Below are 57,441 nucleotides of genomic sequence, written 5' to 3'. Positions count from 1 at the left end.
CCACGGTCGACTGCTACGCCGAGGCGATCGAAGCAAGCAGGAAAGGGCGGTGAAGCGTTGCTGACGGTGGATTTCGACACGCTCGGAGTGCGACCGGGCCAGCGAGTGCTGGATTTGGGTTGTGGGGCCGGTCGTCACGCGTTCGAACTCTATCGGCGTGGGTTGGACGTGGTTGCCTTCGATCACAACGAGTCCGATCTGGCCGACGTGGCCGCCATGTTCGGCGCCATGGCACAGGCGGGTGAGGTGCCCGCCACGGGGGCTGCCACCACGGTGCAGGGCGACGCGCTCGACCTGCCGTTTCCGGACGAGTCCTTCGACCACGTCATCGCCTCGGAGATCTTCGAACACATTCCCGAGGACGACAAGGCGATGCACGAGCTGGTGCGGGTCCTCAAACCGGGTGGGCGTGTCTCCGTCACAGTGCCCAGCAGGTTCCCGGAGCGGATCTGTTGGGCACTCTCCGAGGAATACCACCGCGTCGAGGGCGGCCACGTCCGTATCTACCAGCGACAGCAGTTGTTCGGCAGGCTGCGCTCGGCAGGGCTGCGCCCGGTTCACCACCATTACGCCCACGCGCTGCACTCGCCGTACTGGTGGCTGAAGTGCGCGGTGGGGGTCGATCGCGATCATCCGCTCACGCGGTTGTACCACCGATTGCTGGTGTGGGACATGCTCCGGGCACCGTGGTTGACCCGGAACCTGGAACGCGCTCTCAATCCGGTGCTGGGAAAGAGCATCGTCACCTACCTCTACAAGTCCGGGGCGACAATTGCCTGAGGGCCCGGCAGTCGACGGAGTGCTGTCGGCGGCCGAGGTAGCCACCACCGTCGAATCCGTCCGAGCCGTTCAGGAGCCCTCCGGCGCGATTCCCTGGTACCCGGGTGGCCACCTCGATCCGTGGGATCACGTCGAATCGGCCATGGCGCTGTCCGCGGGCGGGCACTTCGCCGCCGCCGAACAGGCCTACCAGTGGTCGGCGCGCAATCAGCGTGCCGACGGCTCCTGGCCCATGCGGTTCCGGGATGGGGCGATCGAGGACCACGGCGCGGACACCAACTTCTGCGCCTATCTCGCGGTCGGCGTCTGGCACCACTTCCTGATCACCGGTGACCGTGAGTTCGCCGCACGATTGTGGCCCACCGTGCGGGCCGGGCTCGACTTCGTGCTCTCGGCACAACTGCCCCGCGGCGAGATTCGTTGGGCGGTCGGCGTCGACGGGGCCACGTTGCCGGAGTCGCTGCTCACCGGGTGTTCCAGCATCCACCACAGTCTGCGCTGCGCGCTGGCGCTGGCCGAGGTGGTGGGCCGTCCCCAGCCGAGCTGGGAGATCGCGCTGGGCAGGTTGGGCCACATGCTGCGTGCCCACCCGGAGGCGTTCACGCTTAAGGACCGCTACTCGATGGACTGGTACTACCCCGTCCTCGGGGGTGCACTTCGCGGCGAGCAGGGATGCGAGCGGCTGCGTGCTCGATGGTCCGAGTTCGTGGTCGCCGGTCACGGTGCCCGCTGCGTGTCCGACCATCCCTGGGTGACCGGTGCCGAGACCTGTGAACTCGTGCTGAGCCTGGACGCGCTCGGGTGGCACGCCGATGCCGTCCAATTGTTCCGCGATATGCAACATCTGCGCGAGGTCGACGGCTCCTACTGGACTGGCTACGTGTACAGTGACGGCAAGAACTGGCCCGTGGAGCGCACCACCTGGACGGCGGCCGCCGTGGTCCTGGCCGCCGACGCGCTTTCCCGGACCACGCCGGGAAACAGTGTTTTCCGCGGGCGAGGCCTACCGGACGGGTTGCTCGGCGAGAACGAGTCCGAGTGCGGTTGTCTAACCGAGATCGATCCCGCCGTCGACGCGCTGCAGCACCCGTAGCGAGCCGGTGACCGAGACCTCGCGGAACTCGCCGCCTTCCATGGCTCTTCGATAGATCCGGTACGGTGCTCGGCCGCCGTCGGCGGGATCGGGGAACACGTCGTGCAGCACCAGTACGCCGCCGCGGCGTACCCAGGGGGACCAACCCTCGAAGTCGGCGTTCGCCGCCTCGTCGGTGTGTCCACCGTCGATGAACAGCATCGAGATCGGGGTGCGCCAGATCGCGGCGAGTGCGGCCGAGCCGCCCACGACCGCCATGACCCGCTCCTCGAGTCCGGCATCGGAGATGGTGCGGCGGAACCGCCCCAATGTGTCCAGCCGTTCGTCCTCGGGATCCACCAGTTCGGGGTCGTGGTACTCCCAGCCCGGTTGGTGCTCCTCGGAGCCCCGGTGGTGGTCGACCGTCACCACCATGCCACCGGTGGCGGCGGCAGCGGCTCCCAGATAGATCGCCGATTTGCCGCAGTAGGTACCGATCTCCACGGCGACCCCGTCGGCGAGATACGTCATCGCCGTTTCGAACAACGCCGCGCCCTCGGAATCCGGCATGAATCCGGTGGCGGAGCGGGCCGCTTCGAGTAACCGCGGTGGCATCCGGTGCCCCGAAGCGTCGGATGTGGCGTCTGTCGGCGAAGCTGCGGCCACCGTGGTTCACCTCGTGTCGCTGGACTGTGGACTCGCTGTCGAACGTGATTCTAGTAGGACCGTGTTGCCCGGGTTCTCTTCTGCTCCCGCCCGGCGGGACCTCCGGTGGCTCTCGCGGACCGGGGTGGATGACGGCGAGTGCGGTGGGGTTTCCTCGTCCGGTGCCCGCACCGGGTGGACGTTCGGAGACCTCGGTCGTCGATCGGCCGAGTACGGCCGAAACGGGTAGCGTGGCCGTATGGCGTCACTCTCGCTGACCACCGAGCGGCTGTGGATACGCGACTGGAGGGTCGAGGACGCCGATGCCGCCTTCCGCATCTACGGCAATCCCGAAGTCGCGATGTGGCTCGCCCCCATGATGCAGCGCGTCACCGATCAGAGTGCGATGCGTTCGGTGCTGGAGGCGTGGGTGGAATCGGCTCCCAACCTGGCACCGCCTGCCGGGCGCTGGGCGATGGTGCGCCGCTCGGACAACGTGCTGATCGGTGGGCTCGCGCTGCGGCTGCTCCCGCCTTACGAGGAGGACATCGAGATCCGGTGGCAGGTCAGCCAGCACGAGTGGGGGAAGGGCTATGCCACGGAAGGCGCGCGGGCGCTGCTCGGGTGGGCGTTCACCCAGGACCTGGACGAGGTATTCGCGGTCGCGCGTTCCTCCAACGCGCGTGCGGTCTCCACCGCGCGAAAGCTCGGTATGGAATGGGTCGGGGAGACCACCAAGTACTACGGTCTGCTGCTGCAGGTGTTCCGCGTGCGACGAGCCGACTTCACCGGCCCGGTTTCGCCGCGGGAGTGACTTCGACCGCGTTCGGTGCTCACACGGCCGAATCAGGTGTTTTCGTCCGCCTCCGGCGGTGTTCCGTCGTATCTTTCTCGGCGGGAGATTCGGTATCGTTTCCTGTTGGAAGGCAAAAATTCGGTTGTAGTACGGTTCGGGGCGAATCGGACGGGAATGTGATTGTGTGAATCCCGCGTTGCGCTTCCCCGGTGAAATCGTTCGCCGCGCGCCTGTTCGTTCTCGGGTCGGTTTTTCGTTTTCCCGGTTCGCGAGCCCGTCGAGAGGTCCCGGCTTCGCGTGGTGTCGTGCCACGGCCGCTTTGGGGAATGTGCACGTGGGCCCGCCGCACTGCCGGGTTCGGTCTTCCCGTGCTAGCCACGACGGGTTGGTGAGGGCGGTGAGGAGGAACCGGTCCCGTGTCGCCGGTTCGGCGACGAAAGTGCGGCGATTCCGCCGCCGTTGTGGGGTTAGCTCGTAATTATCAGACGGGTGACAAGAAGATCGTACGCGATGCGCACGAAAATGCGTGTTGTTCCTTTTATCTTGTTTCGTGTGTTCACTCGTATTGACACCGCTCGTGTCGCGTGAAAAATTTTTCCCGCTACGGTATCCGATGCTTCGTGCTTTTCGTTTCGTTCGTTGTCGGTATTCGTGTTTCGCTCCCAGCGTGGGAAGGTGTTATGGATTTTACGGCCGCGGAGTTCGCGCCGCACGAAGGTGGGACGACTCTGACCGGGCACCTGGACCGCTCCGTGACGGAGCGGCCGGATGCCACCGCGATCACCTTCGTCGACTACGAGGCGAGCAAGGACGGTCTCACCACTTCGTTGACGATCTCCGAACTGCATCGTCGTGTGCACGCGGTGGCGGCTTGGACGGCACATCGTTGCGACCCGGGAGAACGAGTGGCGATCCTGGCTCCGCAGGGCATCGAGTACGTCATCGGTTTCCTGGGGGCCATTCGGGCCGGTGCCATCGCGGTTCCGCTGTTCCACCCGGACATGCCCGGGCAGGAGGGCAGGCTCGACGCCGTGCTCGACGATTGCGAACCGGCCTGCGTGCTGACCACGAAGGACGCGTTCGACCGGGTTAGGGAGGTGATCCGGCAGCGCGGAACCCGCGCGCCGCGTGAGTGTCTGGCCGTCGACACCATCCAGGAGGAATGGTCGGCCGAGCCGCTTTCACCACATGCCGCGCCGGACGATGTCGCCTACCTGCAGTACACCTCCGGTTCCACCCGGGTTCCCGCCGGCGTGCGGATCACACACGCCAATGTGGTCGCCAACGCGCGGCAGGCCCTGTCCGCCTACTTCGGCGAGCGGGTCGAGGGCGGAGCCACCGTCAGCTGGCTCCCGCTGTTCCACGACATGGGGCTGGTGCTTTCCGTGGCAGCCCCCGTGGTGGGCGGCATCAAGTCCGTCCTGTTGGACCCCGCTGCTTTCCTGCGGCAGCCGGGACGCTGGCTGCGCCAGCTCGCGGCGAACCCGCGCTGCATCACTGCCGCCCCCAACTTCGCCTTCGACTACACCGCGACCAGGGTGACCGACCGGGAGAAGGCGTGGACGAGACTGGACCGGGTGGTCGCGATGATCAACGGCAGCGAGCCCGTGCTGCCGTCGACCGTGGAGCGCTTCAACCGGGCGTTCGAGTCCTGCGGCCTGCGGCCGGAAGCCCACCGTTGCTCGTTCGGGCTGGCGGAGGCGACCGTGTTCGTCGCTACCAGCCCGGCGGGGACCGTCCCCCGGAGTGTTCGGTTCGACCGCGATGCCCTCGGTACGGGGACAGCGGTAACGGCCGACGACGGTGCCCCGTCGAGCACGCTGGTCTCCTGCGGCAACCCGCTGGGGCAGCGGGTTGCCATCGTCGATCCCGAGTCCCACCGCCCGCTTTCGGACGCGTCCGTGGGCGAGATCTGGGTGAACGGCCCCAACATCGGACAGGGCTACTGGAACTGGGACGGCGCGGCCTCCGCCGAGGTTTTCCGAGCTCGGTTGCACGAACCGGGTGAGTTACCGGAAGCCGGCTGGCTGCGCACCGGTGATCTCGGGGTTCGTTACGACGGTGAGCTGTTCGTGACGGGCAGGATCAAGGATCTGATCATTCTGGATGGTCGCAACCACTATCCGCAGGACCTGGAGCAGACCGTGGAGGAGCGCTCCGAGGTGCGCAAGCACCACACCGCGGCGTTCTCCGTCAGTGTCGACGGCACCGAACGGGTGGTGATAGCCGCCGAGTACTCCCGTTCGCTTCCGCCCGAACGACGGTTCCCCTCGGAAACCGAAACGGCCCTGCGCAAGGACATCGCCAACGCCCACGGCGTGAGCCCGCACGAACTGCTGCTGCTCGAACCGGACACCGTCCCCCACACATCCAGCGGCAAGGTGGCGCGTCGCGAGTGCAGGCGGCGTTACCTCGACGGCGAACTGAGTTCGGAGAAGGCCAATGACTGATCGGTGGGAACTCGGCGGGTGGCTCGTGCACCGTATCGCCGAACGCACCGGGATGAGCCCCGCACGGATCGAAACCGACAGACCCTTCGACGAGTTCGGGCTCTCCTCCCGGGAAGTCGTGGCACTCTCGGGTGATCTGGAAACCCTACTGGGCAGAACACTTCCCGCCACGCTGCTCTGGGAGTTTCCCACGATCGAACGGCTGGCCGAGGCGCTGGCCGGTTCCGGTTCGGTCGGTTCGACCGTTGCCGGAACCGAGCCTGCCGAGCCGGTAGCGGTGATCGGTCTCGGGTGCCGTTTCCCGGGAGCCGACGGCCCGGAACGGTTCTGGGAGCTGCTGCGTTCGGGAACCGATGCCGTCGGAACCGTTCCCCAGCGACGTTGGCAGGACTTCGCACCCGGGCAGCGGGCAGTGCTGGACGACCTCCCCACCTCGGGCGGATATCTGGACGACGTCGCCGCGTTCGACGCGGGGTTTTTCGAGATCTCCCCGCGTGAAGCCGAGGTCATGGATCCGCAGCAGCGGTTGCTGCTCGAGGTGAGTTGGGAGGCGCTGGAGAACACGGGCCTGGTTCCCGAACGGTTGCGGGGTTCGAACACCGGGGTTTTCGTGGGTGTCTCCGCCGCGGAGTACAACCAGCTGACCACCAGGGACCTCGGGGCGATCGACGCGTGGACCGGAACGGGTGGCGCGATGAGCGTGATCGCCAACCGGCTGTCCTATCTGCTGGATCTGCGCGGCCCCAGCCTCGCCGTTGACACAGCTTGCTCGTCCTCGCTGGTGGCGTTGCACCAGGCGTGTGCCAGCCTGCGGGCGGGGGAGAGCCGCACCGCCCTGGCAGGCGGGGTGAACCTGTTGTTGTCCCCAGCGGTCACCGCCAATTTCCACAGTGCCGGTGCGTTGGCCGCCGACGGGCGGTGCAAACCCTTCGACGCCGCCGCCGACGGCATCGTCCGGGGCGAGGGATGCGGCATCGTCGTGCTCAAACTGCTGTCCGAGGCGAACCGGGACGGAGATCGGGTGCACGCGGTGATCCGTGGCTCCGCGGTGAACTCCGACGGCCGTTCCAACGGGCTCATGGCACCCAACCCCGCGGCCCAGGAAGGACTGCTGCGTTCGGCCTGTGCCACCGCTGATCTCGATCCCGGTGTGCTGGACTACGTGGAGGCCCACGGCACCGGAACCCTGCTGGGAGATCCGATCGAGGCGACGGCGCTGGGGGCGGTGTTCGGTGCCGATCGCACGGCGGATCGGCCGCTGCTGCTCGGTTCGGTCAAGGCGAATCTCGGACATCTGGAGGCGGCGGCGGGCATCGCCGGGCTCATCAAGGTAGTACTGGCCATGCGGCACGGTCGGTTACCGGCCACACCGCACTATCGCACTCCCAACCCCCACATTCCCTTCGAACGCGCGCGTCTGGAGGTCGTGGGGCACGATCGAGCCTGGCCGGAGTACTCCGGCGTCGCACGTGCCGGTGTCTCCGGTTTCGGATTCGGTGGCACCAACGCGCACGTGGTGCTGGAGTCCTGGCCGGACCCACCCGAGAGCGAGCGGGAAGTTCCCGGACCGCACACGCTGTTCCTGTCCGGAAGTACCGAGTCCTACCTGCGACGGACGGCGGCGCGGTTGGCCGAACGACTACGCGATCGCGGACACGCCGACACTCCGATCACCGACATCGCCCACACCCTGCTGCGGCACCGCAGACAGCACGCTCGGCGCGGCGCTGTCGTCGGGCAGGACCGCGTCCGGCTCGCGGAGGGGTTGGACGCGCTCGCCGCTGGGGAGAACGCCGCCGGAGTGGTGCGTGGGAACGGCGGATCGGTGGGTGAACCGGTGTGGGTGTTCTCCGGCTACGGTTCACAGTGGCCCGGAATGTGCCGCGAACTGCTGCGGGACGAGCCCGCCCTAGCGGAGTCGTTGCGACGGCACGACACCGAGTTCGACGCCGTGACCGGGTTCTCGCTGTACGAAGCACTCACGGCGGGATCCGAACTCGACGGGCTGTACCGAACCCAGCTCGGCCTGTTCGGCACCCAGCTCGCGCTGGCTGAACTGTGGAAGTCCCACGGCGCCCGCCCGGGCGCGATCATCGGGCACTCCATGGGGGAGGTGGCCGCCGCCGTGGCGGTCGGGGCACTGGATTACGGCACGGGACTGCGGGTCATGGACACCCGTACCAGGCTGTTGGCCGAGATGGAAGCCGCGGGCGGTGGTGCCATGGCGGTCCTGGAGGGAGCGCCCGACGAGATCGCCGAGCTGACTGACTGGTTTCCAGGGGCGGTCGTGGCGGTACACACTTCCTCCCGTCGCTGCACGGTCGCGGGCCCGGCCGACGAGATCGAGCTGTTGGCCGCGCATTTCCGGCGCCGTGACCGCGTGGCCCGGGTGCTCGACGTGGCCGGAGCCGGACACACCTCCGCCGTCGATCCGCTGTTGGGCAGGTTGCGGGAGGAACTGGCCGATCTCGCCCCGGCCACCCCGGAGATCCCCGTCTACAGCACCGTCGAGCACGAATCCGGGGTCATTCCGATGTTCGACGCCGACTACTGGGCGCGGAACCTGCGTCGCCCGGTGTTGCTGGACCGCGCCGTGCGGGAAGCGGTGGCCGACGGGTTCGACACCTTCGTCGAGATCGCCCCGCACCCGATAGTCACGGCCGGTGTCGAGGAGTCGGCGGTCGACGCGGGTGTGCGGGACCCGCTGCTGGTGTTCGGCTCACGCCGGGACACCGACGAGACGGCGACGTTCCGTGAGAATCTCGCCCGACTGCACGTCAACGGAAGACTGCCCGAACCTCCCGGCCTGCCCACGGGCAACATCGCCGAGTTGCCGTTGCCCGTATGGGAGCACGAGCGCTACTGGATCTCCGTCGGCAGGGCGAACGCCGCCGGGGGAGAACACCGATTGCTCGGACATCACGTGGAGCTCCCCGACGGACGCCACGCCTGGCAGGGCGAGATCGGGACCGGTTCCCTCCCGTGGTTGGCCGACCACCGGGTGCACGACACCGAGGTCCTGGCCGGCACCGGGTATCTGGAGATGGCGCTGGCCGCCGCGGCCCGAGCGCTGGATCTCCAGCCGGAGCGGCTGTTGCTCGACGGACTCGAGCTGCACGACATGCTCGTGCTCGCTCCGGAGCTGAGGGTCACCACGGTGGTCACCCCGCACGAGCCCGATACGTACGGCACCGGTGGTGTGACCGTCGAGATACACAGTCGTTCCGCGAACGGCGGTTGGCACCGACACGCGGTCGCCGAAGTGATGCGCACGACACCCGAGGACCCCGCCTGCCGGGCCTCCGCCGAGCGGGCCCCCACCGACCGGGAACACCTCCGCTGGGATCCCACCGTTGCCGAGAAAAGCACCGAGCCGGTGCGGCTGTACCCCGCACTGCGTGCGGCGGGCCAGGAGTACGGACCGGCCTTCCGGCCCGTGCGGCGGGCGCACGCCGGTGACGCGAACGCGGTTGCCGAACTCGCGTTGCCGACCGAGGCGGGAAGCGTGCAGGAGTTCCTCGCGCATCCGGTGCTCACTGACGGCTGCCTGCAGACACTCGTCGCGGCCGCGATCGGTACCGAAGGCCCCGCGGGAATCGAGCTGTTCGTTCCGGTCGAGTTGCGCGACGTGCGGCTGTTCCGGCGTGTGCCCTCCGGGGTTCGTTGTTACGCCAGGCTGGTCACGCGCCCCGGCGAGCCGGAGGTGACCGGCTCCGTGCTCGTCGCCGACGAGCACGAACGCGCGGTGCTGCGGATCGGACTGGTCCGCGCACGCCGCATGGGAGCCACTCCCGTACCGCGTGATTCCGCCGAAGCCGGATTGCGGCTGTGCTGGGAGGAGTCCGAGCCTCCGGCGCCCACTCGCGGTGGCGGTGACTGGCTGCTGTTCGGTGCGGCTCCGGAACTGGCCCAGCGGCTGCGGGAGCGGGGTCGACGCGTCACCAGTGCCACCCGGGGGCGCGACGACGGGCTGCCGCAGCGGTTCGACGAGGCCGAACGCTTCCTGAAAGAGGCCGTGGCACCCGCGGGAATGGTCGTTCTCATCGGGGAGCACGAAACCCTCGAAGCCCGCTTCTCGGCAGCTCGCGAGCGATTGCTCCGACTGGCGAGGCTGGTGCGGCTCCTGGCCACCCACGACGGTGCACTCGCGAGGCTGTGGCTGGTCAGCACCAGCTCGGCCAACGCGGAGCTTCGGGCGCTGGTGCGGGTGCTCACCTTCGAACACCCCAGGATTCGTGTTTCGCTCCTCGAGGGGGCCGGGGCGGACGCGGAGGCGCTGGCCGACGAGCTGTGCGCCGACACCGCCGAGGACGACGTACGTCGCGACGGAGCGCGTCGCCACGTCGCCAGGCTGCACAGTGTCCGACCGGAGATCTCGGCCGCCACACCCCCGGTACGCCCGCAGGCCTACCTGATCACCGGTGGGTTGGGTGGTCTCGGCCATACCTTCGCCCGGTGGCTGGCCGAGCGGGGTGCCACTCGGGTGGTGCTCAACGGTCGCCGGGCTCCCACTCCGGATGTCGAGCGCGACATCGAACGACTCCGCGCCGGTGGAACCGAGGTCGTGGTGGTCACCGGCGACATCGGCGAAGCGGGCACCGCCGAGCGGCTGGTCGCGGCCGCCACCGACGGTGGACTCGCGCTGTGCGGGGTGCTGCACGCCGCCGGAACCCTGGACGACGGTCCGTTCACCGAGTCGACCGAGCAGGGACTGGAGCGTGTCTGGCACGCCAAGGTCGGGGGTGGCCTACGGCTGCACGAGGCAACCCTCAACTCCGAACCGGACTGGTGGGTCACTTTCTCCTCGGCGGCGGCCCTGCTCGGCTCACCGGGCCAGGCTGCTTACGCCACCGCCAACGCGGCTCTCGACGACCTGGTGCGGTGGCGCCGTGCACAAGGACTGGTCGGTAACAGCGTGCAGTGGGGAGTGTGGGGCGAGGTGGGGGCCGCGAGCGAGGCGTTCTCCGGTGTGCTGCGGCCGTTGTCCACCGCCACCGGGACCGAGGCGTTCGAAACCCTGCTGGGGACCGAGCAGCCGGTTACGGGAGTGGCATGGCTCGACGGGCAGCGGGCCGGCCGGATGTTCCCCGAACTGTCCGCACGTCCCTTCTTCCGGCACGTGGTGGGCGAGGGGCCGCGTGCCGCTGTCGGTACCGGTCCCGAACAGCTCCGTGCCCTCGCCCCGGAAGAGGCACTGCGCACGGTGACTTCGACGCTGACGCGGCTGTTGGGTGAGATCATCGGTACGGCCGCGGCCGATGTGGACCCCGACCGGCCGTTGATCGGTCTCGGGCTCGACTCGCTGATGGCCATGCGGGCTCGCAACGCGGTCGAACGCGAGTTCGGGGTCGGTGTCGCTCCGGCCATGCTGTTGCGGGGCTGCAGCACCACCGAACTGGCGAGCCGACTGATCACCGACCTCGGGATCGAGTCCCCGGGAACCCCGCGGATGCACACCGAACCGACGGCTTCTCGCGTGATCGGCGCGCGCGATGCCACGGAACGCTGGCTGGCACACTTGTGGCGCGAGGTTCTGGGACTGGACGACGTGGGAGTCGACCAGGACTTCTACCGGCTCGGCGGTGACGAACTCCTGGCGGAGAAGGTTACCGCCGCGGTGCGGGAACGACTGGGCGCCGAGGTCCCGGCACTGTTCGGACAGCCCACGATCGAGCGGATGGCCGATCTCGTCCGTGATTCCTTCGAGCTCTCGGACGGGCCGGTACGGACACTCCGCGCCGAGGGGCGGGCCACGCCACTGTTCCTGTTCCATCCCGCCGGTGGTCCCACAAGCGTGTACCAGCCACTGGTGGAACGGCTCGGCGGGGAGCAGCCCTGCTACGGGATGGAACGGTTGGACCGGTACGAGACCGTTCCCGGCAAAGCCGCCCACTACATCGAGCTGATCCGCGAGATCCAGCCCGAGGGGCCCTACCGGCTGGGTGGATGGTCCTTCGGCGGATGCCTGGCCTTCGAGACGGCGCGTCAACTGGCCGACCGGGGCGAGGAAGTGGAAACGGTCCTGCTCATCGACTCCATCCTGCCGCTGCCCGTACCGGAGCTCTCGAACGAGGAGCTGATAACCCGCCGTTTCCGGCGGTTCGTCGAACACATCGAGCACACCTACGGGGTCTCGCTGCCGGTTCGGGTCGACGAGCTGGAGGAGTTCGACGAACCGGAACAGATGGAACGGGTCATGTCGGCGCTCGCGGGCGAGGAACTCGGCATCGGCGCCGGGGTGCTGCGGCACCAGTACACATCCTATGTGGACGCCAGAATCGCGGAACGTTACGAACCCGGCCGCTACGAGGGCCCGGTGGTGCTCTACCGCGCCGCCGACTCCGAAAGCACCACGACCACCCTCGACCCCCGCTACCTGCGTTCGGACGACTCACTCGGCTGGGAGGAGTACGCCACGGACCTGGAAATCGTACGGGTAGCCGGGGACCACCTCTCGATGATCGATCCACCGCACGTCGACGTCATCGCCGAGCACCTCCGGCGAGTACTCGGCATCGGTGACAGCAGTGAAGTCAGGGAGTGAATCATGGCGGACAACGAACCCCGTGGTACGTCCCAACGCATCGACGATCTCGAACAACGGCGCGTCGAAGCGGTTTCCCGCTCCGACGAGGTCGCGGCGACCAAACAGCACCCCAAAGGCAAGTACACCGCGCGGGAACGCATCGAACTACTGGTCGACGAGGACTCCTTCGTCGAGGTCGGCGAGTTCACGCTGCGGCGCCCCACCGCGTTCGACGCGGGCGACGACCGCTGCTACGGCGACGGGGTGGTGACCGGATACGCCACGGTGGACGACAGACGGATCTGCCTCTTCTCGCACGACTTCACCACCTACGGCGGAAGCATGGGAGAGGCTTTCGGCGAGAAGGTTCTCAAGATCATGGACATGGCCACCAAGGCGGGCTGCCCCGTAGTCGGCATCAACGATTCCGGCGGGGCGCGAATCCAGGAAGGGGTGGTCTCGCTCGCCTACTACGCGGAGCTGAGTAGGCGAAACTCGAAGGCCTCGGGGGTGGTGCCCCAGATATCGGTGGTCATGGGGCCGTGTGCGGGTGGCGCCGTCTACACGCCCGCACTGACCGACTTCACCGTGATGGTGGACCGGACCTCACGCATGTTCGTCACGGGCCCCGACGTCGTGCGTTCGGTGACCGGGGAGAACATCTCGGCCGAGGAGCTCGGGGGAGCCGAGGTCAACGGCAGCGTGAGCGGCAACGCCCACTATGTCGCCTCGGACGAGATCGACGCGCTCGACTGGGTGCGCACGCTGCTGGCGTTCCTGCCGTCCAACAACCTGGCCGTGCCGCCGGAGTATCCGGAGCTGGAGCCCGCCGCTGCCACGGCCGAGCTCGACGCCGTGGTGCCCGACTCACCCAATCAGTCCTACGACATGCGGCGGGTACTGGCGGCGGTACTCGACGACGGTGAACTGCTGGAGGTGCACGCCTCGTTCGCCCCGAACGTGCTGTGCGGTTTCGGTCGAGTGCGGGGACGCACCGTCGGAGTGGTAGCCAGCCAGCCGTTGCGACAGTCGGGAATCATGGACATCGACGCCTCCGAGAAGACCGCGCGCTTCGTGCGGTTCTGCGACGCGTTCAACATCGCCCTGCTCACGTTCGCCGACGTACCCGGTTATCTTCCCGGCAGGGAGCAGGAACAACGGGGGATAATCCGCCGTGGCGCCAAGCTGCTCTACGCTTATTCCGAGGCCACCGTTCCGAAAGTGACCGTGGTGACCAGGAAAGCCTACGGCGGCGGGTACGCCGTGATGGGGTCCAAGCATCTCGGGGCCGACGTCAACCTGGCCTGGCCCACCGCCGAGATCGCGGTCATGGGGGCCGAGGGCGCGGTCGAGCTGCTCTACCGCGCCGAGCTGGCGGAAGCCGAGGCCAACGGCGTCCGCGCCTCGGTCCGCGCGAAGCTGATCGCCGAGTACCGGGCCACCATGACGACCCCGTACGTGGCGGCCGAACGAGGGTACGTGGATTCGGTGATCCGACCCTCCCTGACGCGCTCCCGAGTGGCCGACGCGCTGCTTATGCTCGAGGCGAAACGGGAGGACTCCCCACCGAAGAAACACAGCACCATGCCGCTGTGATCCCCTGTCGCCAGGGGCCCACCGTCCCGGCGATTTCGCGAGAAATCGACGCCCGGGTCGGGCCGTCTCCCGGATGAAGCCGTGCTCTCGCGGGGAAAACCCGACGGGTGTAGGCGTCGCCACTCGATGTCGGGTCTTCCGGAGGGAGAGCGGGAAGAAGGTTCCGCCGCCCGGGACGCTGGCATTCCGACCGGCGGTTTTCAGTCCGCCAACCAGTCCTCGGTGTCGCCGGAGAGCATGTTCGAGGCCCGCAGCACTATCTCCATGTCGAAACGGGACTCGGGGTCGTGCAGTGCCTCGCCGAACAACTCGTCCAGCTGGCGTAACCGGTAGCGGACGGTCTGCGGGTGTACCCGCAGCCGTTGGGCGATCTCGGGGGCGCCACCACGGGTCTGCAGCCAACTCAGCAGGGTGGCGGCCAGCCGCGTTCGCTGTTTCGGACGCAGTCCGCTCAGCGGTGCCAGCCGCTGTCTGGCGAGTTCCCTGATCAGATGCTCGTCCTGCAGCAACAGGAGGCTCGACAGGTCCTCGTGACAACGGTTGATGTGCTGGTCCGGCCACACGCCGGAGCGGATCAGTCCCATCATCCGGCGGCACCAGCGCAGCGATTTGCCCGCCTGGTCGAGTGCGACCGGGGAACCCACCACCACCCGCCACCCGGCCAGTTCGGTCTCCCATTCGATCTCGTCCGGTTCACCGTGGTCACTGGGCAGCAACACGTGCGGTTCGACGCACTCCAGATCGACCAGGGCGTTCCAACGGGACAACGGTGTGCCGGTTCCGGCGCGGGTTTCGTCGTACTGTTCCAGTGCCGCCACGGTTACCCGCCGCGGCACCCGCCACTGCGCGGTAACGGCCGCTTCCTCGATGGTGCGCTGCGGCGGTTGTGGCTCCGATACCAGTAACTCCAGCAGTCTCCTGCGCCTGCGGGCCAGCGTGCCCGCGGCACGCGCCTGCGCGGCCGCGTAGCCCTCCACCGCCAGGGCGGTCAGTTCGTCGATGTGGGCGAAGATCGCCTCGCCCAGCAACAGGGTGGTGCGTGGTGCCAGCCGTATCCGCTCGCCGATGCCCGCCACCCGCCGCCAGGCCAGCCGTGCGCCGATCCGGTAGGCGGCCTGCAGGCTGTCCAGACTGCGGCCCTCCCGCATCTCGGCCTTGCCGAGCGCGCGATGCACCTCGGCACAGCGTCGCAGCGGTGTGCTCGGCTCGGCGATCCGGTCGACGAACCTGGTCAGGGCTTCCTCGATACCGCGACGTATGGCGTGCACGTAGTGCTGGTCCAGTGGGCGGGCGTACTCGGGGATGCGTCGTTGGATCTCGGTGAGGATCTGGGTAGCCAGACTGGGTATCTCGGGCCGCAACAGGGTCGCGAGATTGTCGGGGAGCGCGGCCCACAGTCTGGTGGACTCGGTACTGTTGGCCAGTTTCGGCATAACCCTCCCTCGTGGAACGGAGGCGAGGAGAACCGGTTCGCGATTCCGGTTCTTGCTCCGTAGTTCGTGCTACTGATGAGTAATCACTCTAGTGACAGTTTCCCGGGATGCTTAATAGCCCGTTTGGGTGAGCGCGTTGTGCCATTTATTAGTAACACGTGAAAAACGGAGATATTTTGTTCTTCGTGAGGTTTTCGCGCGGGTGGGGCGAATATGCATCTGCAATTGCACGAATATCCGCGCGGCGTCATCCCGGAGAGCGCGACTTTTCCGGTTCGTGCGGTTCGGGGCGTTCGCCGATCCCGGAATGCCAGGGCAGTCCGTAGTGCCAAGGCAGTAGGGATCCAGCCGCCCGATGTCGGTCGCGTGGAGCGAGAGCCCATGAGAGATTCTCCTTGACCGAGAACGGGAAGAGCCGAGTCGATGAAGTCACACTAGACTCGGGACATGACTGATCATCCGGTTGATATCGCGGACAAGCTCTCCCGGGTTTCCGAGCACTGGGCGCCGAAAGTGGTGGCCCGGCTCAACGACTACGAGATCAAGGTGGTCAAGGTCCAGGGCGAGTTCGTCTGGCACACCCACGAGGACACCGACGAACTCTTCCTCGTCGTCGACGGTGAACTGACCATTCAGCTGCGGAGCGGCGATGTTCGACTGCGTCCCGGACAGTTGTACGTCGTTCCTCGCGGGGTGGAGCACTGTCCCGTGGCCGAGGGGGAGGTGCACGCGGTTCTCATGGAGCCGCGTGGAGTTGTCAACACCGGTGATGCGACGGACAGCTCGCTGACGGCCTCCTACGACGACTCGTTGTCCTGATCGGCGGAACCTCCGGAGTCAAGCGGAAGGTGGTGGGCGACCGGTCTCAGTGCAACTTGCGGCGCTCGGCCAGCATGGCGACGAACCGCGAGATCCGGCGGGCGCGGGTGTCGGCGCGCTTGGCGTCGGCCACCCGGTGCAGGATGGCGTACCGGTTCTGGCTGTCGAGGCTGTCGAAGAACGCCTTGGCCGTCGGGTTGGCGTCCAGCTCACGTCGCAGGTCGTCGGGCACCGTGGCCGTGCGCTGCGGTTCGTAGGCCGCCTGCCACCTGCCGTCCTGCTGGGCCCGCTCGATCTCGCGGTGTCCGGGCTCGCACATTCGCCCTTCTTCGACGAGGCGTTCCGCGTGCTCCCGATTGATCCTCGACCACTTGCTGCGGGACTTGCGCGGGGTGAAGCGCTGCAACCAGGAACTGTCGTCGTAGGAGCGCTTCATGGCGTCGATCCAGCCGAAGCACAGCGCCTCGTCCAGGGCTCGCGCGTAGGAGACGGAGGTCCTCGCCGCGTTCTTCTTCGCGATGCGCAGCCATACCCCCGAGGAGTCGTCGTGGTTGTCCGCCAACCAGTTCCGCCACTCCTCGCCGGAGGCGAATTCGAGCACCGGTTCGTTCTCCGTCGTCATGCCCCGATCCAACCAGAACCGGTTCCCGCGCTCACCCGTGCTCCAGCGTTCCCCGCCGCACGGCGTTCAGGAAGCTGTTCCAGCGCGAGCGTTTGAAGACCAGCACCCCGCCGTGCGGATTCTTCGAGTCCCGCATCGCCACGCCGCCGCTCGGGTAGGCGACCTCGACGCAGTTGCCGCCCTGGTCCGAGCTGCGGCTCGACCTACGCCAATACAATGAATCCACGTCGAATAACTCAGTGCTCGTCATCCGAGAACTCCTTCGCGATGGTTCGGATCATGCTGATCGATTCGTCCGGCGGTAGAGCGAGAGCGCAGAGGTGTTCGAAAGCCACGGTGTGACTTTCGATCGCATGAGCTTCCTCGAGGTAGAGCGCACCCGAACGGTATTCCAGGAAAACCACGCCGGGGTCGTGTTCCCAGGGGAACCCCAACATGGTGAAGGGGCCTGTCATGCCCGGATGCGCTCCAGTGGCGAAAGGAACCACCTGGATGGTGATCTTGGGATCACGGGTGGCGTTCGCGAGACGTTCGAGCTGGAATCGCATGGTCTCCCGGCTGCCTACGAGGCGTCGCAGGACGGCTTCGTCCAATATTGCCCACAGACGTGGCGGGTTCTCGCGGCCGAAGACCGACTGGCGAGACATCCGAAACCGGGCCGAGGTTTCCAGCTCGTGCTCACTGCGCTCCATCGTACTGCGGCGTAGCAGTGCATTCGCGTAATCGCTGGTTTGCAAAAGTCCGGGCACGAGCTGGGCCTCGTAGGTTCGTATCCGGGAAGCGCCCTGTTCGAGCCCGACGAACAGTGAGAACCAGTCGGGCAACGTCTCCGAGCCGTAGCTTTCCCACCAACCTTTCCGGCGGGAGTTACTGGCAGCTTCGAGGTAAGTCGGCCAGCGTTCCTCCGGAACTCCGTAGAGCGGAAGCAGGACCTCTTCTAGGTCCCGGAGCACGACGGGACGTTCGGCGGTCTCGATGTAGGAAACCTTCGCTTTGGTGCAGCGTAGTGCCTTGGCCACGTCCTTCTGTTCGAGACCGTTCTCTCTGCGGAGTCGGACCAGTTCGAAGGCCAGCCACCGTCGCCACACGGTCGGGCTCGATGTCTCCGTCACTCGCTGACTCCTCCGATGTGCTTCACCGCCCCGTAGTCTGCCCGATCTCGGTAGTACTCGATCGAGTGATCGCATTATGTTAACTCAAAAAATATAGTTAACAACAACCGAAACGGTGATAGCCGTCCGCTTCGGTACACGTCAGAAGACTTCTCAGGTCAGGAGGTAGTCATGAGCGACAACGAGATCCTCGCGGCGGAGCACGCACCGGCGGAGCCGCTGGGAGACGAAGCCGAGTTCGCCGCGCTGGTGGAGAGCTTCGTTCGCGAGCAGGCGCCGCGCGTGTTCGCGCTGGTCGAGGAGGTGGGGGAGCGCGGCGACGCCGAGATCTTCGCGTGGGGGCTCGCCCTGGAGGAGCACGCCGAAGTGTTCGGCGCGGCGGGGCGGATGCGGGGAAGTTTCGGCTCCGCCGAGAGCGCGTGCGAGGTGTTCGGGATGGCTTGCGAGCTCCGACTGGTCTGGCTGTCGGATACGTGAGCCGGTGCGGCGCCTCCCGGAGGAACGCGTCGTTGCCACGGATTCGTGCTCGACGACGCGTTCACCGGTGTTCGCCTGGGTCGGACAGCTGGAGGGAACCTTTCGGAAAATCACTGTTCGGTCCACAGTGGTCGTGGCCGCGCGGTTGTCCGTTCCCTCGGTCGGAGTGCGGTGATTGCTCAGTCGTGCGGCTCGACGATCGGCGTGTGCTGCGCGGCGGCCAGCCACCACCGTCCGTCCCGTTCGACCAGGGTGTACAGCGCCATCTCGGAGAACCCGCTCTCGTCGAGCGCCCGACGGCGGATGTGCGCTATCGCCACGCCGGGAGCCGGAGCGGTGACCCGCACGATCTCGAACCGCGAGGGTGGCGCCGCCTCCGCCGCCATGAGCACGCGATGCGTGGCGAGCAGTTCCTCGACGTCGTCCAGCGTCTCCCCGTAGGGACTGCCCCACAGCACGTCCGCCGCGAAGTCGTGGTCGTAGAGCTCGGCATCGTAGGTGTCCAGTCCTCGCTGCAGCTGGGCGGTGAAGCGTTCCACAGCCTGTTCCGCGGCTTCCCGTGCCACCGGATCGTCCAGTCGTGGTCGGGTCTTCGTGGTCATGCGCTGCTCCTCCGAACGGAATCGAACCGAGGTTAGGACTTCGATCGAACTGGAAGTCAATCTCGGGAAGCGTGCTCACCTTTCGCGTGAACGGTTCGGTCAGCGGCGGACGAGGGCGGCGAGGTAACCGTGACCCGCCTCCTCGCGGTCCACATCGCTCAACCGCCAGGGCGAGTCCTCCAGCAGACCGGTGAGCTCCTCGACGGAGCACAGCAGGTAGTCGAAGAATGGTGTCGCCGAACGCGCGTGCCGGATTCGCATCCGGAGCTGTCCCGGCAACCTTCCTCGCGCGCGGTTGTGCCGCTGGTAGTCGAGGTGTTCGGGCGCCTGGGTGTGGTGCGGATCGAATCCGGAGGCGAGCACCCGCGTGTCCGGGGTGGACACCCGGGCGAGCTCTTCGAGTACGCGAGCCGCCTGCTCGCGGCCGCCCAGCAGCCCGATGTTCTGCCCCAGCCGCAGGATCGTGTCGAAGGCACCGACACCCTCCGGCAGGGCGTCGGCACGGCCGACCGTCGCGGTGGCACCGCGATCGCGTGCCACCTCCACGGCGCCGGGCGAGGAGTCGACCCCGAGCACGTCGAAGCCGTCGCGGGTCAGCGGAACGGCGTGCCTGCCCGCGCCGCAGCCGAGGTCGAGCACCCTGCCGGTGATCCCCGGGGTGGCACGCTGGTCGATCGCGGGCCAGTGTGCCCGCTCGGCGAAGTAGGGAGCGAGGTCGTTCACACCGATCAGGCCGTCCTCGCGCTCGACGATCTCGAAGGCCGTTCTGCCCTGGTGGTGCTGTCGAAGAGCAGCACCGAACGCGTCACCGAGCCGAGGCCCACCCACCGTGTCGAGCATGGCCACGCAGCCTGTTAGGCAGAGACGCACGAAGCGAGCGGATTTGCCTGCGAGCGGTGCTGCGCGTCCCCGCTGCGTGTCGAGCTCGTGTAGCGGTTTCCTCCATCAACCGGCACCGGGGCTCCGTAGGAGCGGGGAACGGGCGGTGGGATGCTCCGGGCCGCGGAACCCGCCGCGAACAGCTGCCAGGAAGTGGAGGGAGACCATGATGGTCGATCGCGACGCGGAAGTACTCGACGACCCCGTCGGCGAGTCGTTGCGCGGGCACCACGCGCACCTGGCCCGCCTGGTCGGCCGGGCGGCCACCTACACACCGGAGGTCGCCACCTTCTGCGCGCTGCCCTCCGATCCGGGGTTGGACTCGTGGTCGGAGCTGGCCGAGTTACTCGGCCGCGGTGAACTGGCCGACATGTTCAGCTGCCCGGCGACCCCGCCGCCGGACTGGGAGCCCGTCTTCTCCCTCGAAGGCCTCCAGATGATCCTTTCCGGCGACGGACGAGCCGAGGAGCACGGCGATGCCGCGCGCGCTCCGAGTGTGGTCGAGCTGGGAGCCGACGACGTTCCGGAGATGCTAGACCTCACCGAGCGGACCGCCCCAGGACCGTTCCGGCCCCGCACGCACGAACTGGGCACCTATCTGGGCATCCGCGATAACGGCACGCTGGTCGCGATGGCGGGGGAGCGGCTCCGCCCGACGGGTTGGTCCGAGATCAGTGCCGTGTGCACCGCTCCCGAGGCGCGCGGACAAGGTCACGCGGCCCGGCTGGTGCGCGCGCTGGCAGCGCGTATCGAGTCCCGGGAGGAGCGCCCGTTTCTGCACGTGGCAGCTGCCAACACCGGCGCCCGCGCGCTCTACGAGCGGCTCGGTTTCGTGGTCCGCAAGCAGGTGACTTTTCGTGGGTTCCGGACGCCGGGACGTCTTCTTGGACCAGGCTGACAGCGATCGGCCATGGTGGGGCGGAGTCCGCGAAGTGGCGTGCCACGAGCCGGATCTCGGCCGGTGAGCAATGATCATCTGCTCCGACTGCGTGGTAACGACCGTGCTTCACTGAAGTCTCATTCGCCACGCACAACCGCATCGGAAAAGTTCCGGTGGGGCTGGTTCACGATCACTGACTCGCCGTCCTCGGATGCGCGAGCTTGAACCAATCGAGTCAACGAAGCCGCGTAGAAGACGAACGGGGAGCCGAACAGTAGAAGGAATCCGAGCCCCAGGGCACCTCCGAGCACGCCGCTCGGATGACCGATAATCAGACGTGCGACAAGCGCCCCGAGCACTAGCAAGAGAGCAGACCAGAACATGAGTTGCGTAAGTACGAACAAGGCTGTACGTATCCTTGAGCACTGGTCGCAGAGGGGCCATCCCCGTACATCCACGATCTGGACTTTGCGTGCCTTCTCACCAAGACGACCGGCCATACCGAGGGGATTGGCACTCATGAAGTGATTTCCCTGGGGCTGAGCGCGCGACTGGAGCGCGAAATCCCGACTGCGCGTCGCAGGCCGTCCGTGCCGAACGCAGTACGGCGGTAAGTTGCCAGGGCTCCCCGTAACCTTCGCAGGCAAGACTACTTCTTGGCGCTGGTTCATCTGCTCTCCAACGGCTGCCGAACCGGCAGTATCAATTGGTGTGATATTTTCTAGGATAGTATCAGGTATGTGGCAAGTTGCCAAAAAGCAACATTTCGATTGATGAGCAATGCGTAGAGGTTTATGGGATTTAAAGCAGACCGTGAAAGAATTCAACATTTCGCCGAAAGACTGAATGGCCTGATAGGTGACTCTCAAGCGGCTGAATCTTATGCTGAAAATTGGCTTTCGTTCGGCTATTCTGAAGGTCGTATGTTCGCCACTGCGGTAGAGGCCGCAGAAAACGCCAGGAAAGCATTAGTTGCCAACTATCAGCGGTTGGCCGAAGTTTAGCGTTCTGCTTCCTCCGAGGTTGATAAGGCCGCTCAGTTGTACGAAAAGATGGACCGTGAAGCAGCAGCTCGCCTGGACAACTCCTACAAAGAATCTAACTAAGGAAAATTATGTCGCAGAAACCGGAAGATGAATTAACTGAACCAGAGTCTTCCGATCCAATTCCCGATCTTGCGGAAAATGTTATAGGTGCCAGTCAATATATCAGTGTTGCATACTGGACTGGTAGGGCTCTCGATATGGCGCTCGGGTTTAATGCTGGAGAGTGGGTTTCCGAACAATTCTCAGGTGACTGGCAAGTCGTGCAGCAAGCCGGAATAGCTCTTGGAAATTTGAAAAAATTCAATGCGCAGTTTGCACAGTATATCGACGAATCGACGAAGAATGTAGCTGAGGATTGGGAAGGAGTCGCCGCGGATCAGGCCAGCGCGTATTTCGCTGGCTTATCCAGAGCAGTACGTGAACAGCAAGAAACACTTGATGGGCTAAGTCAGCAGTTCGATCAGATGGCTACGGGGATGTACGAGACAGCAAAGGCCATTAAAGGATTCCTGGACATGCTTCTTGATTATGCGATAGCAATGGGGATTGAACTTGCTGCCGCGGCTTTGAACAGCTGGAATGTGATCGGATCAGTAGCTGCTGGAGCGGCATTTGCCGCGACTTTAACGAAGGCGATGGGAGTAGCTGGCCAGGCGATCCAGGCACATACTGTTGCATGGAACTCCGTTCAAGCCACTGTTGGCGTTATCGCTGGTTATGCCTCATCTCTTGAGGGGATCGAGCAGCACGTCCTTCCTGAAAGCAATTATGATCATCCTGGAGTGTGAATGTCAGATCAAGATCGAGAGCCAATGATGGATGCATCTCGCGGTGATGTCGGGTTATCTCGACACCTGAGGAATTCATTAAGGATTATCCGCGATAAAACTGACGATGAAGAATTCAGAAAACTGGCAGATGACGTAATCGCGGGAAAGCGGGGCCTTCGGGAGGCAAGTCAATCCGCCTCGTTTTCCAGGGTGTTGGATTATCAAGTAGAAAAAGCATCAACGGAAATGGCAGAAATGAGTGACGAAGAGCGTGAGGAGCTCGCGCTTTCAGGTGAGCAGCAATTAGCAGATTTGGGGATGGATTATTCGAGGGGAACTTGCTCCAGTGTTGAGGATCTGGAAGATACTGATTACAGCAATAAGACATGGTTGCATTAGCCGGATACGGATAACTTTCATGTCTGTCTGAACCTGTTCGCTCCTATCCTGTTAAGAGGTGGGCGCGGTGGGCGAAATTTAATGTTGCAACGCCGCGCCACCTGAGTCAGTGATTGAACGTATCGAGTCCCGGGAGGAGCGCCCGTTTCTGCACGTGGCAGCTGCCAACACCGGCGCCCGCGCGCTCTACGAACGGCTCGGTTTCGTGGTCCGCAAGCAGGTGACTTTTCGTGGGTTCCGGACGCCGGGACGTCTTCTTGGACCAGGCTGACAGCGATCGGCCATGGTGGGGCGGAGTCCGCGAAGTGGCGTGCCACGAGCCGGATCTCGGCCGGTGAGCAATGATCATCTGCTCCGACTGCGTGGTAACGACCGTGCTTCACTGAAGTCTCATTCGCCACGCACAACCGCATCGGAAAAGTTCCGGTGAGGGGAATGAGCGCACGAATCGTCACCGAGCTCGGATTTCGGTGTTTCGCCCGGCAGGGCTCGTTAATAGCGATCTCTTCTCAGGATTCGGAGCTGCCCCGGAGTCACCGTGCTACTCGGGAATGTTGTGCTTGCGTATGTACATGTCTTGATCGGCTTCGTTTTTCAGGTCGCTGTAGGAGATCGAGGGATCGCGAGTGGTGGACATTCCTACGCTGGCTGTGACTCGGATGCGCCCGCCGGCTATGCTGGTCGCGGTATTGAGCCGTTGCTCGACCCTGGCGCGCAGCTTGATGGCCTCCGCCTGGTTGACCAGATAGGCGAGCACGACGAATTCGTCTCCTCCGATGCGGGCCACGGTATCGCCGGAGCGTACGACATTCGACAGTTCGCGAGCCGTGGATCTCAGGATCTCGTCACCGGCGTCGTGGCCGTACTGGTCGTTGACCTCTTTGAACCCGTCGAGGTCGACCAGCAGCACGAGGAGCACGCCGCCCGCCTTCGACAACGTGCAGAGTTCCTGCTGGAATCGGTCGCCGAGCAGGGAACGGTTGGCCACGTCGGTCAGCGGATCGTGTAGTGCCATGCGGGTCAGCTCGGCCAGACGCTCTTCACTGAGCTGCGTGTCGTCGCCGATCGGCTCGTACTGGCCGACGATATATGCAGGCAGATCATCGAGGCCTCGAACAAGCCCCAACCTGCCCAGCACCCACAGGGTATGACCATCTCGGTGCCTCAGGCGAATCTCGATCGTGCTCGTGTCGATATTTCCTTCTCGGAACTCGGTTTGCAGGGCGTCGATTCGTGCCTGATCCCCGTCATAGATCAAACTGGTGAACGGTTGTCCCAGTAGTTCCCGTCTGGGCAGACCGACCAGCTCGCAGAACTTGCCGTTGGCCTCGGTCAACCGGTCCTCCAGGTCCGTCGACGCCACGCCCACCGGTGTGTTGACCAGCGTCTGCTGCCACAGTCGTTCCGACTCTCGACGGGCGGTGATGTCGTGAAACTGGGAGACGATCATCTCGGGGGAGCCGTCCGGTGCCCTGATCAGCGAACTGTTGACGAGTACGAGGACCGTGCGGCCGTCGGAGCGGAGTAGCCGCTTCTCCGAGGAGAAGCCGTTGATTTCCTCCCGTATGAGGCTGTTGATCGTTTCACGTTCCATCGTGTAGTCACCCGGGTACGTGACTTCCGCGGGTGACAGGTGGAGGAGCGTCTCGCGGTCGTAGCCGAGGAGATCGCACAGCGCGGGGTTCACGTCCAGGTGACGGCCCGACAGGTCGACAAGCGCGATCGGAGCTGTGGCCTGATTCCACAGGGCTTCCCACAGCAGATGTTCCTTCGCTCGCCATGCCCTGACCTCCACAGCGTCCACGCTAACCCCCAGGGGCCGGATTCACCGCTCGGAAGTGCCGGGCGGGACGGGAGCGATGAATACCGTGCGCTGTAGTGCAAAACGCGCGTGCCAGTTCCCCGCACTACTTGCCGGATATCCCTCGCGGGTAGCCGTCTCGGGCACGGCCGCGCTCTCGTTCCGTCCGGCCCCGGGGAAAGGTCTACAAGCACGTCCTCGGCTGTCAAGTAGCGGGCATCTCCCGGGGCGCCGGGGTAGGATGAGATTCGTGAGCATGCCGGAGCATCCGCTGGAATCGATCTACAACGCGCGGACAGAACTCGAAAACGCCGCGCAAGGCCAGCGCCATACCAGTCTCGACGAGATGGACTGGACCGCTTACGGCTCGGCGCTGGTGGGGACACTGGCTGCGATGGCCGCGTTCGCGGGCGAGTTGGTCACCCAGATCGACGAGAACGACCGCGAACGCCTCTACCGTCATGCACTTCAAGATCACCCGCACGAGGCACTCGACCGGGCCGTCGAACATCTCAGCAATCTGCGGCAGGTCCTGAATCAGGCCTCCGAGCAGGCCCAGGGGTACTGGTCGGAGGTGCAACACATTCAGGAAACGACCTCATATTCTCAGGACGAAACCGGCGAATCCCGGTAACTCGGGGCAGTCGCTGCTCGTTGCCGGAGGACCTGGACTCCTGCTCGAACGGTGAGTGCGGCACGTGGCAGGACGCGGGGCAGGGGAACAGGCAGGCGACTCCGCCGGGCACGGTCGTGACCTGCCCGGCAAAGGGCCTGATGAATCCATCGCGAGGGTCCCTGATCAAGCCTTTCCGAGCTGTTGCGCTCACCCTGCAACAGCCTCGAAGCTCCCAGCGTTCGGCGGTTACGGGCCGGTACCTCAGTCCTCGATCCGACAAAGAACCGTCCCGGCCGAGACTCCCGTTCCGCTTTCGAGGTCGATGTTTTTGACCACACCGCTTCGATGCGCGCTGATGGGTTGCTCCATCTTCATCGCCTCCACGACGACAACGAGCTCTCCTGCCTCGACCCGCTGGTTCTCCGTAACGGCGACCTTGGCGACGGTCCCCTGCATGGGTGCGGTCAGTTCTTCTGCCGACAAGGCTGTCGAACCGCTCGTACCCGCGACACGTCTGGTCTTTCTCGACTCCACACCGTTGTTCCGGCCGGTGGTTGTCAGGGAAGCGGGCAGTGATATCTCCAAGCGTCTCCCGTCGACCTCGGCGACCACCGTCCGACGGTGTTCGAGGGGATCGCCCTCCGCCTCGGCACCTCCCTCATAGGCCGCGATCGTGTTGTCGAATTCCGTTTCGATCCAACGCGTGTGCACATCGAACCGAGCTCCGGAGCCGTGCAATTCCGGAGCGAAAGCTGATTCCAGGATCACCTTGCGGTGGAACGGAAGTACCGTGGCCATGCCCGTGATCCGGAACTCCTCCAGCGCGCGATTCGCCCGTTGCAGGGCCGCTTCGCGACTCGGACCCGTCACGATCAGTTTGCCCAGCAAGGAGTCCCACGCCGGGCCGATAACGCTTCCTTCCCCCACGCCGGTGTCCAGCCGCACCCCCGGCCCGGCCGGCACGGCGAATTCGTTCACCGTTCCCGGGGCCGGGAGAAAATCTCGCCCCGCGTCCTCGCCGTTGATTCGGAACTCGAAGGAATGGCCGCGTGCCGGAGGGTCTTCGTAGTCCAACTCGCCGCCGTCGGCTATGCGGAACATCTCACGGACGAGGTCGATCCCCGCCACTTCCTCGGTCACCGGATGTTCGACCTGTAATCGGGTGTTGACCTCCAGAAAGGAAATGGTGCCGTCCTGACCGACCAGGAACTCGCACGTGCCCGCTCCGACGTAACCCGCCTTCCGCAGGATCGCCTTCGAAGCGCGATACAGCTCCTCGTGCTGCGCTCGGCTCAGGAAGGGCGCGGGGGCTTCCTCCACGAGTTTCTGGTGTCGACGCTGCAGTGAGCAGTCACGGGTGGAAACCACCACCACGTTGCCGTATTCGTCCGCCAGACACTGGGTCTCCACATGTCTCGGCCGGTCCAGGTAGCGTTCCACGAAGCACTCACCGCGGCCGAAAGCGGTTACGGCCTCGCGTACTGCCGAGTCGTGAAGTTCGGGAATCTCCTCCAGGCTGCGTGCCACCTTCAACCCACGCCCCCCTCCACCGTGGGCGGCCTTGATTGCGATCGGTAGACCGTGTTCCTCGGCGAAGGCCACGACCTCCGCTGTGTCGGTGACCGGATCGGCCGTGCCTGCCACCAGCGGTGCTTCGACCTGCTGCGCGATGTGACGCGCGGCCACCTTGTCCCCCAGGGCTCGAATGGCCCCGGGGGAGGGGCCGATCCAGGTAACCCCCGCGTCGATGATCCTCTCGGCGAACTCCGGACTCTCGGAGAGGAACCCGTAACCGGGATGTACGGCATCCGCACCGGAGTCCTTGACCGCTTTGAGTACTTTGTCCATGTCGAGGTAGCTCTCGGCCGGGGAGTTGCCCCCCAACGCGTGCGCCTCCTCCGATAGCCGAACGTGCATGGCAGCACGGTCCGGTTCCGCGTAAATGGCAACGCTGGCCAGGCCCGCGTCCCGACATGCACGGGCCACTCTTACAGCGATCTCGCCCCGATTGGCTATCAGTACCTTGTGCACCTTGATACTTCCTTCCGTGCTGGATGACGACGAACCGACGAGCGGCGTCGGAACGACCGGCCGAGTTGCACCCCACAGCGTCACGAACCCATCTCGCCGAGAAGGCGTGGGATACGCAAGGAACTCGCATTCATCCCCGTGGTCAACCGTGTGCCGATTGCACGAAGCACGAGTTGGGAGTACGAAAAATACTCAGCTCCGTGTCGAGGTGTCGGTCGGTGGCCGTGCGCGGCTGAGCAAGAGGAAATCCGCATCGTGGTGACAGGCACTCCGCCATGATCACGTCAAGGGGTCGGTAATGCTCCGATCTCCGAACGGCCCGCTGCCCGACGAACGCAGTCGAATTCGTTCGTCTCGTACGGTGCAGGCGCGGCGAACCGGTTCGAAGTCATCCGACGCCGCGGAATCCCCTTAAACGAAATGAGAAACCAATTGCAAATTCGACGCAGCTGAATCCGGGAGCTGGGAAACATGCGGCGGCACCCCGTGCTCAGGAGACGTAGGGTACCTCCGTCCGCGCCCGTCGCAGCGCTTGTCCCCACCACACCAGCTGATCCAGCAGCACCTTGGCCGCTTCCTCGCTGCCCTCGGGGGCCACCGGAACATCACCCTCCCCGAACTTGCCCCAGGGATTGTGGAAGCTGAGCATGTCCCGCACCGTCACGGCGTGCAACTCGGCGAAGATCTGCCGCAGGTGCTCGGCCGCGCGCAGGCCACCGCCCATACCGCCGTAAGAGATGAGTCCGACCGGCTTGGCCTTCCATTCCTGGAGGAACCAGTCGATGGTGTTCGACAGTGCCGGCGAAGTGGTGTGGTTGTACTCCGGCGTGACCACCGCGTAGGCGTCTGCGTCGGAAATCTTGGCCTGCAGTTGCCGGTGCAGCGTCTTCGTCTCCGCGTCGAGGTTGTCCGCCGACGGCATGTTCAGGGGAAGCGGGTAGTCCAACAGATCGATCAACTCGACTTCGATGCCCCCGTGTCGTTCGGCCTGTTCGACGAACCAGTTCGCCACGGTCGGCCCGAAGCGGCCGTCACGCACGCTTCCGATGATGACCGCGATCTTGGTGATGTTCTCCGTCATTTCTTCTCCCTCGTGAATCGACATTGTCCTACCTTCGCTCGTTACGAGCACGATCCGGAGGACACGTCGAGTGTCTCCAAAAAATGGCGAGTGGTGCAACGGTCTTGACACAGAGTTGTACTCGTGTGTCTTCTCGGGTCCGTTTCGGCGCTCTGTCCGAAGTGTCCTCTACGGGGCGGACCCGGAGCCCGAGCATTGATCGGGCGGTATTGCTCACCCGAATCGGCGAACTATGCGTCGACGAAGATAATCCTGTTCCCCTCGGGATCCTGCGCGGAGAATCGTTGGCCGTCCTTGTGGGGGACTGGTTCCGTGGGCGCCAGATCGGCGAGCGCGTTGTGTGCGTTCGAGATGTCGACGTTTGTGAACGCCATGCTCACGGGGTGTCGCACACCGTGCGACTCGACCACCAGTTCTCCGCCGTTCCCGGTGTCGAAGACGGTGTGGTTCTCTCCCTGGTCCAGGACTTTCAGATTGAGGCGGTCCCGGTAGAAGCGGGTCATTTCGTCGACGTCGTCGCAGTCGATAACGGTGACGGTGAGGTTGCCGAACACTGCTTCATTCCTTTCGTCGTGACCGTGATCCGGTCAGGTACGTACGATGTTGCTGGGTTGAGCGCTACCGGCTGCGCCGTTGGTACTCGGTCGGCGTCTCCCGGCGGTGGCTCGGGTGCGCTTCGTCTCGTGATCCGTTTCCTCGGGACGGAGCGCGGAAAAATACGAGATCAACTCGGATTCGAATGTTCGTCTCTCGCGGCGTCCAGGGCGGCGTCCAGGGCGGCGTCCAGGGATTCTTCCGACTGGAGACCTGTGAGCGATTTACCGCCTTCGACGATGAACCGTGGTACGGCTTTAGTGTTTTCCCTCGTCCGGATGAGTTCGTCCTGTAGTCTTGCTGCGCCTTCCTCGCTCCACGTGACTCCGGATTCGGCGGCCAGCGAGCTGAGCGTGTCCCGGTCGGCGATATTGTGGCCTTCGACGAAATAGGCGCGGAACAGGCGTTCGGTGACCGCTTCGCCCATCCCCTGTTCGGCGGCTACCGCGATGAGGCGGTGTGCCTCGAAGGTGTTGGTGAACACCGTCCGATTGAAGTGAATCGGGATCCCTTCCGCGGCGGCGAACCGTGTCAGCTGCTGTTCCTTTTGTTCCGCCTCGGCTCCGAAGTCGCGCTGGTGAGCCGTCATCAGCCACTCGCCCTGGGGAGATGCCTCGGGGGCCACTTGGAAGGGGTGGAAGGTCACCTCCAGCGACTCCCCGGCGTTTCGTCGGCTTGCGGCGACCCTACTGAAACGTGTGTACCCGAGGTAGGACCAAACGCAGGCGATGTCGAGGACGATGCCGATCCTGTGTGGATCGTTGGCTTTCCGTTCGGTTCTTTCCATCATGGTGGTTTCCCGCGCTCGTTTTGGTCCGGCTGCGTTGCTCTCGTTGAGGATGTGTTGCGGCAGGTCGGTTGTTTTCGGCGTGGCGGAGGCCGTTCCCCCTCCGGGAGCGCTCGTGAACCCGGTGCCGTGGTGGATCAGCTCGAGGGCGTGGTCTTGCCCTCGAGTTCCGCCTTCGGTGCCTGCTCCGCGGGAGCGGAACTGGCCAGGGGCTTTTCCGGCAGTATCAGTGCGACGATGACTCCGATCGCCATCACCGGCGTCAGCATCAGGAAGATGTCGCCGAAGGCGGAGGCGATCTCAGTACGGGCCGCGGTGGCTGCGGCACCGCTTTCCATACCGTGCGCGAGTTCGGACAGTTGGGGACCGGTACGTGCCGTCAGCAGGCCCCCCAGGATTCCGATGGCCAATGTGGAGCCGATCTGGCGGAAGAAGGTGCTCGCCGCCGTGGCGGAACCGAGGTCGGATTTACCAACGGCGTTTTGCAGTACGAGCACGGCAGGCTGCATGGTCAGTCCCAGCCCCACGCCCATCAGTATCAGGGCCACGGTGAACAATGCGGCAGGGGTGTTGATGTCGAGGGTTGCGAGCAGGACAGAGCCGGCTGTGGTGGCCAGGGTGCCGAGCAGTATGAACGGGCGGTAGCGTCCGAACCAGGTGATGAGCGAGCCGCCGAGCAGGTTGCTGACCAGCACGGCCGCTGTCAGTGGGAGCAGTTGCGCACCGGACATCGCCGCCGACTGGTTCTGCACCGTCTGGGCATACATCGGCGCGTAGGTGACGACGGTGAGCATGGTGGCCCCTGCGAGGAAGGACAGCGTGATCGCACCCGCGATGATGGGTGAGCGCAACACTCGCAGCGGCAGGATCGGATCACTGTGACGGTTTTGCCAAGGCAGGTATGCCATCACGGCGGCACCGGCGATGATCAGTAGTACGAGCCTGGATGAACCGGAAGCCAGCGCCGAATCCTGACTCAGCGCCAACAGCAGCGCCGCGCTGGCCGCTGCCAGCAGAGTCGCGCCGACGAGGTCGAGACGGCGAGACCGCTGCACCGGAGCAACGGAACTCAGGTGACGCATCACCAGCACCAGCGCCGGTAACGCCAGCGGCAGGTTGATCCAGAAAGCCGCACGCCATCCCAGGGTTGCCGTGAACACGCCGCCTACCAGCGGTCCGACGATGTTGGCGCCTGCCAGTATCGCCCCCTGCCGTCCGTGGAAGCGTCCGCGGATCTCCACGGGGAACAGTTCCCCGACGATCGTCGGGGTCAGCGCCATCAGACCTCCGGTGCCGATTCCCTGCAGGGCGCGGGCGGTGAGCATGATCGGCATGTTGGGGGCCACGGCTACAGCCACGGATCCGATGAGGAAAACGGTCGTGGCCAGCACGTACAGTCGCCTCTTGCCGGTCAGGTCGGCTGCCTTGCCCCACAGCGGAACGGACACCGCCGTGGTCAGCAGATAGGAGGTCACCACCCATGTCAGCAGGGAAGCACCCCCCAGGTCGGCCAGAATCGAGGGTAGGACCGTGGCCACGACCGTGCTGTCGATCCCGGCGAGGAAAACCACCACCATCATCCCGGAGAACGCGGCCACCGCGCCCCGCGGCGGGGTGGGCAGGGCTTCCTGTCCGCCCCCTGTGCTCGTCGTTCTCATGCTTCGACCCCTCCTCGTAACGTGACCACTTATGCAACAGTTGTGTACTATAAACGAGGCGGGGAAACTATGCAACAGTTCTGTCCTATAGGTGGGAGGACGTGTGAACCGAAGTGATCCACGCGCCATCCGCACTCGTAATCGGGTGCTCGAGGCGACCGTGAACCTGCTGGCCGAACGTGGAGTCGAGTCCACGACGATGGATGCCGTCGCGGCAGCGGCGGGTATCTCGCGCAGTACGCTGTACCGGCACTGGCCGGAGCGAGTCCCGCTGCTCGTCGACGCTATCGAGCACCTGGGTGCTCGACTGCGGCGTGAGGACTCCGAGGATCTGCCGGAGGACGAGTCCTTCGACGAGAAGCTGCAACGCCTGATCGGATCACTGGGGGCGGGCCTCAGGTCCTCCGAGTGGGGACCGATCGCCGGTAGCCTGGCTGTGGCCGCCGAATATGATCAAGCCCTGGCTGCGGCCTATCGGGATTACATCTCCATCCGGCGACAGAGCGTGGTCGACCTGCTCACCGAAGCACAGCAGGGGGGTGAGCTACCGGACTCGCTCGACCTGGAGTGGGCGGTCAGCCTCCTGGCCGGTCCGCTGTATTATCACCGGCTCGTCCTGCACCAGCCACTTCGGGAGGAGCAGGTCACCGAACACGTGCGCCGAACGCTGACCCTGATCCGTTCGAGCGAAGCGGCCACCATGTGCTGACGCCTTCGGCGAGCGCGGCCGGAGGGCCTCCGGCCGCACACCGCCCAGGTTGCCGGTCGCCTCTCCCCGCGCCGTTCCCGCGGTAGCGGAAGACGGATGGTTCCCGCACTGTGCCCGGGAACCGATGTGCTCGGTTATCGGGGCGCAGCCGGCACGCCGAAACGTGGTCGGGTCGAACGTGTTAGCTCGGAACTCGTCCTCCGGTGGGCTCACGAGCCCCGGTACTGCTCGCCACGTGCGCGGGACGGGCGGTGTCGTGACGAGCAGTACCGGGTTCGAGCGGGACGCCCGGGGTGCCACGCCCCTTCGCCCCGTCAGTTCTCACGCCACTGATTCGTGGGCGGTTCATCGCTGAAACGTGACCGCGTCGACTCTTTTCCCGCATCCCTCAAAGCACGGAAGAACTCACGGTCGGCTGCCGGAGGAATGTGCGTCGATGCGGCGGAACTGTGGTGCCGCATTCAGTCGTAACCGCGAATCACGTTCGGTTCGTCGGCATCGGGATGTTCCGGTGGAAACCACGGGAATCCGTTGAACTCGGTCGACTCCGTGTCCGTGGCGACGTGAGCGCAATGCTGTTCGACCTGCTGAATGGATGTCTCCACGATTACCTCCTCGAGTGGTGGCCCGTCTCGACGAACTCGTCGAACCGGAGTGCCGGTTCGACGAGAGCGACGAAGAGTGGAACCGATGAATCACCGGGGGCACATGACGCGGGGACCGCTCTGCTTCTGCCCGGTGAAGCAACGTGCTGTCCGCCGAACCCCCGCGCTGGTACGGAGCGCCGGGATCCGGTGCGCTACGGCTCCCAGCACCCGAGCTGAGGCCACTTCACGGCCCTCGTGAACACCACTTTTCGGCAGCGGAGAAAATTCCGCCGGGTGTATTCGTGATGCTCGGCGTGGCCAACGGTCACAGCCGTGGCGCACCGAGGCGCCGCTGGCCGTGCTTCAGCGGCTCGTCTCCGCATGTCCGTGTCGAGGTGTCCGTGCCGTAAGACGGTCCGAGGGTGCACAGCGGTGTGCAACCACTGTGGTGCGTAGCACCAGCGGCATCACCTGTCTAGCGGCTGTGCCGTTCCGCCACGGGTCGTTGCCCCCATGCGGAGAACTGCAGTGTCGTCACATCGCGTGCTTCGGGACGATCGAGTCCGTCCAGGAACGCCTCGATGTCCTCAGCCGCGACCAGGCCGTTGTCCACCAATGATTGCCCCTGCAGTTCCATGCGGGCTCGCATCAACTCGTTCTCCTCACGACCCTGGCCCGGGCCGAGCGGACGCACAGCGACATCAACCGATTCCAGCCCCACTCTTGAGAGTGTCGCGGGTAGCCTGCGTGCCTGACGCCAGTCGACGCCACCCGCCATGGCGGCCTTGATGTAACCATCGATGACCCTGCTGCCCACAGGAGTGGTCGCATCCTCGCTGGGCATGAAGTAGAAGTCCTCGGCCACCAGCCAACCGCCGGGCGACAGCCACTCCGCCGCACGGGTGAGGAGATCCACCGGGTCGTCCAACTCCGACAGCACGGCACGGATCAACACGAGTTCGAACGACTCGGCGGAGAACTCCGTGGTGGTGATGTCGGCCTCCCGCACCGTCAGGGTGGATGCTTCGGAAGTTTCCAGCCGACTGGTGTCGACGTCCATGGCGAGTACCGACCCGCGTGGGGTTCGCTCTGCCAGCCAGCGGGACATGGAACCGAGCCCGGCACCCACGTCGAGGCAACGCCAGTCCGGCCCGATCGGCAGGTTCTCGATGATCCGCCGGGTGGGTGGGTCGTAGTTTCGTTCCCACAACTTCCCGATTATCGTTCCGGAGTCCTGTTCCGGATGGGTTGCTCGATTGGTCATGGAAAACTCCTTCATCTGATCGTGATGCCGGTCAGTCCTGTTCGGAAACGGTCACGCTTATAGCCCCCGTGGGGCAACAATCCGCGATATCCTGCAGCAAGAGGATTTTTTCCTCGTGCGTGACGTTTCGCTGAGAATTCTCCGAGTATCCTTCCTCGTCGATTCTGAAGAGTTCCGGTCCCATTGCCTCGCACAGTCCTGCACCTTGGCAGAGATTCCGGTCGACTCGCGCGGTTGCACGCATGGTTTTCCTCCTGTCAGAGACGAACTGAGCTCCCGCTGGAAACCGGAAGTCGCACCAGCCGTCGCATGGCCCAGTTCTCGATATAGCCGACCTCCTCCCGGGGGATGTCACGGGTGAGATCCGGAAACCGCCGAAACAGAGCGGGTATGGCGATCTCGCCCTCCAGCCGGGCCAGTGCTGCCCCCAGGCAGTTGTGCAGCCCGTGCCCGAAACCGACGTGGCGCGACTCGTTGCGGGTGATGTCCAACTGGTCCGGTGCGGTGAACCGATCAGGGTCCCGGTTTGCCGACAGCAGTACCGCGATAACCGGTGAGCCCGCGGGCAGGACAGTTCCCGCCAGCTCCAGCTCCTCGGTCGTCACGCGGAACAGGGCGGTGCTGAGCGCGCCCTCGTAGCGCAGTAGCTCTTCGACAGCCGAGCTGGTGTACTCCGGCGAGGAGAGCATCAACCCGCACTGTTCCGGATGGTCCAGCAGTGCGAGTACGGCATTGCCCACGAACGCACGTACCGTGTCGCTTCCGGCCATGATCATCGCGGCTACCATGGCGACCAGTTCCTCGTGGTCCAGTCGGTCACCGTCCTCGCTGGCGTGCACCAGTGCTGAGGTCAGGTCATCGGTGGGATCGCGGCGTTTCTCCGCGACGAGCTCCTCGGCGTACTCACAGATCCGCCTGAATCCTTCGGGAACCTGATCCATGAGCCCCGGATCGGACGGGAACGCCTGACCGATGGCCTCGACCAGTTCACGGTGCCGTTCGATGCGGAATCCGAGGATCTCCCCCAGCACATCGGAAGAGACGACACCGGCGTAATCATCCATCACGTCGAAGGAACCACGCCGCGCGCAATCGTCCAGGGCGTTCTCGACAATGCGCTGAACGGTCTCCCGCCAATGGGCGATACGACGGGTTGTGAAGGTACTCATGGCCAGCCGCCGCAGCCTGGTGTGCGCAGGCGGATCCACCACTGTGACCGCTCGCTCCAGCACACTGCCGGAACCGCTGACCAGCCCGGCTTCGCGGAACTCGGCGTTTCCCCACGTCCCGCCCTCGGAGCTGAACCGTGGGTCCGCCAGCACCGTTCTTACGTCGTCGTAGCGTGTGACCATCCAGGTGCGGACATTGCCCACCGGAAAATCGAACTCGTGCACCGGAGAGTTGGTTCGCAGCCATTCAAGAGTGGGGTAGGGATTCTGGTAGTAATCCTTGGTGAACAACTCGGCTGGTGGGGAATTTTCGATCGACGTCATATTTGTTTCACACTTTCGTGTTTTGTGATGAGTTCGTCCGGGACCGCGTCCGATTGCGCTCGTGCCGACGTTGCTGATGTTGGATTTCGCTATTTTCGTGCGAAAGCGACGGTGCGCCGCACCAAGCACTCTTCGGCGAAGGAGAGTGCACGGAGGTGGTAAGAGCGAGCCGCCCATCCCAGACTGATGTTGTGGCCCGCGTTCGGCTGCCGCTCCACCTTGACGGTGGTGGAGCGGAACAGGTCTTCCAGAGTCGTCGTGGACTCGTCCCCGTGGACCCACCATTTCTCCTGTTCGGCGAATGTGAGGCGCACCGGAACACGTATCCTCGCCGCTACTGCCGGAAAGATGTCGGGCCAGCGCTTCGCCACGTCGATCTCACGAGAGGGGACCGGTGTCACTATCGACTCGCTGTGGCGAAAGGCACCGGGCGGGTAGAATCTGAGTTTTCCCCAGTTCAGCCACCAGCGGCTTCTGGCGTGCAGGTCGGAGATTTCATCGGGGCTCACCGCGTACTGGTGACCGCAACCGGAAACATCCACACCGAGCAGCTCTTGCTCACCACCGTTTCCGGCCACTGTGAGCACGAGCTTTCCTCCGAAGGAGTGCCCCAGCAGAAACAGACCGGCTCCGCTGGAATAACGGTCGGTGAAGTCCTTCAACCCAGCGCGTAGCGTGGCTGCCTGTTCGTCCAGTTCCTGCCCCCGCGGTAGGCGGTGAGCCGATGAGCCGTACCCTGGCCGGTCGAGCGCGAGCACGGTCCATCCCAACCTCGTTCCGGTCTCCAGAAGTGATTGCCCGGGGTACGAGCGACCGTGGAAGTACCCCGCCCGCATCCCTGCACCGTGCAGTGCGACCACGACACCCCGTGGTTCCGTGTGGGTGGGCTCGGCCAACAAACCGGACAGCGGAACTCCCGCCCCGTCCAGGGTGATCTCGTCGGTGGATTCGTTCATCTGTGTTCTCCTGCGGCGTTCCGACACGGTGGATATTCCCGGTTGGCGGCTCACCGGTTCTCGGTCACACCGGTTCTCGATCTCCCTTCTTTCGTCCGGATATCCTTCGGAAGACCGTGCACCACAGGAATTTCGGTTCGGACACCTCGAGTGCGGCGATGTCCGGTTGCCCGGCCGCGTTTTGCGGAGCCGCCATGTAGGCGTTGTACGCCTCTTCGTCGACCCAGCGTGGGTAGTTGATATACGTCTCGCCGTCGATGCTGATGTACGGCGTAGCACCGACGAAACCGGGGAAGTGACGCTTCCACTCCCCGCTGCGCACCAATAACTCGGCGAGCGCATTCGCATTGTCGTGTCCGCCGACTTGCCGTGTCGCCAGTACCACTATTCCGGGTTCCTTGTCCGAATCCGGACCGTGGACACCCGGCGCGGGCACTCCGCAGAAGCTCTCAGCTGAAACGACATCGGGACGGTCCGCCAACGTACGGAGTTTCTCGGCCTCCGGGGATTCCAGGATGATTCGCCGGTGCTCGGTAGTGCCGGACCATTCGGTCAGGATCACCACTGTTGTGTCGTCCGTACTGATGTGTACGAGTGCGGAGCGGAAACCTTCCGAATCGCTGATCGAGTCGCGGACTTCTCGTGCGACTGTTTCGGCGAGCTCTCGGCCGGTTTCGGGATCGGTTGTCCGCAAGGTGCAGAAGGTGACGTATTCCGGGTTCGTTTCCGATGTGCTCGTCGTGCTCATCATCCCCTCCAATCCGCTCGCTCAGCGGAACAGGCCGGAGTTCTCCTCCGCCCACTGCCGAAACGTGCGCGCAGGCCTTTCGAGGACCTCTTCGACGGTCGAAGTGACCCTCTCCGGCTCCTTGCTCAGTATCGCGAAGTACTCCAGCGCGCCCTCGGCGTACGCGGCGGGCCAGCCGCTTTCGATCATATTCGTGCTGGCCGACTCGTGGGGAACATCGACCCATCGCGCTTCTCGTCCGGTCACCTCGGAGATGATCCGCAGCTGTTCGATCTGACTCAGTGCCTCGGGACCGGTTACGACGTACCGCTGTCCGGAGTGACCTTCCTCGGTCAGCGCCCGAACCGCGACAGCTGCCAGGTCAGCCTCATGGATCGGGCTACGGGCGGCGTTGCCGTAAGGAGAACGAACCACTCCCTCCGATCGAATCTGGTGTGCCCAGCCGGTTCCGGCATTGCAACAGAAGCCGGTAGTGCGGAGGAAGGTCCACTCCATCCCGAGGCGTTCGATCTCCTGCTCGACGAATGCATGGCAGCGGTTGTCCACCGTTTCGATTCCGTTTTGCACACCGATCGAGGAGATGAAAACGATTTTCTCGGTGTGCTGCTTAATACGCTTGAGTACCTCCGGGACAGTTTCCACGTCCAGGGTGAAGAAAGGCCACATCAGGAATACGCTCGTTGCTCCTTCCAGGCAGCGATCCAGCGAATCGGGATTGCTCAGATCGCCGTGAAACACCTCCACCTCTTCTTCGAGTCTGTTTATTTTCGGGTCGTCCGGCAGTGTCAGCGCTCGCGTTTCGACGCCCTTTTCGAGAAGCTGTGAAACTGCGTGAGGTCCAACGTTTCCGGTTGCTCCGATGACAACCACTTTCTGTGTTTCCGTCATGGTGTTATCCAAATCTTTGCGGAGTTGTGCCCGTGCTGGTTCGAGGTTTCGGTCGGAAAGTTTCGGAAATTGTGGTCAATTCGTCGAGCTTGTCAGCGGTTTCTTTGCCGCCAGCTTCGTCCTCCTTGTGGTGCCGGTTCCATCCAATCCGCTGAACGGTGCCTCGTTGAATCTTCCGCGATGTTTTCGACGGTGGCTTCGCAGGCGAGGAGCACCGCGGTGAGCGCGGCGATCTCGGAGGCGTTCGGTTTGCCCTTGGTTATGCTGATTCTTTCGTGCGTTGTCGAGTCGTCCATTACGATCCTCCGGCTCACTGTGGCTGGTTGCCGTGCTTGCGGCTCGGTAGTTCGGCGTGCTTGGTTCGCAGCATCCCCAAGGAGCGGACCAGTACCTGTCGTGTCTCCCCGGGATCGACGACGTCGTCGACGAGACCACGTTCGGCCGCGTAGTACGGGTGCATCAGATCCGCCCGGTACTCCTTGATGCGTTGCTGCCGCACGCTCTCGGGATCGTCGGCGGCGTCGATCTCTTTGCGAAAGATGACGTTGGCGGCCCCCTCCGCGCCCATGACCGCGATCTCGTTCGTGGGCCACGACAGCGAGATATCGGATCCGATGGAGCGCGAGTCCATCACGATGTAGGCGCCACCGTAGGCCTTGCGCAGCACCAGCGAGATCCGTGGAACCGTGGCGTTGCAGTAGGCGTAGAGCAGTTTCGCGCCGTGCCGGATGATGCCGCCGTGCTCCTGTCCTACTCCCGGCAGAAATCCGGGGACGTCCACCAGCGTGATGAGCGGGATGTTGAACGAGTCGCAGAACTGGACGAATCGTGCCGCCTTCTCACTGGAGTGGATGTCCAGAACTCCGGCCAGTGACTGCGGCTGGTTCGCCACGATGCCGACCGTCTCACCTCCGAGTCGGGCGAGCGCGCATACCACGTTGTCCGCCCAGGCGGGGCTGATCTCGAAGTAGTCCGCGTCGTCGACGACCTCACCGATAACCCCGCGGACGTCGTAGGGACGGTTCCCGTCGACCGGCACCAGGTCACCCAGTGAGTCGTTGCGTCGGTCGACCGGGTCCCCCGTCGACTCGACGGGGGGCAGTTCGCGGTTGTTGGAAGGCAGCATCGACAGGAGGTAGCGAACTTCCTCCAGGCAGGTCTCCTCGTCGTCGTAGGCGAAGTGGGCCACTCCCGAGGTGCCCGCGTGCACATCGGCGCCGCCGAGGCCGTCGTGGCTGATCTCCTCCCCAGTCACGGACTGGACCACATCGGGCCCGGTGATGAACATCTGCGAGGTGTCTCGCACCATGAACACGAAGTCGGTCAACGCCGGGGAGTACGCCGCACCACCAGCGCACGGCCCGAGCATCACGCTGATCTGCGGAATGACACCGGACGCCTTGGTGTTGCGGCTGAAAATACCGCCGTAACCGGCCAGTGCGGTGACGCCTTCCTGGATGCGCGCGCCCGCACCGTCGTTGAGGGAGACCAAGGGTGCACCGGCGGCGATGGCCCGGTCCATGAGGTTATGGATCTTTTGTGCGTGCGCTTCCCCGAGCGCGCCACCGAAGATCCGGAAATCGTGCGCGTAGACGAACACCGTTCGTCCGTACACTGTTCCCCAGCCTGTTACCACGCCATCGGTGTAAGGCCTGCGCTGCTCCAGACCGAAGCCGCTCGCGCGGTGGCGCCGGAACTGCTCCAACTCCTGGAAGGTTCCCTCGTCCAGCAGCGACTCGATTCGCTCCCGCGCGGTCTGCTTGCCCTTGGCGTGCTGTCGTTCGGTGGCCTTCGGATCAGGTCCCTGCTGAACCCACCGTCTGTTCTCGACAAGTTCGTCGACACATTCCCGCATCGTCGTCGCTCCTCCATTTCGGAATTGAATTCACCCGTTACGCGTTTGAAATCATGATTTTGTGCCCACGCGGAAGTCCGGTCCGAGTAACTCGGCTGAATACGCGGAATAAAGGCAGTCAGCCGGTAACCAGCGTGCGTTGGTGGGACGGCCGACACCGTCGACCACCGCTGCCGCGGCGATGTGATTGACGTGTTCGGAGCCGCAGGCGATGTTGTCGACCACCCAACCGCGCGGGGCGGAGGGAGCCGGACCATCGTCGGCCTCCCCCAGGTAATCGGCTGCCAGGTCACGGCAGAGCCCGGTGCCGAGCCCCTTGAGGTAGGCCTCTTTGCGCGTCCACAGGCGTCCGAAGGGAAGTTGGCGCCGTGCCCTCGGGTATCGCGCCAGTTCCGCTTGTTCGTCCGGGTGCAGCGCAGGGCTGCACATTTCCACTGTTTCTTCGGAGGGCAGCACCTCCACGTCTACTCCGAGCGGTTCCGTTGCCACGCCGAAGAGCGCGAGACCACTGGTGTGCGACAACGAGTAGTGCAGTGATGTGCCGACCACGACCGGCTTGCCGTGCAGCCCTCCGCAAGCGGGACAGGAGGTTCGGCTCAGGCGAACCTCACCGGGAACGGTGTCAAGGTAGGCGGCCAGGATGCGCCTCAAGGCGATATGCGCGGTGAGGTACAGCAGTCTGTCGTGTGGCCGGAGGAACGCCGAAGCACGTTTCCGCTCGCTCTCGTCGAGCTCGCCGGTCTGCAACGGAGCTCCCGGCGGTTCGGTCCACGGCTGCCGGAGCAGCCACAGGTGCAGCCACCCCGCTCCGTTTCGATGCGGACTCATAATCGGCCGCCGTCGGTCCGCGGCATCGAGTCGCTCACATCCTCGGGAACGCTCCTCCGTGGGTACGGATCCACCATTCGCAGCGCGCACAACGCGGCCAGTTTGGTCACACTTGATGCCCGCAGGATCCGGACCGCTCCGATGTCGATGCCCAGGAGCAGCCGGATCCTCCGCTCGAGTCGGAGCGCCACTATGGACCCCACTCCCTGGGTGTGCAACGGCTTACGTGAATCCACACTGTGCTCGGAGGGAAGTTCCAGGGCGCTGGTCATCTCTTGGCAGAGGAATTTCTCGATGCTTTCGACGCGTTCGTCAATGTCGGTGGTGCGCAGCGTCTCCGGATCCGTGCACGGTGCGCGATCGCGTGCTGTTCTCCTCGCGTTCATCGTCGATCACCCTTCTTGTCGTGTTGCCTCGTCGGATCCCCGTCCGGTTATCGCGACGAGCACACCGACGACTCCGACAGCTGTAATGAGCAGCAGAGCCGGGCGGTCCTGCTCGGACACCGTCAGCACTACCGTTACCAGGGACAACATGATTACGGCCGAGAACTGCACCGCACTTTGGTACATGGCAACCGCTCGTTCCCGGCCCTGCGGAGATACTCGGGAAGTGGCCCGCATGTTCAGCGCACCGAACGAGAGGACGAAGCCGGCTCCGACGAGCAGCAACGTGGGTAGCACTCCGACCGAGTAGGACTCAGCGGCGAACGGAGTCAGGCGGAACGCGTATCCCGCTGTCGCGACCATCGCCCCGAGGGCTATCAACGACCTGGTGCCGAATCGTTCGACTATCCTTCCCGTGAATGGGGAGGACAACGCCAGTGGCAGGCAAGCGGGCAGAAATGCCAGCGCGACCTGCCATCTGTCCCAGTCCCAGTAACCGCGTAGTTCGAAGGTCAGTAACAACAGCGTGCTCAGATACGTCCCGTTGAGCACCGCCGCGCCGACGGCCGAGCGGACCAGTGGTCCGTTGACCCTCGATGAAGGTCCGTTCCCGGGCGGGCGAATCCGAGCGGGGGCCTGTGCGGGGATCACTCGTGCCGCGAACGGTGCCAGCACCAGGGCTGCCAGTGCCGGAACCACGAACAGCCAACGCCAGCTCAGTGTGTTCAGCGCCGCGGCCAACGCCAATCCTCCGGTGAAACCAGCGGCCCCGAACATGGAGTAGAACGAAACCGCGCGCCGCTGGTCCGGTCCTTCGGAGAAGGTCGCGTTGATGATCGCCAGCCCCACCGGTGCGGTGAGAGCGGCGCACGTGCCCTTCACGATTCGGGTCAGCACGAGTACTGTCCAGCTGGTGGTCCATCCACCGATCAACGAGGCGGCGGCGAAGACGAGCAGCGCGATCAGATACACCCGGCGCTTGCCCCAGTACGCGGTCACCCGCGGCCCCAGCAGCAGGAGCGAGCCGAACCCGAGCGCGAACCCACTCATCACCAGCTGAACCTGCCACAGCGGCAGCTCGAAATCGTCGGCTATAGCGGGAAGAGCGGGCAAGACCACCGAGACTTCGAGCGCATCGATGAGCATGTTCCCGGAGAGCACGAAGAGCAGCGTCCACAGCCGCGCGTCCCAGCCTCCTTTCGTGACCGACCGAGGGGTGAGTTTGGTAACCATTTCGGTTGCACCCTTCATGTCTGTTCCTTGCGAATGTCGAGGTTGTCGGGATTCGGGAAGGGGCCGGCCGGGGTGCGAGGCCTTGGCCGGCCCGTCCGCTGGGAGACCGGCGGGGCCGAATCAACCCCCCAGCAGCGTTCCCCCGCTGGCGTCGATGTAGGAGCCGGTGATCCAGCGAGCATCGTCACTGGCGAGGAACGCCACGGCTGACGCGACATCGTCTCCCTCACCCACACGGTTGAACACCGACAGCGCTGCCATCTGCTCCACGGCCTCGGGGATGTCGAACACCTCGGTGCCGTTGTTGGTGATGCCGGGGCCCACACTGTTGACGGTGATACCGCGGCTGCCCAGGTGTTTGGCGTAGTGCAGCGTGATCTGATCGACCGCACCCTTGGTCATCGCGTACGCGACCTCCTGCGGGTTCGCGAACTTGGTGAGCCCGGAGGAGATGTTGATGATGCGACCGCCGTCGGGCATGTTCTCCAACGCGCGCTGGACGATGAAGAACGGTGCCTTGGCATTGACGGTGTAGAGCCGATCGAACTGCTCGGAGGTGAGTTCCTCGGGAGCCACACCACCCATAACACCGGCATTGTTGACCAGGATGTTCAGGTCGGTACTGCCGGTACGTTCCTTCAGTCCGTGCTCCAGCGCGAGGAAGAGCTCGTGGATGTCGCCGGGTACACCGAGCTCGGCCTGGACGGCGAACGCGCGCCCTCCTTCCTTCTCGATCTCGGCCACGACCTCGTCCGCTGCCGTACGGTTGTTCGCGCAATGCACGGCGACCAGTGCGCCCTCCCGAGCCAGCAGAATCGCGGTCGCCCGGCCGATTCCTCGACTGGATCCCGTTACGAGTGCGGTCTTTTCGCTGAGTTTGCCCATTGCGGTGCTCCTCTGTCTGGAAGGTCTCGATTCCGGGGCGCGCCGTTGTCGCGTCTCTCGGGTCGGGTAAGGGGTGTCCAGTCCACTGATCATGGTTGCCAGATGACGACGCGCCGTCCCCAGCTCCATGAGTTCGCCGACGACCTCGCGCAGGGCTTCGACCTCGGGCCCGCCGAGCAGCAGCTGCGCCTGTGCCTCGATGTTCGTCAGGGCACGTTTCCCGACCGGATGCCTGGTCTCGTGATAGGAGTCCAGCAGGGCCGGGTCGGGGTTCCCGACGAACTGCGCCGCCAACTTCCCACCGAGGTCGGCGGCGTCCTGCAGACCGAGGTTGATGGCCTGTCCACCGGTGGGCAACTGCACGTGAGCCGCGTCCCCGGCGAGCAGCACCCGTCCCAGTCGATAGTGGTTCACCTGGCGGTTGGCGTTGCCGAAGGCATTTAGCCAAACGGGCACCCCGGTGCTGATGTCCTCGCCGGTGACCCGCCACCAGGCTTGCACCACCTCCTCGAAGTCGGGTTCCGTTCCACGGTGCTCGGGTTCGCGGCCGTACTCGTGCACCATGACGCGAGTGATCCCGTCCGGACCGCGCGAAGCGATCGCCAGTCCGTTCGGATGCCGTTCGAATCGCCGGTTGGGAATGTCGATGGCCTCGACATCGGCGCGGAGCAGTTCCTTGGTCGCCGAGCTTCCGGGGAAGTCGAACCCCGTGAGGCGTCGTACCGTGCTCCGCTCCCCGTCGCAACCGACCAGGTAGGACGGGCGGAACCGCACCTCATCCCCGTCGGGACCCCTCACTTCGACATCCACGTGGTCCGAGCGATCGACGACTCCGTCAACCCGGTGGCCACGCCTTATCCTCGCGCCCATGGCGATGGCGCGCTCCTGCAGCACCGCCTCGATGCGGGTCTGTGGTGCCTTCCACTGCCCCGAGTGGGGGTTTTCCGGAGCTGCGGCTGTCAGGTCGAGCGGGATGCCACCGAAGTGGCCGGCCCCGCCCGACGGGGGTGGGCCCAACTCTTCGAGTAACCCACGCTCGTCGAACAGCTCCATGGTGCGCGCGTGCAGTGTGGAGGCCCGCGACTCGGTAGTGGGCTCGGTTAGCTGCTCCAGAACGGTGACTTCCGTTCCGTGGGCCCGCAGTTCGCAGGCGAGGAACAGCCCGACCGGACCGGCACCAACGATCACGACGTCCGCGTCCGACTCGTCCGTTCGCTGATTGACGTACGTGGCCATTGTTCTAGCGCCGTGCTTCCGCGTGTTCCTTGGCGTACCCCAGGGTCGCCCTGCTGTTGCCGCCCAGCGCGTTCCTGATGAACGTGCGTGCTTCGGCGACTCCGGCGTCATCACCGAGGATTCCGGCAATGTTGTCCGCGTTGATCACAACGGTGTGCTGTGACGTCGCGGTTGTTGTGCCGTTTTCGTTCTCCTCGACCGTCCAGCAGCCGGTGTGCACCGTCATCAGCGGCGGAACGGTCGTTTGCTTGTAAGTGATCTTGTGATCCGGGAAACAGACCCGTACGGACTCGGTGGTGTGCGTCGAACCGTCCTTCGTCCTGGTGTCCATGCGCAGCGACTGCACACCGGGTGAATCCTCGGTCATGTTCACCGTGGCCACGTGGGGAAGCCGTTCCTCCCACAATCGGGCCTCGTTGAGGAAGTCGTAGACGTCCTTTGCCGACCCGCTTATGTCCATGCTGTCCTCGAAGGACATGTACAGGTCCTCGTTGGTGGCGAGTTCGACGTTCTCCTTCAACGAAGCCAGTTCCGAATGACTGTTGCGGTCAACGGCTTGGTCGATCCACTCCAGGTGCTCTTGATCGTCGTCGACTGCCCGGTAGTCGTGCAGCAGCCGCACCAGCGAGGAGCGCTCGCTCCGCTGTTCGATGATCCACGTACCGCCCATCTCGGCGACCGGATGTGCCGGGGTCTCCTGGCGGAAGGAGATCGACATGTTCTTCGGATCGAGGACGCGCTTCGAGATCCAGTTCTTCGTCGCGCCGTTGGCGGTCGCCCATATCCGAATGCGTTCCTCGGTCTCACCGCGGTCGGCGTAGTCGACGTGCACCGACGGAGGGAAGATCTGCGGCCAGTTCTCCACTTCCGCGATCAGCCGGTACACCTCGGCAGCCGGGGCATCGACGGTGATCTCGTGCTCGACTTCACGTTTGGTCATGGGGGAGTCCTCTCCTGCGGATGAGATCAGAAGTTGCCGAGAGCGCCACAGACGTTGAGCGCTTGTGCCGTGATGGAAGCCGCGGTGTCGGTAACCAGGTATCCGACCAGCCCGGCGACCTCGTCAGGGGTCGAGTACCGGCCGAGCGGAATCTTGGCCTGGAACTGGGTCAGGACCTGTTCCTCGGTGGTGTCGTACGCGGCCGCGTAACCCTGCCGCACTCGCTCGGCCATCGGGGTCTCCACGTAGCCGGGGCAGACCGCGTTCACGGTGATGCCCGTCTGGGCGAGTTCCTTGCCCAGTGCTTTGGTCAGCCCGACCACACCGTGTTTGGAGGCCGAGTAGGGAGCGCCCAGCACCACGCCCTGCTTGCCCGCGGTGGAGGCGATGTTGACGATCCGTCCCCAGCTCTTGTGCCGCATGCCGCCGGTGTTGAGCACCTCACGAGTCATCCGGAACACACTGTTCAGATTGGTCTCGACGACGTCGAACCACAGTTCGTCGGCGATATCCGCCGTCACCCCACCGCCGGAACGCCCGGCGTTGTTGACCAGCACGTCGATCTCCCCGAAACGGTCCACCGCCTGCCGCACCAAGCTGTTCACGTCCTCGGCCGAGCGCACATCGCACGTGGCGCCGTCTACGTTCAGCCCCTCCTGCCGGAGTTCTTTGAGCGTCGCGGACAAGTTCTCCTGGTCGCGAGCACAGATGAACACCTGGTGGTTCTGCCGAGCCAGCAATTTGGTCGACGAAAGGCCGATGCCGCTGGTTCCCCCGGTGACGATCGCGGTCCGTTGTTCCTGCTGTGTCATGCCTACTCCCGTGGAACGGTTGCTGCGGGATGCCGCTGCCGCGACCTGCGGCGGCAGCGGCTGGTGCGGGATTTGCGAGTACCGCGGTCAGGAGACCGGGTCTGCCTGTGCCAGCCCCAGGTCGTTGTTGACGGCTTCGACCAAGGCGCGGGGTGTCTCCGCTTCGCTGATCGCGGATTCGTCGAGCGAGATCTCGTATTCCCGCTCGATGCGCCCGCCGGTTTCGAGTAGGGCCAACGAGTCGTAGCCGAGCACCTCGAAGTCGATGTCGAGTATGTCGCCGTCGAGACTGACACCGTCGCCGCTGCCGGCTGCCTCACGAAGGATCCGCTTCAGGTCTTCGACTGTGAATTCGGTGGTCGACATTCGGAATCTCCTAATTGTTGTGAATATTGTTGTTTCCGGAATTCACCGTCCGGAGGACTGGTTTGAATCCCGCAGGACCACTGCGGAGTTGAAGCCGCCGATTCCTCGGGCGATCACCAGACAGTTACGGACACCCGCCCTCGGCTCGCGTTTTTCCGACACCAGGTCGATGTCGTATTCGTCGGCGATGCGGACATTCGGCGTCGGAGGAATGACACCATCCCGCATCGAGAGGAAAGCAGTGGCAACGTCCAGCGAGGCGGCCCCGGAACCGAGTCGTCCGGTCATCGTCTTCGGGGCGGTTACCGGGACTCCGCGGACACCGAACACCTTGGTGAGGGCCTCGGCCTCTGCCCGGTCCAGTTCGGGCACAGCGGCCGCGTCGGCGAACACGACGTCAATCTCGGCAGGATCCGCGTCCGCGTTACGGAGTGCCTGCTCGATCGCTTTCTGCAGACTGGTCGCGCTCTCCGCCCCGCCTCTGGGGTCGATTGTGGCTGCGTACCCGGAGATCTCGCCGTAGATGTTCGGCGCACGTCGCTCGTGGGCGCTGGCGAGTTCCTCCATGATGACCAGCGCCCCGCCTTCGCCGGGCACGTGTCCCGCGGCTTCCGCGTCGAAGGGGAGGTACGCCCGATTCGGGTCGCTGCTGGTGCTCAGCCTCCGGCTGGTCAGCTGAGCGGTCCAACCCCACGGGCACAGCGAGGCGTCGATACCACCCGAGACGATCATCCGCGTGCCCTTGCGGATCTGGCGTCTTGCCTGGGCGATGGCGTCCAGTCCCCCGGCCTGGTCACTGACGACCACACCGCTGGGGCCGCGCATGCCGTTGCGGATCGAGATCTGCCCGCTGTTTACTGCGTAGAACCAGGCGAAGGATTGGTACGCGCTGACGTATTGCCCTCCCTGGCTCCAGAGATTTCGCAGTTCGTTCTCACCGAACTCGAAACCACCGGACGAGCTGGCGGTCACCACCCCCATCTCGTACTCGTCGAACTCGCTCGGTTGTGTTCTCGCGTCGGCGAAAGCGCAGTCGGTCCCCACCAGAGCCAGCTGCGTCATACGATCGGTTTGCGAGATGATTCTGCTGGTGAGGTGTTCCTCCGGGACGAATCCCTCCACCTCGCCCGCGAGTCGGGAGGGATACTGCGACGGATCGAAGTGGGAAATTCGTCCTATACCGGATACACCGTCGCAGACGGATTCCCAATAGTTTCGGTTCCCGAGCCCGTTGGGTGCCGCGATTCCCAGGCCGGTCACGACGACACTACTGTTCCTGCCGGTCATGCCCCACTCCTTTCCGGGCTGGTGAGCACCATGGCGCTCTGAAATCCGCCGAAGCCGCTCCCCACCGACAAGACGGCGTCGGTTGGGTGCTCACGCGCTGCAAGCGGCACGTAATCCAGATCGCACTCCGGGTCGGACGTGTGCAGGTTGGCGGTCGGCGGAACCACGTCGTGCTCGATGGCCAACGCGGAAGCGGCCACCTCGATCGACCCGATGGCACCCAGCGAGTGGCCGACCATCGACTTGATCGAACTCACCGGTACGCGATATGCGTGCTCGCCGAGGCTGCGCTTAAAGGCGGCGGTTTCGTGCCGGTCGTTCTGCTTGGTGCCCGAGCCGTGCGCGTTGACGTAATCGATCCGTTCCGGTGCCATTCGTGCCTCGTCGGTGGCGACCCGTATCGCCTCTGCCATCTCCCGACCGTCGGAACGCAGACCGGTCATGTGGTAGGCGTTGCACCGGGAGGCATAGCCTGCGATCTCGGCGTAGACATGAGCACCGCGGCTCCTGGCACTTTCCAAGTCCTCCAGTACGAATACCGCGGCGCCCTCGCCCAGCACGAATCCGCTGCGCGTCCCGTCGAAGGGACGTGAGGCGTGCTCGGGATCGTCGTTGCGTGGGGTTGTCGCCTTGATCGCGTCGAAGCAGGCGACCGTGATCGGCGAGATGGGGGCGTCGGTTGCCCCAGCGATCATCACGTCGGCGGAGCCCTCCCGGATCAGTTCCGTGGCATGGCCGACGGCGTCGAGCCCCGACGTGCACCCGGTCGACACCACAGTGCTGGGACCCCGCGCACTCAGTGCTCCGGCGACTTCCGCGGTGAACGAGCTGGGAACGAAGTAGTTGTACAGATGTGGGACCGCGTACTCGTGGTCGACCAGTTTCAGTCGTCCGCCATCACTGACGGTGCGGTACTCCCAGTCCAGACCCGTGGTCGCTCCGACGGCACTGCCGATGGTCACGCCGATGCGATACGGATCCACGTCGGAGAACGGAAGTCCGCTGTCCGCCGCCGCTTCTCGTGCCGTGACGACCGCGAACTGCGCTGCCCGATCCATGCGCCTGGTTTCCTGTGGGGTTAGCCCGGCCTGCTTCGGATCGAAGTCGACCTCGGCCGCGCACTGGGAACGGAAATCGGAAGGGTCGAAGAAGCTGATGCGCCGCGTGGCGGTGCGGCCGTCGCTCAACAGACTCCAGAAGTTCTTGGTGCCCACCGCGCCCGGCGCGGTCACCCCGATTCCGGTAATCGCTACACGTCCCTCGGTCACAGCGCGCTCCAGTGGTAGAAGCGCTCGGCCATCGCGTCCTTCGGCGAGCGCCAGGTGGAAGGGTCGTAGGCGTTGATGTGGGGCTTGAGATTCTCGCTGATATCCACGAATCGCTGGTCGTTCTTGGCCGACTCGATCCGTTCACCACCGTCGTCCGAGTCGAAGTCCTGCAAGTGGAAGTAAAGTCCCCTGTAGGTGAAAAGCTGGCGCCGGCGAGTTCCCATCCGGTGCGGCATGTCGCTCTCGTCGAACGCGGAGAAGAGTTCGGCGACCTCTTCCGCGGACTGTGGCTCCATCCGAGCCACGATCAACGTGCTGTGCATCCTGTTTCTCCTTGTCCGTGACTTACCTGGCTGGGCCGAACCAGCGATCCAGCGCCGTGGGCAGGTCGTGGTGACTGCCCGGAGCCGCCCAGGCGACGTAGCCGTCTGGCCGGATGAGAATCGCCGTAGTGGAGGCCAGCGGACTGTCGTCCGACAGTTCGTCCGAGGTCGCGGTAACGACGTCGATGCGGTCGGCCCAGCCCGAGGCCCGATTGCGGAGCACCGAGTTGTCGGTGAGGTCGAGCAGAATCCCGCGTCCTCGGTGCAGCAGCTCCGTGCTGCTGGTACGGCTACCGTTCCTTGTCAGTTCCAATCGCGGCATGCGTAACCCGAGCAGGGGATGGCTGCCGTTCCCGATGTCGTAGCGGATGTCCAGGCCGCTGACCATCGCGGCGAAGTAGCGGCTGACCTCGTCGTACTGGACCAGTTCGGAGAAGACGTCCCGCAGCGGCTGCATCTCCGGACCACTGAGAAACAGCAATCCCTGGGCCTGGGTGTTCATCAACAGGCGTCGTCCCACCGCGTGCCGCTCGTCGTGATAGGTGTCCAGCAGCTCAAGCGGAGCGGTACCACCGATCACGGCACCGAGCTTCCAGCCGAGATTGACCGAGTCCTGGATGCTGGCGTTCATGCCCTGGCCCCCGGCGGGGAGGTGGATGTGTGCGGCATCGCCGGAGAGCAGTACCCGGCCACGGCGGTACTCGGTCACCTGACGGGTGGCGTCCCCGAACGCGCTGACCCACACCGGTTCGGCGTGAGAGATGTCGATGCCGGTCAATCTCTTCCAGGCATCGGCGACCTCGGCGAACGGAGGCGACTCGCTGCGACGCTGCGGGGGCCTGTCACGCTCGCAGACGATGATCCGCGTCACTCCTCCGGGCAGCTGCCCCACCATAACCATGCCGCCGGGAAGCGATTCCCCGATCATTCGTGGTTCCAGATCGACACCGCGCAGATCGGCCAGGAACATTTCCATCGTGGCCGCGGTTCCGGGAAAATCGAATCCCGCTGCCTTCCGGACAGTGCTTCTACCACCGTCGCAACCGACAAGCCAGCCGGTGCGCAGAGTCTGCTCACCATCCGGGGAACGAACCGTGACGGATACCTCGTTCTCCTCGTCCTGGAACGAGACGAGTTCGTTTCCGCGGCGAATGTCGGCTCCCAGCTCGCGCGCCCAGTCCTCGAGTACCGATTCCGTGGTGGACTGCGGGATGGTCTTGGCGGCCTGGTGAGCACCCTCGAGAACGCCGAAATCAACCGGGATACCGCCGAAATGCCCCTGATTGCTGGTTTCGATCTCACCGAACCGCGGCAGCAGTCCCCGCTGGTCGAACACTTCCATGGTTCGTGACGTGAAACCAAGTCCACGGGATTCGCCGGTGGGTTTCTCGAGTCGTTCGACGACAATGACGTCTACTCCCGCGAGACGTAGCTCACCGGCGAGCATGAGTCCGGCCGGTCCGGCGCCGACCACTATGGCTGGTGCGTCCATGTACCTCTCCTCGTGAAGTGTTGAACAGCATGGAATCGTGGCAACGTGGCTCAACCGACTCGATAGTCGCCGTAGGCGGGAAAGAATCGAAATACTCAATTCGTTACGACGTCGTGATCTGGTTTTTGTTTCGAGGGATACCCGATCCGGTCTGCTGCCTCGTTTCGAGGTTGTTATTTCTCGCGGGTGCGAAAATTTTCGCCCGCTTCGCTGCCGATGTCAATCGATCCGTCGAGGGCTCGTGCTCAATTTTCTGTAAAGACTCCGTCGATCGGTTTTCTGCCCGTAGTCCGGCTTCGTGGGAAACAGATCCGGGGGGATGTGCCGTTTACGTGTTCCCTCGGAAGTCGATTGCCATGTTATTTCGATTTTGGCGGCAAAGCAAGCCCCGAATTGTTAACAGAAGTACAATACTGTGTCAAAAAACAAAAATCGCGATTGTGCAAACTCTGTGTTTGGAATCTAAAAATCTTTGTCAGAAATCTTGCTGTTACGGTGTTTCGGGTGCACGTGCGGCTGGCGGTGTCGTGTGGCCTGCAGGGCGCCCCGCGGATGTCCCGTTCCGGGTGACTGATGCACCTGGTCCGAAGCTCTCCTCAGGGCTGGACTCTCCGGATCATCGGCCTCGGGCTCGTGTCCGACGGTGGCCGGTTGGAACCGTCGATGAGCTGCAGTGGGCCGAATCGCTCGAAACGATCGGACAGGGGCGGGGTCCGCATCATCCTGGCGGTACCGCTCGGACGCTCATTCGGTTCCAGCCGTGTACGCCGCGGAGTGGCCATTTTCCGCGGTAACGATCGACGGCGAGCCGGTTGCTGCGATCGTGCTCGTCCGGGACCGTCGTTGGCCCGAACCGTCCCGAAGTGGCCATGACCGCTTTCAGTCGCACCGGCACGCGGAGGAACCCGTCGTATCGTACGGTTCCGGCCGGTCGGAGGAGATTGCCGAATCCTCCCGGGTGGGGCAGGTGACCACCGTGGAGTGCCGCTGTGTTCGTTTCGGCCCTGTGCCGTGCAGTGGCCTTCGTCCGATCACAACGCCGCGTGTTGCTTCTTCCGCTCTGCCTCGAACTGGAAGCCGACTCCGCGAACGGTGCGGATCCAGTCGCTGGATCCCAGCTTGTTCCGCAGCGTGTTCATGTGCGTGTCGATGGTGCGGCTGACCCTGGTGCCCATGGTGTCCGCGACAGGGTCTCCCCAGATCTCGGCCATCAGTTTCTGTCGTGAAATCACGGCGCTTGGTCTGCTGGCCAGGTAGTGGAGCAGTTCGAACTCCTTCCTGGTCAGCTTTACCGGCTGGTTGTCCACTCTGACCTCCCTTGTTGAGACGTCGATCTCCAAGGGGCCTCGGACCAGGTAGGACTTGGGGCTTGCCGTGTTCACACGTCGCATGACCGCGTCGATCCGAGCCAACAGTTCCCGGAAGCCGTACGGTTTGCTCAGGCAGTCGTCCGAACCGGCCTGTAGCCCGAGAATCTTGTCCGATTCCGTGCTGCATCGGGTAAAAGCGATGATCGGTATATCTGAGGCCGTTCTGATGTTGCGGCAGACCTCCAGTCCATCCATGTCCCAAAGCTCCAGGTCGAGCAATACGAGGTCCGCTTCCTGGTATGCCTCGAGCGCCTGGTTACCAGTGTGGACAGCCACCGCTTCGTGACCGTGGTTGCGCAGGCCGTCGACTATGGATGCTGCTGCGTTTTTTTCACTCTCCGTCACAAGCAGATGCATCATTGGCTCCCGCATTCGCGTCGTTCCTGTCTGGTTGACATCGGAGTTCTCTGCGTGTTCAAGCTGTTGCCCCTCAGCGGGACCAGCATACAAACCATCTATGCGGTTTTCAATGAGAAACCGGTCTCCCGGTATTCTTGCTCGCTGCGGTGGAGCCCGCTGCTCATGAAGGAGTAGCGGAAACCGCCTCGCTTCGTAGCGCGTGTGGTGCTGCGGTCCGTTCCTGCCGTCGGGGCCGAGCCCATGGCTGTTCGCGCAGGCGCTGGTGCCAGTTTCAGGAACTCGGGCCGGAATCCGTGTTGCTGCCGATGCGTTCACCGCTCTTCCCCGCAGCGACGACAAGTGCCGCGCTTGCCCCCGCCGCCCTCGTGCCTCTGGGCGGTGTGCCGCGGTTTCCCGTGGTTGAAATTGGCGCGGAGCCTCGTCGCTTGGCACGAACGAGTTTTTCCGTGGGACACGGCTCGGCGAGCGCGATCTTCGGTGCGATGCATGAGGACATCAGCGCAGCCTTTTCCCGAACGCCCGGAACACGGTCGAAGCCTCGGTACGTCCATCCGGGTGCGGCAAGCTCGTGGAAATCTCGAGTGCCGTCCCGCGTTGTTCACCGGACCGATCGGTGGAATTTCCGAGTGGCGCATTGGAACGACGTTGCCGGGGTGGGCCGGTCACTTGCACCGAATCGATCGCTCTCGCAGGGCCCACTCGGCAACATGCCCGCTCGAGGTTTTCGTGCTCGGACCGGCGGGTGTCCGGGCAACCCGTCCGGGCACCGTGCTCACTTCGCGCGTTCTCCGCGCTGTGCCGTTCTAGTCGAGCTGTCGGAGCGCATCGTCAGCATCGCCGCGCAGAAAACGGCAGCAAGAACCGAGAGACCACCACCGATCAGCAGTGGTGAGCGGGCGTCCAGGTGCTCGGCGGTCCAGCCCGCCAGGGTACTCCCGATCGGAGTGCCTCCTAGTAGTAAAAGCATGTACAACGCCATCACTCGACCGCGTAGCGCGGACTCGACCGAAAGTTGGATGGTGTTGTTCGCCGTCAGGATGAACGTCATCTGCGCCGCCCCGACGGCGATCAGCGTTGCTCCGAATGTCCCCGGGTCTGGTGCCAGCGCAGCCAGTATCTCCAACACTCCGAAGGCCAGGGCGCTGCCCACCAACAGGCGTAGTCGCGGCCTGCTTCGACCACTGCGCCAAGCGGCCAGTGCGGCCCCGCTCAGTGTTCCGATGGCAAGCATGGTGTGCAGCAGTCCGAAACCGTCCGAACCGAGCAGGAACACTTTTTCGGCCATCACCGCCAGTGAGGTGTTGAACGTTGTTCCGAACGTGCCGATGCAGCAGACCAGCAGTAGCACCAGCATCAGTTCGCCGCGATGACGTACGTAGCGAATCCCTTCGACGAACTGCCCGCGTCTTCGGGAGCCGTCGCTGTCGCTGCGTATCCCATCTTGGTCCATAGTGGCCAGCGTCGCGAGTACCGCTACGAGGCTGAGCGCATTGAAGAGGAACAACCATCCTGTTCCGATGAGGGTGATGAGGTATCCGGCGATGGCAGGGCCCACCACCCGGCAGGAGTTCACGATCATGGAATTCAGCGCGACAGCGTTTCCGACCTGCTCCTGTCCGACCATCTCCATCACGAATGACTGCCGTACCGGCATTTCCAGGGCTCCGCAGCAACCGAGCCCGAAGCACAGTACGTAGACCTGCCAGAGCTGGACGATCTCGGTCAGATCCAGTGTCCCCAGCACCAGTGCGCAGCCGCCGATCCCGTACTGCAACGACATCAGTAGTCGTCGTTTGTCGAGACGGTCGGCCAGCACTCCCGCCCACAGCGTCAGCAGCGGCATCGGCAGGAACTGCAGAGCCACTGCCACGCCGAGTGCCACCGGACTGCCGCCGGAGATCTCCAGCACCAGCCAGTCCTGGGCGATACGTTGGATCCACGTCCCGAGCAGGGAGACGACCTGTCCTCCTGCGTAGAGTCGGAAGTTCCTGACCCGCAGTGAGGCGAACATCGCCCACGAGCGTTTTCGCCGCTCCCCGCCCACCTCGTCGTGGGGTTGCGCCCGCTCCTGCTCCCCGCTCGCCGGAACGTTGGTCACTTCCTTGGACAATTTTCCGCCCCGAGTGTGTCTTGTGTCGCTCCCAACCGCCCCGATACGTGCGTGCGGGTTCGGCTCACTGTCCGCATCAGTTACCGTCCGAGTACCGCGATCCGCTGTTGGGCGGCGAAGGCCGCCGCCGGGTAGCGCGGATCGGGGCGGAGGGCGTACTCACGCTGGCACGCTTCCGCGAACTTGATGACGTGCTCGTCTCCGTGCTCCATCGCGCCGACCAGCAGCTGTGGCCCGGAGGGAAGTTCCAAGGCGCGCGCGGTGTCCAGACTATGACGCTCGGGTGAAGCATCACTGGTAAAAGCCATCAACAGTGCGACATGGACTTGCCACATGGTGGCCACCGTAGGACCGTGCTGTTCGGAGGGCAGGTACGGAAGTACCAACCTGATCGCGGCCGGTGCGGTCACGCCGTGAATGAGCGGAATGGGCAGAATTTCCGGATGAGCGAGGTAAACACCTGCGAATGTCGAGGTCATCTCGCTCAGCAACCACTGCGCACCGTTCGGCGCGATGTCGTCCAACGCCTCGAAGTATCCGGGGAACTCCTCGTCGTCCTGCAGTCGAACGCGCCGCAGCCGTTCCGCGGCCATCGGAGGAGTGATCACGCCTTCGGCCTCCGGCCGAGGCAGTCTTGCCACGGCCTCCGCAGGACGGTGCTTTCCGATCAACCTGGCGTCGCCGGGTAAGCCCGTGTAACGGGCCGCCCAGTACGCCAGACCTCGTGCCAACTCTGTCAGTGCCAGATCGCTCGGGGGTTCGGCGGCGGCCACCGAGCGAGTGGCGTGGGCGGTGCGGATCAGTCCGTGAGTCAGTCCCGCCATCAGCCCGGGAAGCAAGCGGGGCCACCACCGCCCGAGCACCCGTTGCCAGGGCTCTTCGCGGAGCTCACGCCAGAAGAGTCGTTCCCAGTCCCCGGCACGGTGGAATTGGCCGAGGGCTTCCCGCCACGAGGACTCGTCGGAAGGGTCGATGTCGAACCGGGGAGCCGGAGGCTCGTGGTGTGGCATCGCCTGCTTGTACCCCTCGACCCAACTCGAGACCGCCTCACCGAACCCGAGAACCGCCAAGGCTTCGGCGCCCATCGGGCCGTGGTTGGCCAGATCCCCGTTCGTACCGCGCTCGTAGCCGAGGCCTTCCAAACGTTGCAGTGCCTCACCGACAGCGTCGGCATACCCTTGGGTTCCCAACGGAGCCTCCTGATCCGGAACGACGATGCGCACACCCGTCCCACTCTCCGAGCCGCTGTACGCGCTCCCGGCCGGTCCGCCGGCCCTGTAGAAGTGTTGGAACAGAGTCCGTAAGACTCGTTCCACGGTGTACTGGCCTCAGCGTCACAACCGCTGTCGAGAAGCTCAACACTGATTTTCTCAAGAATCCGTCAATTCGGTGAAGCGCAGCGGCGGGAAAGTGGAGCGGGGCAAGGAGAAGCTCGACAGCGCAGGCGGCTCGGAAGTCGTCGTGGAACCTGTGCACTCGGCACGCCCGATCGGCCCAGACTCCCGATGCGCAGTGGTTAACTACACAGAAAAGTACCGCACGGTTGGATTGATGTCTGCACATGAGTTGCACTGATCATGGGAAAGGGTTTCCCGAAAGTGCCGGGGGATCGACCCGTTCAGGGGAGTCCATGCTCAAGCAGGAGCGTGCGGGGCGAACGAAGGAAGCGGTCCTGCACGCGGACGCCGAGGTGATGGCCACCCATGGTTACGAAGGGGCACCCGTTTTCGCGATCCTCGAACGCGCCGGAGCCATGAAGGGACCATGTATTTCCGCTTCTCCTCCAAGGAGGGACTGGCCCCAGCGGTCATCGACGAACAGGCGAGTGCCATCGACGTGTCCCACCGGGCCGGGCAGCGCTGCGTAACTATTCGCCGTTGCGGGCGTGTACCCGCAGCGCGGCCGAGATCGGCTTCGGCAGTCGACCCGTGGTGTCCTACCAGAACTGGGGGGATCTGAGCGCCGGACTGTTTTCCGAAGTGGGCCCACGGGGGCATTCCCGTAACGGAGCCCAAGGAGATCGCCGAGCTGTTCGTTGCCTCTTGCGGTCAGCTCTACCCACTGGCAACCACTGGACGTGAGGATCCGCATGAGCGGATCACGGTGCTGTCCGGCGCCGCGGTGCAGGCTCTCCTGGAGCGTCTCGAACCGGAGGGAATACCGAGGACGGGTCCGAGGCGCGATCAGCAGGTGACAGTGAGCGTCGTCCGTGGTTTCCGCGCCAACCGCCAGGCGAGCCATCTCGGTAGGGCAGTGGGGCCGTTGAAGATCGCTTCGCCGGGCGAGAATGAACAACGAGGATTGAGAACCGCTCGGCGGAGTTGGAACTCCTAACAGAACTGTTGGACGCGGCGGTACTGGAGGAGGTAAGTGGGGAGTTGAGGGCTCGTGGATGTCGGCGCGGCGTTGTCGCAGCATACAACGGTCAACGAGATCATGATCAGCACCAACCCCACTCTAGCCACACAAACCAGTTTTGTTATGAGTTCTTAGGGTGTGGGAGACAAGCGGCGAGATCTGTAATGGGAATGGTTTGTCGCCCCCCCCCCCCGCCCGCCCCAAAAACAATAAAA

General features: G+C 64.4%; 50 protein-coding genes and 1 pseudogene (1 of these 51 only partly in view). 15 read left to right on the top strand and 36 right to left on the bottom strand.

The window, feature by feature from the left end; translation table 11 throughout:
- The 3 genes in view from ACOQFL_RS05415 to ACOQFL_RS05405 are tightly spaced (at most 4 nt apart) and all read left to right on the top strand, a layout consistent with a single transcriptional unit that may run on beyond the window.
- On the top strand, positions 1-53 hold the 3' end of the coding sequence (locus ACOQFL_RS05415; protein WP_435542979.1) for a glycosyltransferase family 4 protein. 1,186 nt of this gene lie to the left of the window's left edge; 53 of the gene's 1,239 nt are visible here — the last part of the coding sequence; its start codon lies beyond the left edge, outside the window; the stop codon is at positions 51-53.
- Positions 54-57: 4 nt separating this feature from the next.
- A complete protein-coding gene (locus tag ACOQFL_RS05410) occupies positions 58-780 on the top strand; it encodes a class I SAM-dependent methyltransferase (protein WP_435542978.1) in 723 nt (240 codons plus the stop codon).
- Positions 773-1,873, top strand: a complete 1,101-nt coding sequence (locus ACOQFL_RS05405) for a prenyltransferase (RefSeq protein ID WP_435542977.1) — start codon at positions 773-775, stop codon at positions 1,871-1,873. Before ACOQFL_RS05410 ends, ACOQFL_RS05405 begins: the two co-directional genes overlap by 8 nt.
- Here ACOQFL_RS05405 and ACOQFL_RS05400 read toward each other — a convergent pair.
- Positions 1,829-2,467, bottom strand: coding sequence for a class I SAM-dependent methyltransferase (locus ACOQFL_RS05400; RefSeq protein ID WP_435543356.1), 639 nt, complete (start codon positions 2,465-2,467; stop codon positions 1,829-1,831). The two genes, ACOQFL_RS05405 and ACOQFL_RS05400, sit on opposite strands and share 45 nt — an antisense overlap.
- 289 nt (positions 2,468-2,756) lie before the next feature.
- Here ACOQFL_RS05400 and ACOQFL_RS05395 point away from each other — a divergent pair, with 289 nt between their 5' ends.
- From ACOQFL_RS05395 to ACOQFL_RS05380, 4 genes are all read left to right on the top strand, one after another.
- A complete protein-coding gene (locus tag ACOQFL_RS05395; protein WP_435542976.1) occupies positions 2,757-3,311 on the top strand; it encodes a GNAT family N-acetyltransferase in 555 nt (184 codons plus the stop codon).
- Positions 3,312-3,973: 662 nt separating this feature from the next.
- Positions 3,974-5,743, top strand: a complete 1,770-nt coding sequence (locus tag ACOQFL_RS05390; RefSeq protein WP_435542975.1) for a fatty acyl-AMP ligase — start codon at positions 3,974-3,976, stop codon at positions 5,741-5,743.
- Positions 5,736-12,287, top strand: a complete 6,552-nt coding sequence (locus ACOQFL_RS05385) for an SDR family NAD(P)-dependent oxidoreductase (protein ID WP_435542974.1) — start codon at positions 5,736-5,738, stop codon at positions 12,285-12,287. Before ACOQFL_RS05390 ends, ACOQFL_RS05385 begins: the two co-directional genes overlap by 8 nt.
- A 3-nt stretch (positions 12,288-12,290) precedes the next feature.
- The gene (locus ACOQFL_RS05380) at positions 12,291-13,865 is read left to right on the top strand and encodes an acyl-CoA carboxylase subunit beta (RefSeq protein WP_435542973.1); all 1,575 of its coding nucleotides are present in this window, start codon (positions 12,291-12,293) and stop codon (positions 13,863-13,865) included.
- A 200-nt stretch (positions 13,866-14,065) separates the two neighbouring features.
- Here the strand turns inward: ACOQFL_RS05380 and ACOQFL_RS05375 are convergent, their stop codons facing one another.
- Complete coding sequence (locus ACOQFL_RS05375; protein ID WP_435542972.1) at positions 14,066-15,298, bottom strand: PucR family transcriptional regulator; 1,233 nt, start codon at positions 15,296-15,298, stop codon at positions 14,066-14,068.
- 447 nt (positions 15,299-15,745) lie between these two features.
- On the opposite strand from ACOQFL_RS05375, the gene ACOQFL_RS05370 reads away from it, so the two are divergent.
- Positions 15,746-16,117 (top strand): cupin domain-containing protein, encoded by a 372-nt coding sequence (locus tag ACOQFL_RS05370; protein ID WP_435542971.1) that lies wholly within the window; start codon positions 15,746-15,748, stop codon positions 16,115-16,117.
- 46 nt (positions 16,118-16,163) lie between these two features.
- Here the strand turns inward: ACOQFL_RS05370 and ACOQFL_RS05365 are convergent, their stop codons facing one another.
- Genes ACOQFL_RS05365 through ACOQFL_RS05355 form a run of 3 tightly spaced genes read right to left on the bottom strand, consistent with a single transcriptional unit; the run spans position 16,164 to position 17,851 of the window.
- Positions 16,164-16,739: a YdeI/OmpD-associated family protein gene (locus ACOQFL_RS05365; RefSeq protein WP_435542970.1), complete on the bottom strand. Its 576-nt coding sequence runs from the start codon at positions 16,737-16,739 to the stop codon at positions 16,164-16,166.
- A gap of 31 nt (positions 16,740-16,770) precedes the next feature.
- Positions 16,771-16,989, bottom strand: a complete 219-nt coding sequence (locus tag ACOQFL_RS05360) for a DUF397 domain-containing protein (RefSeq protein ID WP_435542969.1) — start codon at positions 16,987-16,989, stop codon at positions 16,771-16,773.
- Positions 16,976-17,851, bottom strand: a complete 876-nt coding sequence (locus ACOQFL_RS05355) for a helix-turn-helix domain-containing protein (protein WP_435542968.1) — start codon at positions 17,849-17,851, stop codon at positions 16,976-16,978. Before ACOQFL_RS05355 ends, ACOQFL_RS05360 begins: the two co-directional genes overlap by 14 nt.
- 171 nt (positions 17,852-18,022) lie before the next feature.
- On the opposite strand from ACOQFL_RS05355, the gene ACOQFL_RS05350 reads away from it, so the two are divergent.
- Positions 18,023-18,328, top strand: coding sequence for a hypothetical protein (locus tag ACOQFL_RS05350; RefSeq protein ID WP_435542967.1), 306 nt, complete (start codon positions 18,023-18,025; stop codon positions 18,326-18,328).
- Between the two features lie 179 nt (positions 18,329-18,507).
- Here ACOQFL_RS05350 and ACOQFL_RS05345 read toward each other — a convergent pair whose 3' ends face one another.
- Together ACOQFL_RS05345 and ACOQFL_RS05340 are read right to left on the bottom strand one after the other, a co-directional pair.
- Entirely contained in the window at positions 18,508-18,930 is a 423-nt protein-coding gene (locus ACOQFL_RS05345) for a Cif family virulence factor (RefSeq protein ID WP_435542966.1), read from the bottom strand.
- Between the two features lie 99 nt (positions 18,931-19,029).
- On the bottom strand, positions 19,030-19,770 hold the full coding sequence (locus tag ACOQFL_RS05340) for a class I SAM-dependent methyltransferase (protein ID WP_435542965.1): 741 nt from the start codon (positions 19,768-19,770) through the stop codon (positions 19,030-19,032).
- A 208-nt stretch (positions 19,771-19,978) separates the two neighbouring features.
- Between ACOQFL_RS05340 and ACOQFL_RS05335 the strand changes: the two genes are divergently transcribed.
- The 4 genes and pseudogenes from ACOQFL_RS05335 to ACOQFL_RS05320 form a co-directional block, all read left to right on the top strand.
- On the top strand, positions 19,979-20,707 hold the full coding sequence (locus tag ACOQFL_RS05335; protein ID WP_435543355.1) for a GNAT family N-acetyltransferase: 729 nt from the start codon (positions 19,979-19,981) through the stop codon (positions 20,705-20,707).
- Between the two features lie 1,096 nt (positions 20,708-21,803).
- A complete protein-coding gene (locus ACOQFL_RS05330; protein ID WP_435542964.1) occupies positions 21,804-22,523 on the top strand; it encodes a hypothetical protein in 720 nt (239 codons plus the stop codon).
- Positions 22,524-22,904 (top strand): hypothetical protein, encoded by a 381-nt coding sequence (locus tag ACOQFL_RS05325; protein ID WP_435542963.1) that lies wholly within the window; start codon positions 22,524-22,526, stop codon positions 22,902-22,904.
- Positions 22,905-23,022: 118 nt separating this feature from the next.
- Positions 23,023-23,175: pseudogene (locus ACOQFL_RS05320) on the top strand (GNAT family N-acetyltransferase); the annotation flags it as partial.
- 270 nt (positions 23,176-23,445) lie between these two features.
- On the opposite strand, the gene ACOQFL_RS05315 reads toward ACOQFL_RS05320, so the two are convergent.
- Positions 23,446-24,699 (bottom strand): sensor domain-containing diguanylate cyclase, encoded by a 1,254-nt coding sequence (locus tag ACOQFL_RS05315; RefSeq protein WP_435542962.1) that lies wholly within the window; start codon positions 24,697-24,699, stop codon positions 23,446-23,448.
- Positions 24,700-24,961: 262 nt separating this feature from the next.
- On the opposite strand from ACOQFL_RS05315, the gene ACOQFL_RS05310 reads away from it, so the two are divergent.
- The gene (locus tag ACOQFL_RS05310) at positions 24,962-25,339 is read left to right on the top strand and encodes a hypothetical protein (protein WP_435543354.1); all 378 of its coding nucleotides are present in this window, start codon (positions 24,962-24,964) and stop codon (positions 25,337-25,339) included.
- A 243-nt stretch (positions 25,340-25,582) separates the two neighbouring features.
- Here ACOQFL_RS05310 and ACOQFL_RS05305 read toward each other — a convergent pair whose 3' ends face one another.
- The 5 genes from ACOQFL_RS05305 to ACOQFL_RS05285 form a co-directional block, all read right to left on the bottom strand.
- A complete protein-coding gene (locus tag ACOQFL_RS05305; RefSeq protein ID WP_435542961.1) occupies positions 25,583-27,352 on the bottom strand; it encodes an acetyl/propionyl/methylcrotonyl-CoA carboxylase subunit alpha in 1,770 nt (589 codons plus the stop codon).
- A 490-nt stretch (positions 27,353-27,842) separates the two neighbouring features.
- The gene (locus ACOQFL_RS05300) at positions 27,843-28,433 is read right to left on the bottom strand and encodes an NADPH-dependent FMN reductase (protein WP_435542960.1); all 591 of its coding nucleotides are present in this window, start codon (positions 28,431-28,433) and stop codon (positions 27,843-27,845) included.
- Between the two features lie 230 nt (positions 28,434-28,663).
- Positions 28,664-28,987 carry a VOC family protein gene (locus tag ACOQFL_RS05295; protein ID WP_435542959.1) on the bottom strand — a complete coding sequence of 108 codons (324 nt, stop codon included), beginning with the start codon at positions 28,985-28,987 and terminating at the stop codon, positions 28,664-28,666.
- Positions 28,988-29,157: 170 nt separating this feature from the next.
- Positions 29,158-29,814, bottom strand: a complete 657-nt coding sequence (locus tag ACOQFL_RS05290; protein ID WP_435543353.1) for a DsbA family oxidoreductase — start codon at positions 29,812-29,814, stop codon at positions 29,158-29,160.
- A gap of 137 nt (positions 29,815-29,951) precedes the next feature.
- Positions 29,952-31,472, bottom strand: a complete 1,521-nt coding sequence (locus tag ACOQFL_RS05285) for an MDR family MFS transporter (RefSeq protein ID WP_435542958.1) — start codon at positions 31,470-31,472, stop codon at positions 29,952-29,954.
- A 103-nt stretch (positions 31,473-31,575) separates the two neighbouring features.
- Between ACOQFL_RS05285 and ACOQFL_RS05280 the strand changes: the two genes are divergently transcribed.
- Positions 31,576-32,181, top strand: a complete 606-nt coding sequence (locus tag ACOQFL_RS05280) for a TetR/AcrR family transcriptional regulator (protein WP_435542957.1) — start codon at positions 31,576-31,578, stop codon at positions 32,179-32,181.
- A gap of 461 nt (positions 32,182-32,642) precedes the next feature.
- Here the strand turns inward: ACOQFL_RS05280 and ACOQFL_RS05275 are convergent, their stop codons facing one another.
- The 23 genes from ACOQFL_RS05275 to ACOQFL_RS05165 all read right to left on the bottom strand — a co-directional run bounded on the left by ACOQFL_RS05275 (position 32,643) and on the right by ACOQFL_RS05165 (position 56,058).
- Positions 32,643-32,786 (bottom strand): hypothetical protein, encoded by a 144-nt coding sequence (locus ACOQFL_RS05275; RefSeq protein ID WP_435542956.1) that lies wholly within the window; start codon positions 32,784-32,786, stop codon positions 32,643-32,645.
- A gap of 457 nt (positions 32,787-33,243) precedes the next feature.
- Positions 33,244-34,032, bottom strand: coding sequence for a class I SAM-dependent methyltransferase (locus ACOQFL_RS05270; protein ID WP_435542955.1), 789 nt, complete (start codon positions 34,030-34,032; stop codon positions 33,244-33,246).
- Between the two features lie 31 nt (positions 34,033-34,063).
- Positions 34,064-34,276, bottom strand: coding sequence for a ferredoxin (locus ACOQFL_RS05265; protein ID WP_435542954.1), 213 nt, complete (start codon positions 34,274-34,276; stop codon positions 34,064-34,066).
- A 13-nt stretch (positions 34,277-34,289) separates the two neighbouring features.
- Complete coding sequence (locus tag ACOQFL_RS05260; RefSeq protein WP_435542953.1) at positions 34,290-35,525, bottom strand: cytochrome P450 family protein; 1,236 nt, start codon at positions 35,523-35,525, stop codon at positions 34,290-34,292.
- Between the two features lie 89 nt (positions 35,526-35,614).
- Positions 35,615-36,481, bottom strand: coding sequence for an alpha/beta hydrolase (locus ACOQFL_RS05255; RefSeq protein ID WP_435542952.1), 867 nt, complete (start codon positions 36,479-36,481; stop codon positions 35,615-35,617).
- A 64-nt stretch (positions 36,482-36,545) separates the two neighbouring features.
- Entirely contained in the window at positions 36,546-37,229 is a 684-nt protein-coding gene (locus ACOQFL_RS05250; RefSeq protein ID WP_435542951.1) for a putative quinol monooxygenase, read from the bottom strand.
- A gap of 21 nt (positions 37,230-37,250) precedes the next feature.
- Positions 37,251-38,117, bottom strand: a complete 867-nt coding sequence (locus tag ACOQFL_RS05245) for an NmrA family NAD(P)-binding protein (RefSeq protein WP_435542950.1) — start codon at positions 38,115-38,117, stop codon at positions 37,251-37,253.
- A gap of 92 nt (positions 38,118-38,209) precedes the next feature.
- The gene (locus ACOQFL_RS05240) at positions 38,210-38,413 is read right to left on the bottom strand and encodes an acyl-CoA carboxylase subunit epsilon (RefSeq protein WP_435542949.1); all 204 of its coding nucleotides are present in this window, start codon (positions 38,411-38,413) and stop codon (positions 38,210-38,212) included.
- Positions 38,414-38,427: 14 nt separating this feature from the next.
- Complete coding sequence (locus tag ACOQFL_RS05235) at positions 38,428-39,972, bottom strand: acyl-CoA carboxylase subunit beta (protein WP_435542948.1); 1,545 nt, start codon at positions 39,970-39,972, stop codon at positions 38,428-38,430.
- A gap of 51 nt (positions 39,973-40,023) precedes the next feature.
- Positions 40,024-40,800, bottom strand: coding sequence for a 4'-phosphopantetheinyl transferase family protein (locus ACOQFL_RS05230; protein WP_435542947.1), 777 nt, complete (start codon positions 40,798-40,800; stop codon positions 40,024-40,026).
- Positions 40,797-41,186 carry a hypothetical protein gene (locus ACOQFL_RS05225; protein ID WP_435542946.1) on the bottom strand — a complete coding sequence of 130 codons (390 nt, stop codon included), beginning with the start codon at positions 41,184-41,186 and terminating at the stop codon, positions 40,797-40,799. Before ACOQFL_RS05225 ends, ACOQFL_RS05230 begins: the two co-directional genes overlap by 4 nt.
- 6 nt (positions 41,187-41,192) lie before the next feature.
- Positions 41,193-42,437 (bottom strand): MFS transporter, encoded by a 1,245-nt coding sequence (locus ACOQFL_RS05220; RefSeq protein WP_435542945.1) that lies wholly within the window; start codon positions 42,435-42,437, stop codon positions 41,193-41,195.
- Positions 42,438-42,539: 102 nt separating this feature from the next.
- A complete protein-coding gene (locus ACOQFL_RS05215; RefSeq protein WP_435542944.1) occupies positions 42,540-44,540 on the bottom strand; it encodes an SDR family oxidoreductase in 2,001 nt (666 codons plus the stop codon).
- Between the two features lie 4 nt (positions 44,541-44,544).
- Positions 44,545-45,480, bottom strand: coding sequence for an aromatase/cyclase (locus tag ACOQFL_RS05210; protein ID WP_435542943.1), 936 nt, complete (start codon positions 45,478-45,480; stop codon positions 44,545-44,547).
- A 26-nt stretch (positions 45,481-45,506) separates the two neighbouring features.
- On the bottom strand, positions 45,507-46,292 hold the full coding sequence (gene fabG / locus ACOQFL_RS05205) for a 3-oxoacyl-ACP reductase FabG (RefSeq protein ID WP_435542942.1): 786 nt from the start codon (positions 46,290-46,292) through the stop codon (positions 45,507-45,509).
- 87 nt (positions 46,293-46,379) lie between these two features.
- The gene (locus ACOQFL_RS05200) at positions 46,380-46,658 is read right to left on the bottom strand and encodes an acyl carrier protein (RefSeq protein WP_092627509.1); all 279 of its coding nucleotides are present in this window, start codon (positions 46,656-46,658) and stop codon (positions 46,380-46,382) included.
- A 42-nt stretch (positions 46,659-46,700) separates the two neighbouring features.
- Positions 46,701-47,945: a ketosynthase chain-length factor gene (locus tag ACOQFL_RS05195; RefSeq protein WP_435542941.1), complete on the bottom strand. Its 1,245-nt coding sequence runs from the start codon at positions 47,943-47,945 to the stop codon at positions 46,701-46,703.
- Complete coding sequence (locus ACOQFL_RS05190) at positions 47,942-49,213, bottom strand: beta-ketoacyl-[acyl-carrier-protein] synthase family protein (protein ID WP_435542940.1); 1,272 nt, start codon at positions 49,211-49,213, stop codon at positions 47,942-47,944. The genes ACOQFL_RS05195 and ACOQFL_RS05190 overlap by 4 nt, the downstream gene beginning before the upstream one ends.
- Complete coding sequence (locus ACOQFL_RS05185) at positions 49,210-49,536, bottom strand: TcmI family type II polyketide cyclase (RefSeq protein WP_092627512.1); 327 nt, start codon at positions 49,534-49,536, stop codon at positions 49,210-49,212. Before ACOQFL_RS05185 ends, ACOQFL_RS05190 begins: the two co-directional genes overlap by 4 nt.
- 22 nt (positions 49,537-49,558) lie before the next feature.
- Positions 49,559-51,028: an FAD-dependent monooxygenase gene (locus tag ACOQFL_RS05180; protein WP_435542939.1), complete on the bottom strand. Its 1,470-nt coding sequence runs from the start codon at positions 51,026-51,028 to the stop codon at positions 49,559-49,561.
- A 1,031-nt stretch (positions 51,029-52,059) separates the two neighbouring features.
- Positions 52,060-52,758: a response regulator transcription factor gene (locus ACOQFL_RS05175; RefSeq protein ID WP_435542938.1), complete on the bottom strand. Its 699-nt coding sequence runs from the start codon at positions 52,756-52,758 to the stop codon at positions 52,060-52,062.
- Between the two features lie 772 nt (positions 52,759-53,530).
- Complete coding sequence (locus tag ACOQFL_RS05170) at positions 53,531-54,868, bottom strand: MFS transporter (RefSeq protein ID WP_435542937.1); 1,338 nt, start codon at positions 54,866-54,868, stop codon at positions 53,531-53,533.
- An 80-nt stretch (positions 54,869-54,948) separates the two neighbouring features.
- Entirely contained in the window at positions 54,949-56,058 is a 1,110-nt protein-coding gene (locus ACOQFL_RS05165) for a questin oxidase family protein (protein ID WP_435542936.1), read from the bottom strand.
- Positions 56,059-57,441 lie beyond the last annotated feature (1,383 nt).

The organism is Actinopolyspora sabaoui, from assembly GCF_051225635.1.
GTDB lineage: Bacteria > Actinomycetota > Actinomycetes > Mycobacteriales > Pseudonocardiaceae > Actinopolyspora.
Note: the sequence above shows the minus strand (reverse complement) of the source record. Positions and strands in the feature narration are given on the sequence as shown.

What these genes read in the sequence shown, in the direction of transcription:
- ACOQFL_RS05360 (WP_435542969.1), bottom strand. Translation starts at nt 16,989, where the DNA reads ATGACGAGCACTGAGTTATTCGACGTGGATTCATTGTATTGGCGTAGG.
- ACOQFL_RS05230 (WP_435542947.1), bottom strand. Translation starts at nt 40,800, where the DNA reads ATGAGTCCGCATCGAAACGGAGCGGGGTGGCTGCACCTGTGGCTGCTC.
- ACOQFL_RS05310 (WP_435543354.1), top strand. Translation starts at nt 24,962, where the DNA reads ATGCCGGAGCATCCGCTGGAATCGATCTACAACGCGCGGACAGAACTC.
- ACOQFL_RS05285 (WP_435542958.1), bottom strand. Translation starts at nt 31,472, where the DNA reads ATGAGAACGACGAGCACAGGGGGCGGACAGGAAGCCCTGCCCACCCCG.
- ACOQFL_RS05175 (WP_435542938.1), bottom strand. Translation starts at nt 52,758, where the DNA reads ATGATGCATCTGCTTGTGACGGAGAGTGAAAAAAACGCAGCAGCATCC.
- ACOQFL_RS05385 (WP_435542974.1), top strand. Translation starts at nt 5,736, where the DNA reads ATGACTGATCGGTGGGAACTCGGCGGGTGGCTCGTGCACCGTATCGCC.
- ACOQFL_RS05245 (WP_435542950.1), bottom strand. Translation starts at nt 38,117, where the DNA reads ATGACGGAAACACAGAAAGTGGTTGTCATCGGAGCAACCGGAAACGTT.
- ACOQFL_RS05265 (WP_435542954.1), bottom strand. Translation starts at nt 34,276, where the DNA reads ATGCGTGCAACCGCGCGAGTCGACCGGAATCTCTGCCAAGGTGCAGGA.
- ACOQFL_RS05235 (WP_435542948.1), bottom strand. Translation starts at nt 39,972, where the DNA reads ATGCGGGAATGTGTCGACGAACTTGTCGAGAACAGACGGTGGGTTCAG.
- ACOQFL_RS05370 (WP_435542971.1), top strand. Translation starts at nt 15,746, where the DNA reads ATGACTGATCATCCGGTTGATATCGCGGACAAGCTCTCCCGGGTTTCC.
- ACOQFL_RS05325 (WP_435542963.1), top strand. Translation starts at nt 22,524, where the DNA reads ATGTCAGATCAAGATCGAGAGCCAATGATGGATGCATCTCGCGGTGAT.
- ACOQFL_RS05220 (WP_435542945.1), bottom strand. Translation starts at nt 42,437, where the DNA reads ATGAAGGGTGCAACCGAAATGGTTACCAAACTCACCCCTCGGTCGGTC.
- ACOQFL_RS05200 (WP_092627509.1), bottom strand. Translation starts at nt 46,658, where the DNA reads ATGTCGACCACCGAATTCACAGTCGAAGACCTGAAGCGGATCCTTCGT.
- ACOQFL_RS05250 (WP_435542951.1), bottom strand. Translation starts at nt 37,229, where the DNA reads ATGAGCACGACGAGCACATCGGAAACGAACCCGGAATACGTCACCTTC.
- ACOQFL_RS05380 (WP_435542973.1), top strand. Translation starts at nt 12,291, where the DNA reads ATGGCGGACAACGAACCCCGTGGTACGTCCCAACGCATCGACGATCTC.
- ACOQFL_RS05210 (WP_435542943.1), bottom strand. Translation starts at nt 45,480, where the DNA reads ATGACCAAACGTGAAGTCGAGCACGAGATCACCGTCGATGCCCCGGCT.
- ACOQFL_RS05395 (WP_435542976.1), top strand. Translation starts at nt 2,757, where the DNA reads ATGGCGTCACTCTCGCTGACCACCGAGCGGCTGTGGATACGCGACTGG.
- ACOQFL_RS05330 (WP_435542964.1), top strand. Translation starts at nt 21,804, where the DNA reads ATGTCGCAGAAACCGGAAGATGAATTAACTGAACCAGAGTCTTCCGAT.
- ACOQFL_RS05345 (WP_435542966.1), bottom strand. Translation starts at nt 18,930, where the DNA reads ATGACCACGAAGACCCGACCACGACTGGACGATCCGGTGGCACGGGAA.
- ACOQFL_RS05390 (WP_435542975.1), top strand. Translation starts at nt 3,974, where the DNA reads ATGGATTTTACGGCCGCGGAGTTCGCGCCGCACGAAGGTGGGACGACT.
- fabG (WP_435542942.1), bottom strand. Translation starts at nt 46,292, where the DNA reads ATGACACAGCAGGAACAACGGACCGCGATCGTCACCGGGGGAACCAGC.
- ACOQFL_RS05375 (WP_435542972.1), bottom strand. Translation starts at nt 15,298, where the DNA reads ATGCCGAAACTGGCCAACAGTACCGAGTCCACCAGACTGTGGGCCGCG.
- ACOQFL_RS05255 (WP_435542952.1), bottom strand. Translation starts at nt 36,481, where the DNA reads ATGAACGAATCCACCGACGAGATCACCCTGGACGGGGCGGGAGTTCCG.
- ACOQFL_RS05240 (WP_435542949.1), bottom strand. Translation starts at nt 38,413, where the DNA reads ATGGACGACTCGACAACGCACGAAAGAATCAGCATAACCAAGGGCAAA.
- ACOQFL_RS05195 (WP_435542941.1), bottom strand. Translation starts at nt 47,945, where the DNA reads ATGACCGGCAGGAACAGTAGTGTCGTCGTGACCGGCCTGGGAATCGCG.
- ACOQFL_RS05180 (WP_435542939.1), bottom strand. Translation starts at nt 51,028, where the DNA reads ATGGACGCACCAGCCATAGTGGTCGGCGCCGGACCGGCCGGACTCATG.
- ACOQFL_RS05270 (WP_435542955.1), bottom strand. Translation starts at nt 34,032, where the DNA reads ATGACCAATCGAGCAACCCATCCGGAACAGGACTCCGGAACGATAATC.
- ACOQFL_RS05185 (WP_092627512.1), bottom strand. Translation starts at nt 49,536, where the DNA reads ATGCACAGCACGTTGATCGTGGCTCGGATGGAGCCACAGTCCGCGGAA.
- ACOQFL_RS05225 (WP_435542946.1), bottom strand. Translation starts at nt 41,186, where the DNA reads ATGAACGCGAGGAGAACAGCACGCGATCGCGCACCGTGCACGGATCCG.
- ACOQFL_RS05215 (WP_435542944.1), bottom strand. Translation starts at nt 44,540, where the DNA reads ATGGCCACGTACGTCAATCAGCGAACGGACGAGTCGGACGCGGACGTC.
- ACOQFL_RS05300 (WP_435542960.1), bottom strand. Translation starts at nt 28,433, where the DNA reads ATGACGGAGAACATCACCAAGATCGCGGTCATCATCGGAAGCGTGCGT.
- ACOQFL_RS05290 (WP_435543353.1), bottom strand. Translation starts at nt 29,814, where the DNA reads ATGGAAAGAACCGAACGGAAAGCCAACGATCCACACAGGATCGGCATC.
- ACOQFL_RS05365 (WP_435542970.1), bottom strand. Translation starts at nt 16,739, where the DNA reads ATGACGACGGAGAACGAACCGGTGCTCGAATTCGCCTCCGGCGAGGAG.
- ACOQFL_RS05335 (WP_435543355.1), top strand. Translation starts at nt 19,979, where the DNA reads ATGGTCGATCGCGACGCGGAAGTACTCGACGACCCCGTCGGCGAGTCG.
- ACOQFL_RS05260 (WP_435542953.1), bottom strand. Translation starts at nt 35,525, where the DNA reads ATGACGTCGATCGAAAATTCCCCACCAGCCGAGTTGTTCACCAAGGAT.
- ACOQFL_RS05340 (WP_435542965.1), bottom strand. Translation starts at nt 19,770, where the DNA reads ATGCTCGACACGGTGGGTGGGCCTCGGCTCGGTGACGCGTTCGGTGCT.
- ACOQFL_RS05350 (WP_435542967.1), top strand. Translation starts at nt 18,023, where the DNA reads ATGAGCGACAACGAGATCCTCGCGGCGGAGCACGCACCGGCGGAGCCG.
- ACOQFL_RS05400 (WP_435543356.1), bottom strand. Translation starts at nt 2,467, where the DNA reads ATGCCACCGCGGTTACTCGAAGCGGCCCGCTCCGCCACCGGATTCATG.